This window comes from Natronorubrum bangense (assembly GCF_004799645.1).
Classification (GTDB): Archaea; Halobacteriota; Halobacteria; order Halobacteriales; family Natrialbaceae; genus Natronorubrum; species Natronorubrum bangense.
Genome location: NZ_CP031306.1, coordinates 168,784 through 223,904, shown reverse-complemented (window position 1 = coordinate 223,904; position 55,121 = coordinate 168,784). Strand labels below are relative to the sequence as shown.

Here is a 55,121-nt window from a genome sequence, read left to right as displayed (position 1 = left end):
CGAGATCTCCCGTAACTGCGATCAACACTGCATCGGCTGGCTTCCGCAAGGCCGTTCGAAGCTCGTCAGCGGTACAGTCGTTGGGCAACTCGAGGTATACGCCGTCGACAGTCGCCCATCGTGTCTCCATACACCTCCGTTGGGGGCGTCCACTCTATACAGTTGGGCTCGCAGCTTCAGGCCACATTCTACTCGAGGGCGGTGGCCACACACTGTTGCTTGCAGTTTGGCCACCCGTTGATATGCGCATCGGGTTGCTTTCTGCAGTGTTGACATCGCCAGCCGCATCGAACGTCGGTCCAAAACCGAATAGATCGGATCACCCCACTGCTGTCAGCTGGTGCCGATGGAATTACCCGCTGGCTCGCCCAACACTGCCTATGGACGATCACACGCGTGATCCCACCGTCTCGCCACCAGCTGGATCCGAGACGCCGACGGGCTGGCTCGTTGCCGACGACCGCTGGGAACACGGGACGCTTCGGCGGGCGGTGGTTCACGGCGTTCGTCTCTACAACTCCGGCGCGTTCCACGAATCGCATGACTGCTTCGAGTTAGAATGGTACAATTACGGGCGTGGAACCACCGAAAGCGCGTTCGCCCACGGAATGGTCCAAGTCGCAGCGGGCGCGTACAAGCACGTTGATTTCGAGAACGACGACGGAATGCGGAGCCTCTTCGAGACGGCACTCCAGTATCTTCACGGCGTTCCGCGGGATTACTACGGCGTTGATCTGCTCGAGGTCCGAACCACGCTGACGAACGCCATCGATGATCCAGACCTGATCGACGACTGGCAGATCCCACTCGATGGCGAGCGACCGACTGCTCGAGCAGTCGATTTCGAGTATGTTGAGACACTCGAGGAGTGACCGTTCGGCCTCGGTCGACGTGCTGGCGAGCGGGGCAGTGTCAGACGGGATCATGGTCTGTGCTATCATGGCTATTTTCCGAACCCTCTGTATTGGTGAGAGACCGAATCGCCTTTGGAGTCAGAGCCCATCTATCCGGTGATGAGAGTTGCACAGCTCGGGTCGGGAACGCCGGAACTCGCAGTCGTTGCAGGCATCCATGGCGATGAACCCTGTGGCGTCCGGGCCGTCGAGCGATTGCTCGACGAACGCCCGACCGTCGAACGGCCCGTCAAGCTCATTGTCGCCAACGAGGCGGCCCTCGAGCGACGCGTGCGGTTCGTCGACGAGGACCTGAATCGAACGTTCCCCGGCCATCCGAACGCGAAAACGCATGAAGCTCAGCTCGCCCATCGACTCGTCGAAGAACTCGAGGGCTGTCTCACGTTCTCGATGCATTCGACACAGAGTCATGCAGACCCCTTTGCGATCGTCAACGGCGTGAGCGAGACCGCAAAAGAGCTGGTGCCACAGCTGCCGGTGGCAGCGATGGTCGAAACCAGTCAGTTCGCAGAGGGGCGGCTCTTCTCGAAGATCAACACGATCGAAGTCGAGTGTGGGCTGCAAGGGTCGGAGACAGCCGCCCAGAACGCTGACCGGCTGACGCGAACGTTCCTGACGGCCGTTGGAGCGTTGCCCGGCGATACGGTGTGTCGCGAGCTGCCTGTCTACCAGTTGACCGATGTTATCAACAAACAGCAGGCAGACACCTACGAGGTCTTCGTCGATAACTTCACTCGAGTCGACGCTGGTGACCCGTTTGCAGCTGCCGACGGCGATACACAGGTCGCCAATGAGCCGTTCTATCCGGTTCTCATGTCCCCGAACGGCTACCGCGACGTCTTTGGCTATGCGGCTGACAAACTCGATATCTTGACGACGCCGCCAGCCGCGGACTGAGACTGGCAGCCGAGGGGTGTTCGGCTGTCATAGATGGGCACAATTTTCCCCGCGTGGGGAGCTTTGATACGCTGCCGTCCCCTTCCGCTGCGTATGACTGCAACGTTTCTTGTCGCTATGCTGGCAGAACTGTTCCCAAACGGGATCAGTCACTACGCCATCGGTGGCCTGTTCGTCGGTCTCGGGGTTGCCGTAATCTATCTCGGGACCGGCATCACCGCCGGCGCGAGCACGTTCCTCGAGTCGACACTCTCGTACGCCTCGACTCTCTCGCGATTCCAGCAGTATCGTCCCTCGCGTGACTGGCGTGTCGTGTTCACACTGGGAATCGTCGCCGGTGCAGCAGTCTACGCGCTCGCCTTTCAGGACGGGATCTGGACGACTGACGTCCAGTGGTGGCGGCTCCTGCTCGGTGGCATCCTCGTCGGAATCGGAACTCGTGTCGGGAAAGGCTGTACCTCGGGTCACGGCGTCTGTGGCGTCGGCTCAGTCTCGGGGACGTCGTTCGTCGGCGTCGCGACGTTCCTGCTCGTCGCGATCGGTGTGGCACAGCTGGTACAGGCTGCGGGGGTGAGCCCATGAGCGCCGACCACGAACAACATCCGTTGTTCATGCCACTAATCTTCGTCGGCGGCCTGCTCTTTGGCTTCGGCCTTGGCTTTAGCCACATGGCCCAGCCCGAGGTCGTCCTGAGCTTCCTGCAGTTCGAGGACTTCGGGCTGCTATTCGTGATGTTCGGGGCCGCGATCGTGACCGGAATCACCTTTTTCGGCATCAAGCAGCTACGCACGACGGCTCCACTGACGGGAGATACATACACCCGACGGCTGAAGAGCCTCGACAAGAACGTCGTCATCGGCGGCGGCATCTTCGGCGTTGGCTGGGGGCTCTCGGGGATCTGTCCCGGCGCTGCCTACGCCAGCCTCGGAATCGGCAACTACGCCATCCTCTGGGGATCCTCGGGATGTTCATCGGCGCGTACGTCCAGGGTTTCTGGCGCTCGACACGCGCCGAACAGCAATCTCCCGCTGCAACTGCGGACTGACCGCCGAACGGTCTCGAGCACGCCGAAGCACACTCCTGTTGTCGTCCCGTTCAATCAGCTATGGGCTCTCCGACACGGCGACACATCCTCGCGGCGGCCGGCAGTTCGATCGCCCTCGCTGGCTGTTTGACAGGCTCCGGCGCAGACGTCCAGGAGCTTACAACACCCGAGGCGACCCCCGACGACGACTGGACTGAACCCGAGTGGCGACCAGCTGACGGCACACCATCCGAAGATGACGTGACCGCGACGACAGTAGTCGCCGGCCTCGAGGTCCCCTGGGATCTCGTCTTCGCCGCGGACGATGCGTTCCTCACCGAGCGCACTGGCGGTGTCCGTCGATTCGATGCGACCGCACTGGCGACGGACGCCGACCTGTCTCCCGACGACGGCGAACTGCTCCTCGAGGCTGACGCCTTGCCGGATCGGGCGGCCCCTGGCGAGGGTGGCACGCTTGGTGTTGCGATCCATCCGGAGTACCCGGACCGGGCCGAACTGTTCGTCTACTACACGGTCGATGACGGCGCGGTCGGGAACCGGGTCGTCAGCTACGACCTCGAGTCAGAGACACTCGAGACAGTCCTCGATGGAATCCCAGGAGCGACGACACACAACGGTGGTCGGATCACGTTCGGCCCCGAGGAATATCTCTGGGTGCTGACCGGCGACGCCGAGGAGCCCGCGCTCACGCAGGATCCCGGCGCCCGTGCGGGTGCAGTGCTCCGTCTCACGCCGGATGGTGAGCCAGCCCCTGAGAACCCAGACTGGGGTGCAGACGGCGACCAACGAACCTACACGCTGGGCCATCGCAACCCACAGGGGATCGCCTTCACTCCACAGGGAACACCCATGGTGGCCGAACACGGTCCAGCGGCTCGAGACGAGGTGTCGATCCTCCGGCCGGGCGGCAACTACGGCTGGGATCTCGTCCGCGGCGGCCCGGACGACCCGGAGTACGGTAGCTACGACGAGTACGACGATGCCACGCCACCAGTCGTCAACACCGGCCCCGAGACGACGTGGGCACCCTCCGGAATGGCCTTCTATGATGGTGAGTCGATCACGCCGTGGGAAAATCGCATGTTCGTCTGCGGGCTCGCGTCAAACGCGCTGTATGCCGTGTCACTCCACCCCGAAAACGGGGGGCTCGAGGATGGGGCAGAGTCGGAAGACGGGACTGGCGTTCAAAACGACGCGACGTGGCTCGACGATCGATTCACCGCAACGATTCACACGCTGTTCGAGGGCGAATACGGCCGCCTCCGGCATATCGAACGCGGTCCCGACGGCTCGCTGTATCTGCTCACCTCGAACCGAGACGGTCGGGCAAGCGGCGCGTTTCCAGCGGCAGACGACGACCGAATCGTGAGACTCGATCCCGCGTAGTTCTGTGCCACGGATCGATTCGGGATCTCAATCTCTGAACGGTAGGATCTGGCAGTGGCGGTGAGACACTACAAAACGGTTCTAGAGGCGTCATCGCCCGAAAAGCGCCTCATCAGAAACTGAATGACGTAAGGCCTATCCCCCTTCGCCGACATATGATGGATATGGACTTCCCACCGAACCAGGGTCTCGATCAGGACGAAGTCAACGAACAGGTCGAGGAACTACTCGAGGAAAACGAGATCGTCCTCTTCATGAAGGGGACCGAGCTGATGCCCCAGTGTGGGTACTCTCGCAAGGCGATCGGGCTCATCAGCCAGTATCGTGACGACTATGAGTGTGTCGACGTCCTCGACTCACTCGGCGAGTACCGCAACGCACTCGAGTCCCACAGCGGCTGGGAGACGATTCCACAGACGTTCGTCAACGGCGAGTTTGTCGGTGGCTCGGACATCCTCGAGGAGCTAGACGAACGCGACGAGCTGGCCGAGACGCTCAACGCTGAGTAAGCCGCCCGCTCGAGGAGATATTCATCCGATTGAATTCCCCTCGTATTCAATAGCAGGTCATATAAGTCACGCGCTCGTACTAGGAACCCAGCGACTGTCGCCGCACACCTTCCCACTATGTCAACAGAGGAATCCAGACACGTATATCGGCTGCACTCAACCCTTGAACTGCCCCTCGAAGACCTTCGCACGCACATCGACGAGGCGACGTTTCCGGATGGCGTCACCGACGTAGAGATAACGCGGCGAAACAACACACTCATCCTCAAAGCCGTCGCCGAGGACGAGACGGTCAGCAAGTACACGCCGACGGCCCAACTCAAAGCCAGCATCACCGAAAACCGGGTCTACGAGGAAGACCCCGACGAGCGACGGAGTTCGTTCCGCTGGGACGAAGACGAAGAAGACGAGATCGAATCCGAACTCGTCGAGTTCGCGGCGTTTAAAGGCGACCGCGAAACCGTCCTCCAGAACTCGTTGCTCCAGTACCAGATGTTCCTCGTACTCTGTGGCATCGCCGAAGCCGCCGAAAAAGGAACGTTGACCGCAATCTCGGAACGCGACGGCGACCTCGAGGCAACCCGGATCGTCGAAGGCGAGCCGCGACCGGCTGATATCGAAGTCGTCGAAGGGCCTCGAGACCGCAACTCCGGCCAGGGTGGTGTTAACTGGCGGGACAACAAGTTCATTAGCGACTGACGGAACCACCGATTTTCACACCGAGTTGCCACAAAGAGAGTGGCAACTCACACGATCTCCCCGATTGGCGCCATAGATCGCCCGTCACCGACAGTGGGCTCGTGACGGCCGGTATTCTGCAGTTTTGCTCGCTTGAGGAGAACGGAACGAGAACGGAGCGTCGCTCGCCGAACGTGACAGTACTGTCGGCGGGTGCAACGACAGCTGGCTGCGTGTTGCATTGCTTGCAAGCCCAGTACACTTAGCTGTCGTTGCCGTACCCCCAGGGACTCGGGTTTCAGTCCCGACAATCACTCCGTTCAGACAGAGCACTGTGATGATCAGTCAGAGACATCCGCGGGTAGCTGTGATCAGTTACGTTCAACAGAGTACCCAATGACTCAATCAGATCGCAGGGGTAGCGACGAAGGCTTCTTTGAGGAACTCGACACTGTTGTCTTCGGTGTCGGGTTCGCAATCGCCGTCGCCGCGGTGGTTGCATTCGTCGTTACACCAGAAGCGGCGACAGCGTATATGGATCGCGTGAACAGCGTTATTTGGACTGGGTTCGGCTGGTGGTACCTGATCGTGATGTTCTTTCTCGTCGCGTTCGTTATTTTCTTGATTTTTGGGCCCTGGGGCAATATCAAACTCGGCGAGGAGGATGAGGAACCGGAGTTCGCCTTCCCCTCGTACTTTGCGATGTTGTATTCAGCGGGAATCGCCGCTGGAATCGTCTTCTGAGGACCGGCAGAAGCCGTTTCACACTACGACGATGTCTCACCCTTTGTCGGTGCACAGTCACAGTCCTCGGAGGCGGCCGTCAGTGCGATCCAGTACACGTTCTTTCACTGGGGTGTTTCTGCGTGGACAGCGTCCGTCGTCGTCGCCCTCCCGATTGCCTACTGTGCGTATCGCTACGATGCGCCGATGCGTATCTCGACGGTACTCGCACCGTGGATCGGTATCGACAATCTCGACAGTCCGATCGCCAAAACTGTCGACATTCTGGCGGTGTTCGCGACGATTGGCGGGGTTGCGACGACACTGGGGTTAGTCGGCAGTCAGTTTCTGGTTGGTCTCGGGTGGACGATGGGCATCTCGGTCGGTGACCTGGGGACGGTCCTCATTATTACCGGCATGACTGTCGCGTTCACAGCATCGGTCGCACTCGGAGTCGAGAAGGGCATACGCCGGATTTCCTACGTCAATCTGTCCCTGTTTGCGGCGTTGACACTCATCACCTTCCTGCTCGGGCCAACGAATTATATTACGGCGATCGGAACCGAAGCACTCGGAACCTACATCAGCCAGTTCATCCCGATGAGTTTCTACACTGGCACTGCTGAGACCGGAAGTGGCGGCGTCTCGGATTGGGTTGGCGACTGGACGGTCTTTTATTGGGCCTAGTGGTTCTCCTGGACGCCGTTTGTTGGGCTGTTCATCGCGCGAATTTCACGCGGCCGCACTGCCCGTCAGGTGGCCGTAACTGGTGTTCTGGCATCGACCGGCATTACGATTCCGTGGTTCGCAACGATGGGAGGGACAGCGATCTACCTGCAAAATGACGGGCAAGCTGATGTTCTCTCCGCGATCCAGACGCACAACGAAGCAGGTGCGGGGTATCCGCTCTTCGAGGCACTGCCATTCGGTTGGCTGTTGACGGCGCTGTTTCTCCTGCTCGTCCTCCTTTTTCTCATCACGTCTGCGGATTCGTCGACGCTCGCACTTGGGACGCTCACGACAGGCGGGACACAGCGCCCGTCGACGATCAACCGAGTTATCTGGGGCTTTCTCATCGGTGCACTTGCCTCGTTGTTGATCGTTACGGGCGGTGTCGACGCACTGCAGGCGGCAGCGATCATTACTGGCGGCCCCTTTTCGCTCATCACGTTGGTCGCTGTCGCTTCAATGGCGCTCGCCTTTGGCACGCAACGATCGCTGTTCTTGCGAGATGAAGACGACGTCGAAGTGCCGAGTTCCAGTGCGGTCGCCTCCGATGGCCCCGAATCCGGTCCAGAAACCGACGACGACTGACTCTCGTCGCGGTCGACACTGAACAGGAGACGACGTCCGATGCCGTTCAAAAGGGGGGTGGGGACGTCCCAGCGAGGCCGGGCAACCGATGGCACGAGTGTCGACACAGACCGCCAACGCGAGTGGGGGCAACTCGAGTGAGCGGGCGTGTCGGCCGGAAATCGCGGGGAGTACCGATCGAAGGGTGGATCACAACCTGTTTTTCCACCCGTCTGTTGGTACAGCCACGCTTTTAATAAATTGTTTGGTTCAACTATTAAAACGGCCGAACTGCTACTGCAGACGTTGTTCAACAGCTCCCGTCACCGACCCGTGCTGGGACTCGAGAGCGGATCCGTTCCGCAAGCCGACATCCAGACGCTTCTCCCACACGATTACGACGACTGTCGAACTATCGAACGACAATATCATATACCCTCGGCAATATTCAGTAGCTATGACAGCAGTCGGTATCGACGCCATCGAGATCTGGACCGGGAATCTCAAACTCGACTTGCCGGGAACGTTCGCGCCCGAGAAGGGCGAGGACCCCGAAAAGTACACGAAAGGGCTCGGTCTCAACGCGAGTTCGTTCCCCGACAGCTACGAAGACATCGTCACGATGGGCGCAAACGCTGCCCACCGACTGATGGAGCGCAAGGGTCTCGAGCCCGACGATATCGGCCGTATCGACGTCGCGACCGAGAGCGCCTTCGACAACTCGAAGCCGGTTTCGACGTACGTCGCTGGCTGCTTAGAGCAGGTGTACGACGGCGACTTCCACCACGCGAACAAAGGCGAACGGAAGTTCGCCTGTATCGCGGGCACACAGAGTCTCGACGACGCCTACAACTGGATCCGTGCGGGCCGAAATCGTGGCCGCGGCGCGCTCGTGATCGCAACCGACACGGCGCTGTACGCCCGCGGTGACGCCGGCGAGGCGACCCAGGGTGCCGGTGCCGTCGCGATGTACATCTCCGAAGATCCTGATCTCGTCGAACTCTCGACCGATCAGGGGTATGGGTCGGCTGACGAGACTGACTTCCTCAAACCAAACCAGCAGTTCCCTTCCGTCGACGGCAAACGCTCGGTACAGGTGTATCTCGCTCGCATGCGCGAAGCGCTCGAGGACTACGAGAGCGTCGCCGGCGACGTCCACCCCGACGACTTCGCGTTCGCGCCGTTCCACACCCCGTTCCCGGGAATGGTCCGAAAGGCGGCGATGCTCGCGTACCGACACGTCACGCGTGACACCGCGATCGAGGAGGAACTCGCCAAGGAAATCGGCCGCCAGCCCCGTGCCGAGGCGTTCGACGACAAAGAGTCGTTCCACGACGCCGTCCGCGAGTACATGGACGCGCTCAAAGAAACCGATCGGTATCAGGAGTGGTACGCCGAGACCATCGACCCAACGCTGACGCTCTCTCGCGAGGTCGGCAACTGGTACACCGGCTCCGTCCACATCGCCCGTGTGAGCGCGATGAAGTACGCCCTCCAGAACGGCCAGGATCTTGCTGGCGAGACGATGCTCGTCGGCTCCTACGGTAGCGGTGCCCAGGCCGAGATCCACGCCGAAACCGTCCAAGACACCTGGGAAAAAGAGATCGAGGCGTTGAACGTCGACGCCCAGCTCGAAGCGCGCTATGACCTCTCTTGGGAGGACTACGAGGAGATCCACGACGTCCACAACCACGACATGGACGTCGACGTCGAGGAGTTCACGACGCCCGAAGCGGAGTTCGTCTTCGACGGTTGGGGCCGAATGGGCGAACGGAAGTACCGGTACGTCGAATAACGACGGCGACACACACGCGATTCGAGATCCGGCTCTTTTCGACGCGGATGCGGCTATCGTGCCGAGGCGAAACCGATTACCTCCTCGAGTTGCTAGTTTGAACAACGACACGCGTTCGATACACGACTACGTATGGATCCACTCACACTCCTCGGCGTCGATGTGCTGTTGTTTCTCGTAATCGGTCTGTTGGCCGGTGCCCACTGTATCGGGATGTGTGGGCCACTCGTGACTGTCTATGCAGGACAGATGGACAGCGGTAACAGCAGCCAGCGGGGCCATCTCACGACCTACGAAGTGCGCCAGCATGCGCTGTTCAATATCGGTCGGACAGCGAGTTACACGCTGTTGGGTGCGGCGTTTGGCACCCTCGGAAGCCTGTTGCTCATCACGACGGCTGAACTCTCGCCGATCGTCGACTTCGCCCGAGGCGGTGTTGGGCTCGTCATCGGCGGCTTCGTTATCGCCACTGGCGTCTACTACTTGCTCGGACGAACGACTGGTGGTGTCAACGTTCCCGGCCTCGAGCGGGTCGTCGGCTGGCTGACGGCACGGGTTCACCGGCTGGCGAACGGTCCCGGAATCGTTGGGCTGGGCGCGTTACACGGCCTCTTGCCCTGTCCAATCCTCTACCCGGCGTTTCTGTACGCGTTTGCGACCGGCTCGCCGACGGGTGGTGCACTCGCGCTGGCTGCACTCGGAATCGGGACGATTCCGGCCGTCTTCGCTTACGGGACGTTCATCGACTCCGTCGATATCGTCCACCGACGGCGCGTTCACCGGCTGCTCGGCGTCGCGTTCGTCGTGCTTGGCTACATCCTGTTTGCCCATGGACTGATGAGCCTCGGGTTCCACGTCCCACATCCGGAGCTCCCGTTCTACGAAGGACTCGACACGCCGGGCGCACACGACCATCACTGACGCGGCACACACTCCCAGATCACGATGACGAACGACCACGACCAACCAAACGAGACTGGCTGCACGCTGTGTGACCTCCCTGTCGAGGGCAGCGGCGTGACAGACGACGGTAACGACTTCTGCTGTGTGGGCTGTCGAGATGTCTATCAGACACTCGGCGACCTCGAGGTCGACGTCGATGCCGACGATGTTCGTCGTGCTCGAGCGACTGCCGACGACCAGCGCCACACACGAGAGGTGCCTGCTGACCACGAGGCGACGTTTCTCGAGGTTGACGGGATGCATTGTGCGACCTGTGAGGCGTTTATCGAGTCAGTGTCGCGCGATACAGACGGTGTCAGCGACGCGAGTGCGAGTTACGTCACCGACACAGTGCGAATCGACCACGATCCGGAGACGGTCTCACAGGAAGCGCTACAGGACGCGATCAGCGGCCTCGGATACAGCGCCTACGACCGCGAAGACGCGTTCAGCCGCCGAAAAGCCGACAACTGGGCGATGGGGCGGGTCGTCGTCGGTGCGCTCATGGGCATGATGGTGATGTTGCAGTATATCGTGCTCATCTACCCGATCTACTTCGGCGGGCTGTTCTACGACGATCGGACGACGGAGTTCCTCGAGGCGACGCTTGCGAGCTCGCTTGCGACGCCGTTCTATCTCGTTATCGCCGCCCTCACGACGATCGTGTTGGCCGTTACAGGAAAGCCGATCTTGCAGGGAGCGTACGTCAGTGCCCGAACCAGATCGCCGAACATGGATCTGCTCGTTGCGATCGCGGCCGTCAGCGCGTATCTCTACAGTACGCTCTCGGTCGTCGTCAGCGGCCCCCACATCTACTACGACGTCACCGTGGCGATCATCGTCATCGTCTCCGTCGGGAACTACTACGAGACGACGATCAAACAGCAAGCGACCGAGCGCCTCTCGGATCTCACCTCGATTCAGGTCGACGAAGCCCGTCGGGTTCGCGACGACGGAAGCCACGACGACGTCGCTGTTGCCGATCTCGAGGCGGACGATCACGTGCTGGTTCGGGCCGGTGAGCGGATCCCTGTCGACGGCGACGTCGTCGACGGCGAGGCCGCGGTCGACGAGGCAGTTATCACGGGCGAGTCACTGCCGGTCGGGAAGACCCCCGGCGACGCCGTCGTCGGTGGCTCGATGGTCGCCGACGGTGCGGTCACCGTCCGCGTCGGGGAGAACGCGACCAGCAGTCTCGATCGCATCACCGAACTCGTCTGGGATCTTCAGAGTGGCACCCACGGCATCCAGAAACTCGCGGACAAGCTGGCGACGATTTTCGTCCCGCTTGTGCTCGTGCTTTCGATCGTTGTCACAACGCTGTATCTTGCCGTTGGCTACGGGGTGGCCGCTGCGTTGCTCATCGGTCTGACGGTGTTGATCGTCTCCTGTCCGTGTGCACTCGGGCTGGCGACGCCGCTTGCGGTCGCAGCTGGCGTTCGAGATGCCTTGGAGCGCTCGATCGTCGTCTTCGACGACAGCGTCTTCGAGCGCATCCGTACCGCGGACACCGTCGTCTTCGACAAGACGGGGACGCTGACGACCGGCGAGATGACCGTCGTCGAGACCGACTGTGAGGACGACCTCAAGGCGCAGGCGGCGCTGCTCGAGGCCCAGTCCGCCCATCCGGTCGGGCAGGCGATCGCCGCCGATCGACCGGTCACCGACGGGGGCTCGCTCGAGGAGACAGCGACGGAGTCGGAGTCGGCGTCAGCGTCGACCACAGAGAACGACCGCGTGACGGCGTTTGAGTCCCACCGAAACGGCGTCAGCGGCATCGTCGACGGCGAGGAGCTCATCGTCGGCCATCCGGACCTCTTCACCGATCGTGGCTGGACAGTGCCCGACGAGATTGCCACACAGATCGACGACGGTCGACAGACCGGGCAGGTTCCGGTCGCCGTCGGTCGGAACGGGACTGCGGAGGGCGTCATCGTCGTCGGTGACGAACTCCGCGGAGAGTGGGCGGAGACGCTGACAGCGATTTCGGAGACCGACACCGACGTCGTCATCCTCACTGGTGACGACGCGAAAGCTGCGAGTCGCTTCCGTGAGCACCCATCCGTCGATCAGGTGTTTGCGGGTGTGCCACCGGAGGGGAAAGCCGAGACTGTTGAGCGACTCAAAGAACGCGGCCAGACGGTCATGATCGGCGACGGGACCAACGACGCGCCAGCGCTCGCGGCCGCCGACCTCGGAATCGCGCTCGGCGGTGGCACCGCGATGGCCGCCGACGCAGCCGACGTCGCCCTCGTCGACGACAACCTGGGCTCGGTCGACACCGTTTTCGAACTCGCTCGAGCCACTGATCGACGCGTCAAAGGCAACATCGGCTGGGCGTTCTGCTACAACGCGATTGCGATCCCACTCGCCGTGACGGGACTGCTCAATCCGTTGTTCGCGGCCCTCGCGATGGGGGCGAGCAGCCTCCTGGTCGTCACGAACTCCTCGCGGCCGTTGCTCGACGACTGACGTGGATCGTCCATCTCGTGTGCTCGCCGAACAGCGTCCTTGGTCGGGTCGACGAACTGCAACCAGTCAGTGGACTAATGCGTTAGCACAGCCATAGTGTCGGATATGTCCGACCGGGCCGATGCGTCGGGGTGGCTTTCCGAGGGGCGGGCGTTGACCGTCCTTGCGCTGGTCAGCGTCGCACTCGCCGCCGTTATCATCTTGCCCTATCTCCAGTACGTCCTCCTCGGAGTCGTCCTCGCGTACATTCTGGAACCGGCACAGCGACGCCTCGAGCGCGTCGTCAGACCGATGACTGCTGCGCTCACGCTCGTCGTCGTCGCCATCCTTGCGATCCTCCTACCGGTTGCGTACGTACTCGCAATCGCGCTCCGGCAGGCCCTCGAACTCGTCGGCGCGGTACAGGATGGGAGATTAAACATCGACGACATCGAGGCGCAACTCGAGGAAACGGGTGTCGACGTCGATCTGGTAGAGATGTACGGCATCTATCAGGAGCCGATCGCAGCCGGGTTACAGGGGCTTGCGACCAGTGGAATCGAGTTCGTCAGTGGGCTCCCGGGCATTCTTATCGGGATTACGGTGACGCTGTTCGTGCTCTTTGCGCTGTTGCGAGACGGCAATCGGCTCGTCGCATGGAGCCATACGGTCGTCCCGATCGACGACGAGATTCAACAGGAACTGCTCGCGGAACTGGACCAGCTTATGTGGGCCTCCGTGATCGGTAACGTCGGTGTCGCAGCCATTCAGGCGGTGTTGCTTGGCGTCGGGCTGGCTGTTCTTGGCGTCCCCGCCGTTGTCTTGCTCACCGTTGGGACGTTCGTCTTCGCGTTGCTCCCACTGATCGGTGCGTTCGGAATCTGGCTCCCGGTTACGGTCTACTTGCTTGCCGTCGGCGAGTTCATCCCCGCGGCGGCGCTCGTCGTCTACGGCTCGTTGGTCAGTGCCTCCGACACCTATCTGCGGCCCGCGCTGATCGGCCGAACCAGTGCGTTCAACTCCGCAATCATCGTTGTCGGAATCTTCGGCGGCCTCATCGTCTTCGGCGCAGTCGGGCTATTCATTGGCCCCGTCGTCCTCGGCGGCGCGAAAGTCACCCTCGACGTGGTCGCTCGAGAACGAGCCCAGAAAGATCCTGTCTCAGCGGCGGACAGTTCGGCCGACGACGCTGCTGTCGACACTGACACAGAAACCGGCGTTCGAGAAGCACCAGATCGAGAGGCAGACACAGGGGCTGACGACGGGCGAGCGCCATCCCCCGACGCGACCGAGGAGGAGACAGCTGAAAAAGCGGTGTCCGAGCCGAACGGGGAGACAGATGCTGAGACCGAAACCGATTCCGACACCGACACTCCGTCGTAGCCACCGTGTGTCGGTCAGCAGCTCGATACGACCGCCGCCGAAGGGGTGCGTTCATTACCCTATGACCACTACGCACACGTATCATGCCTCGACTCGACTCGAGCAGGCGGCACAGATGTCTCTCGTCTGGTTCGGTCGGTCGGGGCCAGTACTACTATGCACGGATCTGACGCCACCGGGAGTCCATACGCTCCCCACACTACCGAGGAACGCTCACGGATGCTCGAGGCCATCGGCGTCGAGACGGTCGACGACCTCTTCGACATTCCGACAGCTGTCGAGTTCGACGATGCGTTCGGTATCGATTCCCGATCAGAACAGGAGACGAGACGACTGGTACGCTCGATCCTGGGGCGCAACGACACGTTGACGGAGCTGTTGGGTCGTGGCCACTACGGCTACTACATTCCGTCGCTGGTCAACCATCTCGCGGATCGCTCGGAGTTTTTGACCTCCTATACGCAGTATCAGCCCGAAGTCTCGCAGGGCTTCCTGCAGGTTCTCTTCGAGTACCAGTCGCTGCTAGTCGAGTTGACCGGTCTCGAGATTGCCAACTGCTCGATGTACGACGCGGCGACGGCACTCGGCGAAGCCGCAACCCTTGCCGAGCGCGTTCGGGAGACAAGCGGCCACCGCGTGCTCGTTCCCGACCGCCTGCTCGAGGGCCGGCGCTCGACGCTCGAGAACTACGTCGCCGGAACGGATCTCGTCGTCGAGGAGTACCCCCTCGATGACGGTGTTGTCGACCTCGAGGGTCTCGAGGGGATGGTCGACGAGGACGTCGTCATGCTCTACGCCGAGAACCCGACGGTCCGCGGGACGATCGAGGAGGGACTCGAGTCGATCGGCGACCTCGCGACGGCCCACGACGCGCTGTACGTTCTCGGTTCGGACCCGATTGCACTCTCGTTGCTCCAGCGGCCGGCGGATGTCGGTGCCGATGTCGTCGTTGGCGACGCGAGTGTGCTCGGGCTGCCGACCAGCTACGGGATGGGGCTCGGCCTGTTCGCGACGCGCGAGGACTTCCTCCGGCAGGTCCCCGGCCGACTGGTCGGGGCCAGCGAGGACGCGACCGACCGGCGTGCGTACACGCTCACCTTACAGACCCGCGAACAGCACATTCGCCGAGAGCGGGCAACGAGTAACATCTGTACGAATCAGGCGTGGGTTGCGCTCCGAACCGCGATTCACGCCGCGTCGCTCGGGCCACACGGTATGGTCGACCTCGCAAAACGTGGCGTGACCCGCGCCGAGGATCTTGCAGAGCGACTCGACGAGTTGACCGGTGTCACGGCCCCAGTCCACGACCGGCGTCACTTCCGCGAGTTCGTCGCCCACGTCGACCAGCCCGCAGCCCCGATCGCCGAAGACCTCGAGCACCGTGGCTTTGCGGTCCACGTCGTCGGTGAACACGAGATTCAGATGTGTGTCGCTGGCGTGTCGGATGCGAAACTCGAGCGGTTTGTTGCCGCGTTCAAAGAGGTGGTACAATGACCAACAACGCAGAAACGCCCGAAGACGGATCGGTTCGCTACGACCAGGCTCGCTACGTCGAGAACGGCCAGTACGAGCCGTTGCTCGCCGAGAAGGATCTCACCCGCGTCGAGATCGGCGACGATGACGACTCGCCGCTTCCTGACGACCTTACACGTGATCGCCTCGAGTTGCCCGACCTCTCCGAACCCGAGCTGGCGCGCCACTACACGCGCCTCTCCCAGATGATCTACGGGATCGACAGCGGCCCCTACCCGCTTGGCTCGTGTACGATGAAGTACAATCCCAAGTTCACCGAGGACGTGGCGGCGCTGCCGAGTGTGGCCGTCCACCCGGACCGCTCGGAGCGCTCGACGCAGGGGAGCCTCGAGCTCATGTACCGCCTGCAGGACTATCTGGGCCGAATCGGCGGGATGGATGCCGTCACGCTCCAGCCACCTGCTGGTGCGGCCGGCGAGTTCGTCGGTATCCGTGTCGCCGCGGCCTACCACGAGCACAACGGCGAGGGCCATCGCGACGAGGTCATCATCCCCGACAGCGCTCATGGGACGAACTTCGCGACCGCCGCACTCGGCGGCTACGACGTCGTCTCCTTGCCAAGCGACGACGAGGGACGGGTCGATCTCGAGGCGCTCGAGGCTGCCCTCTCGGAGAAGACGGCTGCGTTGATGCTGACGAATCCGAACACGCTCGGCCTGTTCGAACGCGACATCACCGAAATCGCCGAGATGGTCCACGACGTCGGCGGGTTGCTCTACTACGACGGCGCGAATCTGAATGCCCTGCTCGGCCGTGCCCGGCCGGGAGATATGGGCTTCGACGTGATGCACTACAACGTCCACAAGACGTTCGCGACGCCCCACGGCGGCGGCGGCCCCGGTGCCGGCCCAGTCGGTGTCGTCTCCGAACTCGCCCCGTTCCTGCCGTCACCCCGGGTGCGCGAAAGCGAGAGCGGCACAAGCGAGCCAACCTACGAACTGTTCGAGCCCGACCACACCATCGGTAAGGTGCACGGATTCCAGGGCAACTGGCTCGTCCTCGTCAAGACCTTCGCCTACATCGCGCGACTGGGCGACGACGGACTCACTGACGCCAGCGCGAAAGCCGTCCTGAACGCGAACTATCTCGCGAGTCAACTCGAGTACGACGTTCCCTACGAGCCGTTCCACCACGAGTTCGTCGCCAGCGCCGGTGACCAGGACGCCGCCGACGTCGCCAAACGCATGCTCGATTACGGCGTCCACCCACCGACGACCAAGTGGCCCGAAATCGTCCCTGAGGCGCTGATGACCGAGCCGACGGAAGTCGAAAGCAAGGCCACGCTGGATCGCCTCGCCGCCGCGTTCAACGCCGTCGCCGACGAAGACGACGAGGCGCTCGAGGCTGCCCCTGGCCGAACGACCGCGCGCCGGATCGACCAGACCAGTGCCGCCCGCAACCCGCGGCTGTCCTGGCACGCGCTCGAGGACGAGTAATCGCGCCGCTGGACTCGATCTGCTCCCCGGAGTCTTTGGTTTCAGCCTGTTGGATCGTTCGACGGTGATCCGGAGCCGTTTTTCAGGTCGTCACTTCGCTGGCGTCGTGAGCCCGTCTTCTAAATGCTCGAGCAAGGCGGGATGGAGCGAGCCGTTCGAACCGAGCAGCGCCCGTCGCTCGTCAGTCTCGAGGGTGAACTCGAAGGGGGCACCCGATTCATCTGTGATCGTCGCGCCGGCGGCACGGGCGATGATGAGGCCGGCCGCGATGTCCCAGGGATGTGTGTCGTGTTCCCAGATCGCATCAGCGCTGCCGCTGGCGAGATAACAGAGGTTGAGCGCGGCCGAGCCGAGCCGTCGGACGCCGCGTGACTCCTGGTAAAAATGCGAGAGGAAGATGCCGTCGGGGTCGTAGCCCGAAATGAGCATGCTTTCGTCGAGTCGCTCCCGGTCGGTGGTCCGGATCGGATCGCCGTCGCGCCAGGCACCCTCGCCCGCGATTGCGGTGAACAACTCGTCGGTCTCGGGGACGTAGACGACCCCCATCACCGGCTCGTCGTCTTCGATCAGTGCGACCGAAATCGAGTAGTTGGGGTTGCCGTGTGCGAAGTTCCCGGTGCCGTCGAGTGGATCGATGACCCACAGATAGTCCGCATCCTCGCCGGTCTGGCGGGTGCTCTCTTCGGAGAAGATCGCATGGTCTGGAAACTCGTTGCCAACGGCGGTCGTGATGATCCGGTCGGCCTGGTGGTCGGCCTCGGTGACGATGTCTGATTTGTTGCTTTTGACATCGACCGATTCGACCTGCCCGTGGAGTTCTCGTAGCGGCTCGCCGGCAGCTCTGGCGGCTTCCGTGGCGACCGTGAGCGCATGTTTGACGGTGTCCGTCTCGCTGTCCGCTGCAGTCGGTTTCGGGGATGACGTTGTCTCGAGTTTCTTCTCGGGTGGCACCGCTGCTTCCCGGAGATTCCAGCCCAGTTTCTTCGTGATCGCTGTAAAGAAGTGGTCGTCGTAACTCGTTCGAACGACGTGGGCGCGTTTTGCAGCACCTGTGATCGTCATCTCGTCGTCCTCGCTCAAGATCGTGTGGGCGCGGCCGCCGTCAACCAGCAGACTGGCCTGTCCTCTCGTGATAATTCGCAGTTCCGTCTCGGGAGAGACGACGATCGGTCTGACGCCGAGATTGTGCGTATGCAGCGGGACGATCTGGAGGGTGTGATTGTTCACCGGGTAGTGGACCGGGCCGTTCGCCGACAGCGAGATCCCCGTCGAGCCAGTCGGCGTCGAGACGGCAAGCCCCGTTCCCTCGAACTCACCGATATACTCGTTGTCCGCATAGACGTCGAGTCGCGCCACCTTCCGGTCGATGGGGTTCTCCGGGGGCACCTGCTGGATCATGACATCGTTGATTCCCGTCGCGTCCACGCCGGGCGCAGTGACGTGGACCTGCTGGCGGCTGTCGACTGCGGCTCGCCCGCACAACACCTCCTCGAGGGCGTCCTCGAGGTCTTCGGGCTCGACACGAGCCAGAAACGCAAGCGTTCCCGTGTTGACGCCCAGCTGTGGAATATTCCGCGGCGCGAACGTTTTGACACCCTCCAGAAAGGTCCCGTCACCGCCGAGGGTTACGCCAAGCGTGGCACGGTTTTCGTTGTACACCCTTCCAACATCGTCGCCGACGTCGACGCTCGAGAGGCCGATATCGTGCTTGGCGGTCCAGTCAGTGAGTGTCTCGAGCGCCCCCTCACTGTCGGGGCTGACGATCGCGATGATTTCGTCCGTCGTTGCCAGTCTGCGCCCTTGCATACGTAGTTTCCTAGCAGTCGTATCTGTTTATGCGTTCGCCGTGGTTCGACGCGTGAAGACGCTGGTGTTCAACCGTGAGCAGGGCAGTTCTCATCGCCACTGACCGTTACTGCACACCTGCTCGAGACCGGCTATACGATGGGCATGTCCATTCAGTCGTTTCTCTACCCCCACGAGACTCCGGACTAAAGCGGCTCGAGTCGAGCGTTAAACGCGGTACTGCAGCCCTGGAACCAGGGGAACACTTGTGTCGCTGAGCGATGAGATGTGCGTATGGCCGTCATCGATATCGCTCGTGGGACTGTCGTTACTGTCGAACCGGACGCGACGCTTTCGGATGTGGTCCAGACGATGCGAACCGAGCAGGTCGGGAGCGTGATCGTTGTCTCGGCGGACGAACCGCTCGGCCTCGTCTCCGATCGAGACCTCGCGTTCGAGGTCCTCGCTGAGAACGGGGCCACGAGAGAGACGCCAGTCGCCGAAATCGTCTCCGAGGATTTCCTGACGGTGCCCGCCGACGCGGGCGTCTACGATCTCGTCGACCTCATGTCCACCAAAGGCGTTCGTCGACTCCCCGTGGTCGACGACGGCGACCTCGTCGGCATCGTATCGCTTTCCGATGTCGTCGTCTTGCTCGGTATGGAGCTCCAACACGTCGCAAACACGATCCGTGCAGTCTCGCCAGCCTACGAACGGTCCACGATGGATCGGTAGTGTGCGTGTCGACTCGAGAGCTCGACTCTGTACCTCTCGCTCGAGTCGACGAGAAGAATGGGTGCAGTCGCAGTCCGTTACGCGCTCGAGTCGACGAGAAGAATGGGTGCAGTCGCAGTCCGTTACGCGCTCGAGTCGACGAGAAGAATGGGTGCAGTCGCAGTCCGTTACGCGCTCGAGTCGACGGCCGTCCCGTTGTCGCTGATCTGAACGAAGCCGTAGTCACACTCTGGACAGTGCCATTTGACCTTCTCGCCGAGGTGCAACGTCGTGCTCGCGGCGCGGTAGAACGTTGCCTCAGTCTCACAGTCCGGACAGTAGTGCTCGAGTTCCATAGCCATGGTCGGGTGTTGCGTACGGTGTGTGTTGAAGATACTGATTCCGGCATCCGTTGTCGGACCACTGATGAGGCAGCGATCACACAACCCGCCTGACAGAAGTTAAGTACTCTCCGTCCGTCGAACTGGGTATGTCGATCTACACAGGTCGTGGCGACGAGGGGAAGACTGATCTCCGAGATATGACCCGGGTCTCGAAATCGAGCGCCCGCATCGAAGCGTACGGTACCGTCGACGAACTCAACGCCCTCATCGGCACAATTCGACCGACCGACCACGACGACATCAACGAGCGACTGCGGACGATCCAGAATCAGCTCCACGTCGTCCTGGCGGATTTTGCCAACCCCGACCCCGACGAAGACGACCCCGTCGTCCGCGCCGAACACGTCGACACCATCGAGGCGTGGATCGACGAGTACGACGAGGAACTCGAGCCACTGACCTCGTTTATTCTGCCGACTGGCAGCGAACACGGCGCGAAAATCCACCACGCACGGACGGTCTGCCGACGCGCCGAACGGCGGGCAGTCTCGTTGGCCAACGAGGAACCGATCAACGAACAAGCCGTCCAGTACTTGAACCGTCTCTCTGACGGCCTGTTCACCCTCGCTCGTGTCGTGAACAAACGCGACGGCGAACGCGAAGAACAGCCACAGTACTGAGACGAACCGCTGTTATCCACGTCTTTTGTCTGCGGTCCTCGAGGCCGACCGATAACGGTTCAGCCACCGGTCTGCGTGTCGAAGCCGTCCCGAGCCGCTTTCTGTCGTCTGCGAAAGGGCTATATTCGCTGGTCGCCTCCAGACTGTCTGAGAGTCATGAACAAACACTTCCACGACAGCCTCTACTACGCCAAGCGAGCCGGCAAACACGCAACACTCGGCGTCCGTGAAACCCTTCGACCCCACCTGACCGCGCTTCGAGTTCGGCTGGGACGGGAGCCAGCCCCCGAGCCGGATCGTCTCGAGCGGGTGCAAACGGGTCTCGAGCGGCTCGAGCAGACCACCGAACGACGCGTACGCAGCGTTGGCAGCGTGCTCGAGCGCCGAGTTCGGTAATGGGGTCGGACGGGGCTGTCGACGACCGATGAAAGGAAGTCTTAAGTCGAACGCCCGGGAATCATTTCGTGCGGGTTGGTGATCTAGTCCGGTTATGATACCTCCTTCACACGGAGGAAGTCGGCAGTTCAAATCTGCCCCAACCCATTTCTGACGACACAACGACGAGGAGCGTAGCGACGAGTCCGTGTCGTCAGAAATGGAGATGGCAATTTGAACCAGACGAGTCGCGCACAGCGAACGGACGTGAGCGAGCACGTCTCGGCGTGGTTCAAATCTGTCCCAACCCACCGCTTTTGTACCGAACCGTTTCACAAGATCTGAGTGCTGTGGTAACCGACCTGGATTCGTCTACGGAGTTGGAGAGAGCAGCGATTCCGACTGCTTATTTGTAACTGGTGTTCCAACCGCTGGTGCACATGAACACAGACGAGGTGGCGGAGTACGTCGAGCAGTCACAGCAACTGCTCGAGGCATCCCCGCAAATGAACGAGCAGAATACAAAAGTGCGGCTCGTTCAGCCGCTGCTCGAACTGCTCGGCTGGGACCTGTACTCGACTGAAGTCGACCTCGAATACACGGTTCCGATGGGGTCCGGAAGTACGTACGTCGACTATGCCCTTCTCGTCGGAGATTCGCCGGTGGTTTTTGTCGAAGCGAAAGCGGCCAATTCAACGCTCAGTTCGAAGCATGTCGAGCAGCTACAGAGCTACATGCGACAAGAACTTGATGTGGACTGGGGAATTCTCACAAACGGAACGGAATTCGAGGTGCTCGCGAAAGACCACAGCAGTAATGGAGCAGAAGTGTCGGTTGTGCAGTTCAATCTTGACGATCTCGCTGGGAATCCGAGCGTGCTGGAACTGCTTTCCAAGGAGGCGATCCGCTCCGGAAAGGCGGGTGAGATCGCTGCACAGGTGGCACAGACGAACGAGGCAATTCGGTATCTCAACCGAAACGAGGACGAAGTAACAGAGAGGGTTAGTGACGCAGTTGAAAACGAACTCGGAACTGTGCCGTTGGATCTGAACGAGCAGGCTCGAGAGTTCGTCCAGCGGCTGGTTTCGGCGCTTCGGGACCAGCGCCAGTTCGTCAACGAAGCGTCTGCAACCGGTACTGGTGAATCGCCAGTCGATCCACCAGCGGAAACAGAACCGAATGAGGACGAGTCCCAACAGTCACAACGGAGCAAGCTCGTCGGAACGGTCCCACGAGCCGCCCTCGAGGGTGACGAAGATGCAACGGTCGCTGTCTACCCGACCCAAGAGTCCGGCCTCGAGTTCCTGCGAGAGAACGCAGCATGGGGATTCGTTAGAGTGGGACGAGAGTTCGACTACATTGCGATGTACGTTTCCGGAGCGAATCGTGAAATCCGGTTCTTTGCGGAAGTCGACGACATCGTGGAACCGCACGAGGCAGACATCGAACGTGGGTTGGATAACTACGATGTTGGAGCGGGCGAGAAAGTAATTCGATTCGAGCGAGAGTCATTCTACGAGTTGGAAGACCCGATACCGTTCGAATCCAAGTATCCACAATCCCGTCGCGATACGACGCTCGGAAAGCTGCGAGCTGCAGAGACGACGGACGACCTCTTTTAGTCCAGCCGATTTCTCTGCTCGAGACGACTGTCATCAAATTGTATCCGAGAGTATTCAGTCCCTTGGTGCCAAATACCAACCATGGCGACGGCATCGGAAGAACGGCCGGTACTGGTTGCAATCTCGAACCCCGAGCACGCCGAGCAGTTGGCTCGGACGGCCGGTGATCTCGCTCGAGCAACCGATGGCGTCGTGCAGATCGTCTCGGTGGTGGTCAAGTCCCACGAATCGCCGTTTTCGGTGTACACTGACGACGCGATCATCGAGCAGTACTCGGGCGACGCACAGGAGACGCTGGATCGAGCAACCAGCGTCGCGCCCGAGGACGTGACGGTCACCGGCGAGTTGGTGGTCGGCAACTCGGTGTCCGATGGCCTCCTGACAGCGATCGAACGAACTGACGCGCGGGCGCTCGTGGTCGGCTGGCAGGAGCGCCGTAGGCGGACCGACGCGGTGCTCGGGACGACCGTGGATCGGCTGCTCGAGCGAGCGTCCTGTGATCTCTACGTCGAACGGATCGGCAGCGAGGCAAACGGCGTCGACTCGGTCCTGCTGCCGGTCGCTGGCGGCCCACACGTTCGTCCGGCAGCCACCATCGCAAAGGCGATCGCCGCTCGCAACGACGCCACGGTGACCGTCGTCTCCGTTGCTGGCGCCGACGTCAGTACTGACGTCGCACAGGAGTCGACCGTCGACGTACAGTTGACCCTCGAGGAGACCCCAGGGCCGAGTGTCAACGTGCAGATACGGCTCCACGACAGCGACGACATTGTCGGGACGCTCGTCGACGAAGTGGCCGACCATGACGTCCTGGTGTTCGGTGCGACACGCCAGGGGGCATTGCACCGACGACTCGTTGGGTCGATCCCGAGGGCTGTCATCAAACGAACCGATCGGACGGTGATCCTTGCTCGAGCCGGTGATGCTGTCGGCGGACCAGTGCTTCGACAACTGCAGCGGCTCAGAAACCTCCCGTAACTGTGTCTGTCAAAGCACAAGCAAGTCCAGTACTGGTGGGCTGTACACCGAGACAGATTTCACGATCGAGATGAACGATTAAGGATTATCCCGACCACTGGGTGAGTATCTACGATCTACAGGAAGCCTGAATCCGGATACCACCACGCTGCCGTCGGGTTTCGCCGTCCATAGACTCTTGTTCGCGTGCGACACAGTTGTAACAGATGCAGTACTACGAAGACATCGAAATCGGCGCTGTTGACGAGTTCGGTGAGTATCACGTCACAAAAGACGAACTCGTCGAGTTCGCCGAGCAGTACGACCCACAGCCGTTTCACGTCAACGAAGAGGCTGCCACTGACTCCGCGTTCGGTGAACTCATCGCGTCCGGGTGGCATACCGCATCGATCTGCATGCGGTTGCTCGTCGATGGTGCGCTCAACGAACAGGCCGGCATGGGCGCCCGTGGCGTCGACGAACTCCGCTGGAAACAGCCCGTCACGCCGGGCGATACGCTGTCGGTTCGGACAGAAGTCGTCGACAAACGCGTCTCCGAGAGCGATCCCAAGCGGGGGTACGTCGACACCCGTCTCGAGGGCATCAATCAGGACGGAGACGTCGTCATTTCGTGGCTCGCACACGGCATGATCGAGCGACGCAATCCTGCCGAGTAGCTCACGGCGGTGTGGGCAGCCAAGTGACTCGAGTGGTCGACAGAGCGGCAGTCGACTCGAGAGCTATACAGTTGTCTCCACATCGAGCGCTGCGGCGAGAATCGCGGTCTGAACCGTCCGCAGGTCGGTTTCCTGAATAGTTGCGGCGGCCCGGAAGCGCTCGCGAACCTCGGTCACGGTCTGCGGGGTGGCAGCGAGATGGACGAGGGTGAACGCATCAGGCGCGACGGCTGCAGCGGACTCGAAGTCGGCTTGGTCGTAGAGGTCGGTAAACGACGCGCGGATGTCCGCGACGAGTGCAGCTGTCACCTCGCCACCGGGGTCACCGGCAGGCACTGAATCCATACTGTCATCGAAGTACGTTTCGGGGTCGACGACGCCCGCTTCGTCGTAGAGTGTGTCAGCGAGTGCGTCGGCGACTGGCCCCGAAACGTACACGCCGAACAGTTTGTATTGATCGCCGCCAGTCATACCCGACAGTTTGAGGCCGACATATAAAAAAAGGACGAGCGGCGTCTGGGGTCTTTGCGACGTCGTGTTCGCCAGACGTCGCTCACACTGCCTGACAACCGTCAGTAACCGCCCGATCGCGTCTCACGGCTCGTCACGTCCGCGACGAGCGTTCGCGTGCGATCGGTGCGTGAATAGTTTGGCAGTATCAGAAACGCCGCCGAAGTTCCTCGAGCAGCCTCGGTGGAAGATCCAGACTCGCCAGAACCTCGTTTCGCTGGGTTGGTGTTCCGTGGCCAGCGACGAACCCATTGAGTCGGGCTACGACTGTCGAATCAACGAACGCGTCGCCGTACTGTGCCGCGAGTTCGTCGCCGACGACCGGTGTCGAGCGAAGTTCGTACTTCTGGTGATAGTCTTCCGCGAGGAACAGTTGATCGAACGGTTCAATCGCGGTTTCGACCGACTGGCCGGTTCGCTCCTCGAGTGTGGCTCGCTGGTTCGTGGCCACCTCGTGCTGGTGGTCGTCGTGGGTGAGAACGACGCCGCGATACTGTCGTTTGGGTGCTCTCGACGCCCAGTCGTGGTTCGCCCAACACACCTCGAGCAACTCGTCGTAGGTGACGGTCTCGGGATCGTACACGACGTGTACGACTTCGGTGTGATCACCGAGAGCGTGATATCGTGGCGTCGGGGTCGTCCCGCCAGCGTAGCCGACGCGTGTTCGAACGACGCCCTCCATCGCACCGAACCGGGCGTCCGGTCCCCAGAAACAGCCCATTCCGAACGTCGCCGCCCCCATCTCACTCGGTGAGACAGCGGTGCCGTCCTGCTCGAGGGGTGGCGACTCCGTCACGGCTGGGTCTGGCTCGTCCATACCGAATCGACGGGGCCGGAGAGTTTTAGACTAGTGGCTCAAGGCAGGCGCTGATGGGAGCGAGGAGACACAGTGATCGGCAGAGAGTATCGGACGAACCGAACGACAGGTGGTCGATCAGCCGGACAGCCGCTTTCTATGTCCGTCTACCCGGCTCAAAACTCGTAGTGAGCGATCTCTCTCGATCGACAGGTCGGACACTCCTCGCGGTCGGAGTCGAACTTCTCGCCGCAGTTCCGACATTCGTACAGCTCCCCACTGGTACTGGCGAACCGTCGGAGTCGAGTCATGACACTCATCCCACCAACACGTTAGGCGGACAACAGTATTAGTAAAGGTGCAAGCATTGTGCGCGACCGAACAGCTTCAGCGGGTGTTCGGGATCCAGAACGATCATCGAACACGTCACGCTCGAGGAGCACAGTCCAGTGAAGCGATGTGTCGGCGGCGCTGGTGCCTATGGGAGCCGTCTCGAGGCCCGTGACGGCCGATCAGCTGTCGACCGAGGCCGTTGCCGTCCCCGTCAGTAACGTCCGACCGTATTGGTTCGTCGCCTCGAGAGCGACCTCGACGACTCCGTCGTCGGGGTGGCTGTCGACGAGTTTGCTGCTCGCAATAATCGTCTCGCCGGGAACGACCGGGGACTGAAATCGGACGCCAAACGCAGACACCGACTCGAGGCCGACCCAGTCGGTGACGACCCGTGAGGCGATCCCAGCCGTGAACATTCCTTGCCCGAAGACGCTTTCATTGCCGGCCGCGCGGGCGTAGGACTCGTCGTAGTGGATCGGGTTGAAATCGCCGCTCGCGCCCGCGTACTTCACGAACTGCTGGCGTGTGACGTCTTCGACGACGATCCTTGGCCCAGCATCGCCGACGGCGAGTTCGTCGAGAGCCGTGACCGCAGGACCGTCCTCGACAGCCGATTCGAACCCGGTCGTCGGTGACGCCGTTTCGCTGTCGACATCGTTCGAGTCAGCCGCTGTCTCGCCGCGTTCTGCGGTGTCCTGTACCGCATCCTTGGTTTCGATCACGGTCGCCTGCTCCGTGAGGACGAGCTCGGCGGCGTCGTCCCGGTATGCCGTCTCGAGGACGGCGAACGTCATCGTTCCGGCGCGACCGCCGTCGCGCTGGTAGACCTCTGTGAGCGTCGTCGTCCCCGTCAGAACGTCGCCGACCTGGAGCGGTCGTTCGTACTCGTAGGCCTGCTCGCCGTGGAGAACGTATTCGGGTTCGAATCCGAGGTCGAAGCCGTGGCCCTCGACGCCGTCAGCCCGATACCGCGGAAATGCGCTGACGCGGGCGTACGTCAGCGGGGCCGGAAGACGGTCGTAGCCACGCTCGCGGGCAACGGCTCCGTCCCGAAACACCGGATTTGGATCCGTGATCGCCCGTGCGAACTCCTCGACTTTCCCCCGTTCGATCCGGAACTCCTCGACGGTGACCCGCGAGTCGCCGACCATCGCCTCGAGGTCAGCCATCGATTTACTGGGCACGGATGTCACCTTGAGCGACTGAGCGAATCTGTGGGTCGTTCGGACGAGTCGTCGTCCGCGGCTGCGATGCGCTCTCGATCCGTGTTCGATCCATTTTCTGGTGGTTGGATAACACGTCTGATAAGCGTATCCCCCCACGCTCGAAACACGATCAGCAGCAGGCGCCGTTGTCAGCACTCGAAACGCCGACTGACTAGCGGTTCAGTCGGCAGAGCGTGTCGGCTCTCGGGCAGAACGTCTATGCCGAACGGCACAATAGTGCTATGAGAATACATGAACACCGCAGTCATCGTCGATGCCGTTCGGACTCCGTTTGGCAAACGGGATGGTTCGTTTCGGGACACACATCCGCAGGATCTGGCGGCAAAGCCGCTCGAGGCGCTCGCCGAGCGCAACGGGTTCGAGCCCGAAACGATCGAGGACGTCATCTACGGCTGTGTCACGCCGATTGACGAGCAGGGGCTCAACATCGGCCGGCTCGCGCCGATGGTCGCCGGCTGGGGTGACGTCGTCCCCGGCGTCCAACTCAATCGGATGTGTGGCTCCGGCCAGCAGGCAGTCAACTTCGCGGCGGCGAACGTCATGGCGGGCCAACACGACGTGTTGATCGCCGGCGGCGTCGAGCATATGACTCGCGTGCCGCTTGGGTCAGACGGCGCTGACGGCGTCTCCGGCGGTGGTGCCGTCACAGATACCTACTTCGAGCACTTCGACGAACTGACCCATCAGGGTGAAGGGGCCGAACGGATCGCCGAGGAGTACGGCTTCACGCGCGAGGAACTGGACGAACTCGCCGTCGACTCACAGCGGCGCTGGGGCGAAGCTTGGGAGGCGGGCCGGTACGACGATCAGGTCGTGCCTGTCGAGACCGAACTCGAGGTGGAAAGCGAGTCACGAAGCGACTCGGAGAATCGAACGGGGAGTGAAACAACTCGTGAGACCGTCACCGTCGACCGGGACGAACATCCGCGACCCGAAACGGATCTCGAAACCCTCTCGAAACTGCCCCTATCGTTCCGCGAAGACGGCGACGGTGTCCACCATCCAGGCAACTCCTCGGGGATCGTCGACGGCGCCTCGGCACTGTTGGTCACGAGCGAGGACGCAGCCAAAGCACACGGCTGGGAGCCGATGGCCCGCATCACCCAGACCGAGGTCGTCGGCGTCGACCCCGTAACGATGCTCACCGGACCGATTCCGGCGACCGAAGGAGTGCTCGAGAAAGCCGGCATGACGATCGGCGACATCGACTGCTTCGAGGTCAACGAGGCGTTCGCCTCGGTCGTCGCTGCCTGGCTCGAGGAAACCGGCGCGTCGTGGGACGACGTCAACGTCAACGGCGGCGCGATTGCCCACGGCCACCCACTCGGGGCGACCGGCGCAGCGTTGCTGACGAAGCTGGTACACGAACTCGAACGAACCGGACAGGACACCGCGCTCTCGACGATGTGTATCGGCTTCGGACAGGGTATCGCGACGATTATCGAACGCGTTTAGACCGCGACTCGAGCGGTCGACTCGCCGTCACTCGTCGAGGGCATCGATACGCAGCTCCTCGTCGAACTGGAGAGCGTGTTCGACCTCTTCGTCGGCGATGTCGTCGAACGCCCAGCGAGCGATCGAGCGGCGGTGGACCTCGTCGGCCCCGTCGACGATCCGGAACGCACGGACGTCCTCGTAGAAGTGGGCGATCGGAAGGTCTTTTCCGATGCCGTTGCCGCCACAACACTGGAGCGCGAGGTCGATCGCTTCGTTGGTGACGTTCGCGGTGAACACCTTCGACATCGCGACCTCGATGCGGGCGTCGCTGCGATCGAGTTCGCGCGCGGCGTGGCGGACCATCGTTCGGGCGGCATGTAACTGCGTTTCGGCGTCGGCGATGCGGTGTCGAAGCGCCTGTTTCTCGTCTAAGGTCGTGCCAAACGCCTCGCGCTCGCTGAGATACGCCTTCGCGATATTGAGCGAGCGCTCGGCCATCCCGGAGTAGCGCATACAGTGGGTGAGTCGCCCACCGCCAAGACGCATCTGGGCGACCTGAAAGCCCTGGCCTTCCTCGCCGACGGTGTTCTCGACAGGGACGCGAACGTTATTGAATTTCATTTCGGCGTGACCGCCCTCGAGTTCGGTGATGTCGTGACCCCCGAGATGGGGGATATTCCGGACGACTTCGACGCCGTCGGCGTCGGCGGGGACGAGGATGATCGATGTTCCCTCATAGGGGTGAGCGTCCAGATCCGTCCGGGCCATCACGAGATAGAAGTCCGCGTCGAGGCCATCGGTCGTCCACCATTTGTGCGCGTTGACGACCCACTCGTCGCCGTCTTTGATGGCGGTGCTCTGGAGCATCTTCGGGTCCGAGCCGCCACCCTGTTTGGGCTCGGTCATCGCAAAGGCCGATGAGATCTCACCTTGAACGAGTGGGCGCAGCCACTTCGCTTTCTGTTCGTCCGTCCCGACCATCTCTAAGGTGTGCATGTTCCCCTCCTGTGGGGCGTTCGCGCGAATCGCGTGGGCACCGATCAGCGAGCGCCCGACCTGTTCGAACGAGGGAAGCATATCACTGAAATCCAGGCCCTGCCCACCGTACTTCTCGGGCATCTGCGGGGCGAACAGGTCCCGCTCTTTAGCCTGCTCCCAGAGGCTCTCGAGTTCGGCCCGGGTAATCGGTTCGCCAGTCGCGAGTGCCTCACGCTCTCGAGGGAGGACGACATCGTCCATGAACTCCGCGACGCGCCCTGCGACCGCCTTTGCTTTCTCAGAGTCGTGGTACTCCATACCGAGGTATGCACATACAACATTGTAAATACACAACAAACCGGTTAGAAACAACGTTCAGACAACTGCCAGGAGCGACGCGTCAGAACTGAGCCATCGATCGCGGCCTGGACAGCGAGCGAAAGCGATGCGTACTGAGCAGTCGTCTCCGTATTCTACCCGTGCCTCGAGTCGCTCTCTATCGTTCGGGTGGCGCGGTCCGTTCGCGAGGACAGTGACGGGAAACGGCCGGTTCGTTAAATCGCTGGATGGAGCTATCGACGAGAAGTGACGACTGCGCTGGTTCCTGACTCGTCGGTGACAGGGTCAGCGACTCGAGACGAGTCAGGACCGTAAACCTGGACGGGGGCGGGAGCCCGCCCTGGCGTGAGAGACATGAGCTAACTCGAAGCGGGGGCGAGTCCACTTCCGAGCGATCCGGGCACGAACGCACGCAATCGGCTGGTCAGCGCGTCGTGGTCCGTTGGAGCGTGTACCCGGCGGGGTTGTTCTTCCCCGCACCCGGATCGATGGGCGTGTCACCCATTGTTATGCAGGCACTTGGCTCACAATGCTCCAGACGGCCCGTTGACAGGCACCGAATAACTCGCCTACAGCATCAGGTTGAGAACCGGTTGGACGCCCCTTCGAACCGATAAGCGGCAGCTACGCGGCCCGCTTTGAGACGAGTCGTCTGCCAAACGATGCTCGAGTGTGGTGGCTTGCTTGCGACACCCGTAGAAAAATACGGCTGTAGCCTGTGTCTCGGTCCATGCACGCGGATGGTCTCGAGCATCCAGTTCAGATCGGTATCGTTGGACTCGGATATATCGGCACGACCGTTGGCGAACAGTTTCACCACCATCCAGACGCAACTGTTCGGGCCCTCTGTGATCTCGATTCGGATCGACTCGAGACATGCGGGAGCGAGTTCGAGGTCCCGGCTGATGGGCGATACGTCGAGTATCCGACGATGCTGGCGGATGAATCCCTCGATGCCGTGCTCATCGGGACGCCCCACACCCTCCATTACGAACAGGTGCACAGCGCATTCGAACACGACTGTCACATCTACTGTGATAAGCCCCTCGCGACCGATCTCGAGCACGCACGCGAGCTCACAGCACGCGCCGAACAGAGCCAGCAGACGCTGATGGTCGGCTACCAGCGCCATCTCCAGACGGCGTTTCGAACCGCCAGAGAGCGCTTTACCGATCGGTCGCCACGCTGGCTGACGGCGTCGATAACACAGGATTGGATCGACGACTCGAGGGGGACCTGGCGTCTCAATCCGTCGCTCTCCGGTGGCGGCTTTCTCTACGATACGGGTAGTCACGTACTCGATGGCGTGCTCTGGACGACCGGGCTCGAGCCGGAATCCGTCACAGCGAGTATGGATTTTCACGACGACGCAGCGCAGATCGACCGACGAGCACATCTCGACGTCAGATTTGCGAACGGGGCGACCGGGACGTTCTCGTTTCACGGTGACGCGCCCTCGGTTCGCGAGCACATCCACTGCTGGGACGACGACGGTGCGGTCTACCTCGAGGGCCGCCAGTGGGGTCCGCGTGAGGTCCGCGAGATCGATGCCGACGCCAACGAGTACGACCCCTACATCGATTTCCGTACCGAACAGACGCGAGCCGACGCCTTTCTCGAGAGCGTCCGAACGGGCACCGATCCGCCGGCGACGGCCCGAGACGCGCTTCGAGTGACGGCGCTGACGGAAGCGGCCTACGAGGCAGCACGAACCGGGGACAGCGTACAGGTGTCTCCCATGGAGTGACACCGACCACGATCAATGCTCCACGGGTGTGAAACGAAGTCACAGTACTCACACAAGGAGTCTGCACTTCCGGGTTCGAACTGATATTCTCGAGCCGAGAAGCACTCGGATAACTAGGTGGAATGAGATCTCCGGGACGGTTTAACAGCGACTACTCTGTGTCTTTCTCTGCGAAAGGATCCGGCTTCAGTCGTGCGGTTATGAACTCTTTACTCGAGTTCCAGACGACGCCAGTGAACGGGGACTGTCAGCGTTGTAACTAGATTGTCGGCCCCCGATCGGATCACGAGTACAAAATGTATAGTCTGCTATTGCTTTCGGTTACAAGCCGGATAACTACAACCGGTCACGGCTACCGACCGAGTATGATCACCTGCAGTAACTGCGAGACGCCCCAATTCCTGCAGATTACCCAGAGCCGCGTCTACTTCGAGGATGGGGAGATGATAAACGAGATCTCCGAAACCTACGAGTGCACGCTCTGTGGAAGCACCGGCCAGTACGTCTACGACGAGGACCGGGACAAAGAGACCGTCACCGGTGACGTCGAACTCACGACAGAACGGCCGAAGTTCGCCTGAGTCGTCGCGACACTGCGTCGATCAGGGACTCGAGGAGACACTGGTTCCCAGTCGATCGTGGGCTGCAGCATCTCGAGATGAAGGCATCCGGGATTGGTGGCGTCAGTTGGAGGGGACATTCAATCGTCTCTGTCTTGTTGTGAACTCCCGACCGTGGGTCGATCGTCGTCGGCCACATCGGTGTTTCGATCGCGCCGGTGCTGACGACGGGTGATCGCTGACCGACGTCGTTCGACGTCCCACTCCTCGAAGAGGCCGTACTCGTTCATCGTCTCCATTCCTGCGATGGCTGCCGTGAGTTTAATTCCGACGAGTGGGATCTCTGCGACCGAGACGATCACGTCCGCCCGCAGGATGACGCCGTCTCTCAACAGGACGTCGAGAACGTCGACGAGTGCCTCCTCGTCTTTGCGCGGTCTCATGCGTGAGTGTGGGTTTCTGTCGGCTCGTCGTTGTCGCCCAGTTCCGGCGCGAACGTGTACGGTGGCCACGGTCCGGTGAACCTGACTTCGAGCCCGTCGTTTGCTGCGACGTCATCTAAGATCGAGCCGATCGCTCCTTCATCGTCTTCGTGAGCAAGCAGCGTGAGTCGACAGCACGTCTCACCGTCGCTTCCGTCGCCGCCAGCGCTCTTACTCACGTCGTCTGCCAGCGATGCCGTTGGCGAGCGCTCGAGCGTGTGGACCTCCCGTGCGTGCTCGTCGAGTCGTCGCTTGAGATCGGTCGTCACCGACTCGCGACGGGCCGCCCGCAGTTCGGTGAGTCGCTGGTCGAACTGCTTCTCGAGCAGGTACGCCGTCCCTTCTTCGGCGTCATCGATCTTCGACGCGAGTTCCCGGAGCCGGGCGTCGTGGTCGCACAATGCATCGTCACTGATCGGATCGGTTTCAACGACCTCGACACGGTACTCCCAGTGGCCTGCCAGCGCTGACAGTGCCTGCTCGAGGGTGGCTGCCTCCTCGCGGAGCCACTCGCGGACGCCGTCGTCGTCCCCGCGAAGGATCGTATCGAACTGGAACGGAATCGGCGTCCCGAAGGCCTCACCAGCCTCGTCGACGACCGTCTGGTGGCGGACGAGCCAGCGTCGAACCTGAGTGAGATCCGCCGAGTCGTAGATGCCGTCACAAGCGTGGACGACCGCGCCGATGCCGTCCTCGGTGACGACCGAGACAGGTTCGCCGTCGACGCCAGTCGTCTCAAGTGAGTCGCCTTCATTGGCGCGGACGATACAGTATAAATATCGTCCTTCGTCGATCTCGGGGAGCAGTTCGTCATCAACAGCTGTCTCAACGTCCGCCGTTCGGTCCGACTGGTCGGCGGTCACTGATCGTCACCTCCGAACACGGAGTAGCCAGGTGCGGGAGTGAGCTCCGGCTCGTCGTGGAGCTGTTCGATCGCGTCGTTGACCAGTCCGTTCAGATCGTCGCGGAGGTCCTCGACGCTGTCTTCGATCTCCTCGTCGCGTTTGAGCTGTTCGATCTCGGCTTCGATCGTCGCAAGCTGGCTCCCAAGGCGCTCGATCTCGTCGTCCGAGAGCGTTCCCGACTCCATGCGACGGACCGCTTCGCGCTCTAAGGCATCGATCAGGATTTCGATGACAGTGACGACGAGACTCACCAGACCTTGCCGTGCGTCCGCACCGTCGCCGACGTCGATCTGAGTCATTCGTTCTCACCCTCCGTGTGTGTCGTCGGTTCGTCGTCCTCACCCTCGTCACTGAGCAGATCGAACCCGCCGCTTGTCGGCTGGTCCGGATCCGGCCGCGCACCGATATGCTCGCTTCCGCGATCGGGCTGTTCGTCGCGCTCGTCGCTGTCATCATCGTCACTCGAGTCGCTCCCCGAACTCTCGTCCGAATCCGCGGTCCGCGTCTCGTCTGCGTACCGTTCGTCGGGGGTGACATTAACGCCACGCGTCGGATCGATCGGCGGTTTCGGCCGGTCCATCTCGGCGAGTTCGGGCTCGCCGACCGCTGCGGCGACCCGACGCATGTCGGTTCCTTCGGGGAACTCGAGGCCGTACTTCGCCGCCGTCTCGAAGGAGGCGATAGCAGCCCGGACCTGGACGCCCAACAGCTGCGTGTCGCCGATCGAGACGGCGATATCGGCGTTGATGACGATTCCCTTGTCCAGCAGCATCTCGACGACCTCCGCGAGGTCGGTTTTCTGTCGACTCGGCTGGAAATCATTGACCACGCCGCTCACCTCGGAATCGAGCCGCTGGGGTCGTGGGTTCGAGGGCGGTACTCGTCGTCTTGTGTCGTCTCCGGGACGGTATGAGTGGGTCAGTCATTGGTGGATCTCCGTTTTTCCCGTTCGATCTCGAACCGGCGGCCGTAAATCCGCGTTCGGCTGGGTGCCGTCGAGAGTTTGACGTCTCGTGGGACGGTCGCATAGCGTGCCCCACCGCCGAGGTCGCGGCGATCGGTCGGGATCGTCGACGCCGCGGTCGGGTTCCGCGAGTTCGTGCTGGTATCCTGCTGGCGCATCTGCTCGCGGTTTTTTTCGTAGAGTTGTTCGAACTTCTCGTGGGTCTCGAGCAGCGCCCAGCGGAAGGAGTCGATCCCCTTCATCGCCTGCTGCTGGATGGCGACCTGGTAGGCCTCCGGATCCTCCTCGACGTCGATGTCGCCGAGTGCCTCCTTTGCCGCGGTCATCGAATCCATGTCCGTCTCAATGAGGTCGTCCTCGTCATCGCCGAGGAGCTGCCCGCCATCATCGTCGGCGATGCCCGACACCGCCTTCTCGACCACTCCGGCGTCGTCGCCGTCCTCGAGGTCGTCGACCGCGCCGTCAAGTTCGCGTTTCTCCTCCCAGATGGCGGCCAGATCCGCGGCGTTCCAGGCGTTCAGCAGGTCGATCGCATCGACCAGTGCCGCGAAGTCGACGAGTTCGCTGACGCCCTTGTCCTCGTTTGCCAGCACGTCGGGGATCTCGCCCAGTTCGATCGCCTCGAGGAGTTTGTCTCCGTCGACCGCCTCCGGCAACTCGCGCAGATCTATCGCCTCGAGCAGGTCCCCGACTTCGGTTGCCACCCGCGCGAGGGTGTCGACGTCGCCGATCGCCGTCTCGATGATCTCGTCGTCGAGTGCGTCGAGCGCCTCCGCGTCGCCGAGCGTCGATTCGAGCCGCTGGAGGCTCTCCGTGGCGTCCTCGAGCAGTGCTTCGAAACCCTCATCTGTGTTGTCGGGGCTCATTCGTCACCCTCCTGCTCGTCGATTCCAGCCTCCGTCGGTTCCGGCCTGACCCGGACGGTGAGCACGCCGTTCGTGATCACCGCGTCGGCCGTCCAATCGCGCCAGGGGACCTCGAGACGGCCGAGTTCCCGATCCGAGACGGCGACGACGAGCGTCGCGTCGTCGCCAAAGCCGACGGTGACGTCGTCCGGATCAGCACCGGCCACGTCGGCGATCACGAGCAGTTCGTCCTCGAACTCTCGCGTCGTCAAGTGATGATCGCTCGAGGGTGTCGACGAGGGTGCATCCGAGCGGTCGCGTCGCGTTCGTGGTCGACTGTGCTCTGGCTCCTGCCCTCGGTCGGACTCCTCGCGGGAGAACGGTCGTCGTTCGAACCGTGGGCCGTCGTCGGACGATACCCCTGTTCGAATCGAAACGTCGTAATCGAATCTCGTTCGGTCGCTGTGTCGTCGTCCCGACGTCGAGTCGTCGAGCCACTGCAACGCCGTGAGCAGATTCGAGAGCCAGTGGCGCTCGTCGTCCGACTCATCCGGGGTTTCGTCTCGTTCGGGATCGTCTCGTGACATTACGATTTTACCTCCACACGACCGCTCGTGAGCCGTTCGTGCACGTCACGAGCGATCTCGAGTTCGGCCTCGAGTTCGTCTTTCCGGCGCTGGTACTCCGTCTCGGACCGTTCGCCCAGTTCGTACAGCAACTGATTTTCCTTGAGTTCGTCCTCGAGCGCGTCGATGTCGTACATCTCGCTGAGTGCCATCGTGTGGAGTGTGTCCACGATGCCGACGAACGGCCGAAAGAGGAGATCGTCGAGGATGAACATGGTTAGCGCTGGGCTCCGATTTTGACGTCGACGAAGCTGTACGGTGCAAACGGCCCCGTGTACCGAACGATGAGGTCGTCGTGCTCGTCCTCGAATCGGGCGACTGCCTCGTCGAATCGCTCTCGGTCGTCGCGCTCGACGAGATAGGAGCGGTTGAACACGAGCCGATCACTGAACAGGTCGTTTGGAACCGACTGGGCAGCGATGGGCTCGAGTTCGTCTTCGACGGCCTCCTCGATCGCATCCGTATCGACATCGGCGTTTTCTTCGCGGACGAGCTTGAGGCCGAGTTCGATCCGCCCCTCGATATCGTTGATCGCGCGCCGAAACGCCGGTCTGGCGCCACGAAGGACGTTTTTCAGCGCTCGGTCGCTCTCGAAGGCCATCCCGAACTGCATTGGGACGATCGTCCGACCGCCGTCACGATCCATGACCTCCCGGAGAACGTCGTCGTGACGTTGGGCATCTTCGTCGGTCTCTTCGGGAGCTGTGGTGTCGATGTTGGAGACGACGGCACTGAGACGTCGGTGTGAGACCGTGTAGACGTGATCTGCACCACCGACAGCATCGGTTTCGAACTCGACAGGGTCGTCGGCCATGACGCCGTAGACGTATCGGTTCGTCATCGAGCGCTCACCCGGCCAGTGTGTTGCGTTCGGTCGTGAGCTGACGCTGCTCGTGCCCGCAGACGCGGGCTCGGTTCGCCGTCGGCTTCGAGTGGACTCGTTCGGGCAGAGATCATGGGAACTGATTATCGACCACCCGAGGTGACACAGCCGACTCGCGACTCGAGGGCTCTCACCCGCGGGTGGTCGAGGAACTCGCCCGAAAGTACACCACCGCGACGGGTTACCGTGGTGCTTGCAGTCGCAGCCTTCGGTGCACCGGCCGATTATGACAGACCGGCTTGCAGTCGCAGCGCAAGCCGTGTTACGAATCCCGGATGTACTTCGCGGTGAGTATGGCACAACCACAACGAAGACCCGACTCCTCGAGTCTCGCGGAGGTACTGGATCGCATCCTCGACAAAGGCGTCGTCATCGACGTCTGGGCTCGCGTCTCGGTCGTCGGGATCGAGTTGCTGACCATCGAGGCCCGCGTCGTCGTCGCCTCCGTCGACACCTTCCTGCACTACGCGGAGGAGATTGCAAAAATTGAGCAAGCGACGGCAGAGGGCGACCTCGAAGAACTCGAGGAACTCGAGGTCGAACAACGTCCAGAATCGTCACCAAAGTCCGCCACCGAATAACTCGTCATGGCCGACGATGCTTCGCGCAAGCGAAAGGTCCGTGGCCGGAAGATCAGGAGCGACCGCTCACAGAAAGAAGGACGGCGTGCCAAGAAGGAACTCGCCCGAAAAGCGTCGAACGCGGGCAAGAAAAACGGCGACAGTCCCCTCACCGATCCAGCAGCTATCACCCCCGAACCGTTCGTCGAGACGGATGCCGTCACCGCGTTGCGCGAACGGATCAACGGCTGGCTCAAAGCGGAGCAGCCGGTTCATCTGATCGGGCCGACGGGCTGTGGAAAGACCGCACTTGCGCTGTCGGCGGCTGCCGAGCGTGGCCGCCCAGTCGTCTGGCTCAACGGCGACGAGGCCGTTGACACGGCCGCGCTCGTCGGTGACCACGCCGGCGGGGAGCGATACAAAGAAGACGACCGGTTCGTCAGTGGCGTGAGCAAACGGACGGAGATCGTTCGTGAACGCTGGGTCGACAACCCACTCTCGGTTGCTGTTCGAGAGGGTGCGACGCTCGTCTACAACGAGTTCTCGCGCAGCGATCCGGCGGCACACAACGTCTTGCTTTCAGTCTTCGAAGAGGGCGTCTTGGAGCGGCCGGGAAAACGCGGTGAGGATCGATCCATCAACGTCCACCCCGAGTTCCGAGCAATCTTGACCTCGAACGACGCCGAGTACGCGGGTGTCCACAAGCAACAGGATGCGCTGCTCGACCGGTTCGTCGGCGTCTACGTCAACTACTACGACGCCGAAACTGAGCGTGAGATCGTTCGATCCCACGTCGATCTTCCGGACGATACGATCGAGACAGTCGTCGACACGACACGCACACTCCGGGATGCCCTCGAGATCGTCGTCGGGACGCGGGCAGCGGTCACGGCCGCGAAGGGGCTCTCCGTTTTCGAGAACCCCGAAACCGATGCCAGCGAGAACGGTGCGTTCGACGACGACCTGCTGACAGCGGTCTTCGTGGACGTGCTTGCGCCGAAGATTGCTGGTCAAGGCCCCGAAGACATCGCACAGCTTCGAACACAGATCGCCGACTCGATCTGACGTGACCGAGCGGGCCACCACCCACACCCACAAGACACCACACGACAGCCAGACACGAAACGACGACAACCAATGGCCGACGCCGATACACACCAATCAACGGAGCAGTGCACGGCGCTTACCGAAGACGGAGAGCGCTGTTCGCGGCCAGCCCAGGACGACGGATTTTGCTACCAACATGATGAGAGTGATCCAACCGTGAGCGATAGCCAGACAGTCGACGACGAACAGACACAGGACGAACAGCAAGCACAAGAGACCGACGAAACCGACGAGAGCCAGCCACAGAGTCGGGATCTGACGGTCGACATGACCGCCGAGGAGAAGACTGATCCCGAAACAGTCGATGCCGACGTCGAGACCGACCACGACGAGATTGCTGGCGTCCTTGCCGTTCGTCGAACGGTCCAGTCGACGGCGGGCGAACTTATCGGTCGAGAGTTCGACGCCGTCAGCGAAATCGTCCCCACCGACGACGGCTGGCGTGCAGTCGTCGAGGTCGTCGAACGACGAGCGGTCCCCGACACCCAGGACATCATTGGCCGGTACGAAATCGAACTCGACGACGGTGCGACTGTCCATGGCTACCGCCGTCTGGACCGCTACCGGCGTGGCGACACGGGGGCGTTCGAGTAGCACACCGGCTCTCCGAACTCTCGCTTTTAACATGGGTCGGGAGCTATGCGTAGCTATGACTCACTCTCCCTCGAGAGCTCGCGACGCGGCGTTCCGATTCGAGTACGAGCCAGCGACGATCAGGTTCGGTTCCGGCTGTGTTGACGCCCTCGAGGCCGAACTCGAGCGCCAGAGCCTCGAGCGTGCACTGATCGTCTGTGGCTCGACGGTCGGTTCCACGCCCGATGTGATCGACCCGATCACGGCGGGGCTCGGGGATCGACTCGCGGGGGTGTTCGCCGAGACGACGTCAAAAAAGCGGCTCGGAACGGCCGTCGACGGACTCGAGCGACTCGAGGACGAAGACGTCGACGTGCTCGTCAGCCTCGGCGGTGGAAGCAGCCTCGACGTCGCGAAAGTCATCAGCGTCCTCGCTGCGAGCGACCGCGAACCGGCGGCGATCGGCGACGAGTTCGCCGAGACAGGCACGATCACCGTCCCGAACGAGGGACTGGTTCCGATCGTCGCAGTTCCGACGACGCTCGCCGGTGCCGACCTCTCACAGGTCGCAGGCGTCACCGCCGCACCCGAGTCGGGGTTGGTCGAAACAGAAGTGGGCGGCGGCATCTCAGGACCGGGGCTGATGCCCGCCGCGGCCGTCTACGATCCCGATATCGTGGCGACGACGCCGGAATCGATCCTCACAGGCTCGGCGATGAACGGCTTCGACAAGGGCCTCGAGGCGATCTACGCGGCCAACGCGACGCCGGTGACCGACGCGACGGCGATGCGTGGTCTCGGCAAACTCGAGACCGGCCTTCGCGCGTTCGGCCGTGGTGTGCGTGACACCGAGACGTTCGCAACGATCCTCGAGGGGATCGTCCTGGTCCAGTACGGCATCTCCCGGCCCGACGAGACGATGCTCTCGATCGTTCACGCCTTCGGCCACGGGCTCACGCGCACGGACGACGTCCAGCAGGGGACAGCACACGCCGTCGTCGTTCCACACGTGCTCGCGTACCTGTTCGATCAAGTCGATGCCAGAGTGGACGTACTAGCCGATGCGCTGGGTGTTGCCGACGCGGACGATCCAGCACGGGCGGTCGTCGACAGGGTGGCCGACGTGCGCGACGCACTCGAGCTACCGACGCGGCTGCGCGACGTCGACGGCCCCGAACCGGACGAGTTCACTGCCGTCGCGGAGGCGATCCTCGCCGACTCGTTCATGGCGAACGCGCCGCCGGGGCTGGAGGCTTCTGTTGAAGACATCGAACGTATTCTCGAGCAGGCGTGGTAGGACCGAAACCGCGACTTACCCGTCGACGTACGACGGCCGCTCGGCGTAGGCGATTGGGTCCCGAACGCCGATGTTCTGGAACGCCTGCAGGCGGAACGCACACGCATCACAGGTCCCGCAGGCGGGTTCGTTCTCGCGGTAACAGCTCCAGGTGTGTTCGTAAGGTACCTCGAGGTCGACCCCTCGCTCGGCGATGTCGGTTTTCGACCACTCGACGAACGGGGCCTCGATCGAGATCTCAGTCTCGGGTTTCGTGCCGACGTCGACGACCTGCTCGAAGGCCTCGAAGAACGCGGGCCGGCAGTCCGGATAGCCCGAGAAATCCTCGCTGTGGGCGCCGATGAAGACCGCCTCGCAGTCGTTTGCTTCGGCATACGAGACGGCCATTGCGAGCAGGTTCGCGTTCCGGAAGGGGACGTAGGAGGTGGGGATCTCGTCGCTCTCTAAGTCGGCGTCTGCGACGTCGAGGTCGTCGTCGGTCAGACTCGAGGCCCCGATCGCCGCGAGATGACCGGTTTCGATCTGCAGGAACTCCGCTGCGTCGAGTTCGTCGGCGAGTTGGCGAGCACACTCGAGTTCGCGATCCTCGGTTCGCTGGCCGTAGGACGTATGCAGGGCGTAGATATCATAGCCCCGGTCGCGAGCCTCGTAGGCAGCGGTGGCGCTGTCCATGCCGCCCGAGAGGAGGACGACGGCGCGTTTGGGAGTCGGTTCGTCGGTCGTGGACGGAGTGTCGTCAGTCATTGGCATCAGTCTCAAATATCAGGTTTCGGGCGCGTCGTTCCAGAGATCGACGTGGAGGCGGGGCGTGTATCGGAAGCCGTGGTCCATCGCCAGCTGTGCAACCCGGGCTCGAGTGTCCTCGAGTCGGTCTCGTGTTGCCCCTTCTGGCATCAACAGGACGTCGGTGTCCCGAATCGGAACGGCAGCGACCTCGCGAAGATCCTCGAGCAAGGCGAGGATTTCGGGCATATCGCTCTCGTCGGTGACGACGAACTTGAGCTGAAACGCATCGTCCTCGATCAGACGGGCCAGTGCCTCGAGGTCGATCCGGTCGCGCTCGTGGCGGGCTTCCCACTCCCCCTCGCCTTTGGGGTCGCGCTCAGGTGTGGGCGTGCTGCTCTCGAGTTTCGGGCTGATCGAAGCGAGGTCGATCGGCGCGTCGCGGTAGATCGTCCCGTTGGTCTCGACGGTGGTGTGATAGCCGCGTTCGTCGAGCGCCTCGAGGAGGTCGACACTCGCCTCATGAAGCAGGGGCTCGCCGCCGGTGAGGACGACGTGGTCCGCGTTGTCGTAGGATTCGACCGTCGCGAGAATCTCGTCGATATCCTGCCAGGCGTGGGTGGGTTCCCAGGAAGTGTGATAGGAATCACAGAACCAACAGCGGAGGTTACAGCCGCTCGTCCGGACGAACACCGAGGGGACACCGGCGAGCGTCCCCTCTCCTTGCAGCGAGTAGAACAGTTCGTTGATCGGGAGGCTGTCCGCTGGCGCGTCCTCGGCAGCGACCCCCTCCCGATCGATCGAGTCGGAAACCGGCATCTCAGAACCGACCGCCACCACAGAGTTCGCTCGTCTCGTTGACCTGTACGGCGACGTGGGAAACAGTGTCAGGCAGCGCTGCCTCGAGTTTCCGTTCTAGTAACACGCTCATCACTTCGGCCGTCGGTGGCTCCTCGAGGACGATGACTGCGTCGTCGTCACCCGCGGTTTCGAAGGCATCGATCAGGGGGTCGCCAGCCTCGAGTAAGAACATATGATCCCACTCATCGATTACTGCAGTAATATCTCCTTTATCAGCAACCCAGCCTTCCTCGGTCAGTTTGCCAGTAACTCGGACAGAGACCTCGTAGTTGTGACCGTGTGGCCGCGAGCACTTGCCGTCGTGATGGAGGAGACGGTGGCCAGTACTGATTCTGATTGGGCGATCGCGGCCAACGTAGAGAACGCGTTCGGTTCCGGTGACCACATCACCACTGCCGTCGGCGGCGATCGTCGTCTGACGATCATCGCATCCTGCTCGTTCAGTCATATCACAGTATTCTCTTGGGATTACTTAAACGTGACCGACTGGCGCGAGTCGCAACCGCCGCGGCCGACACAGACGAGCGAACGGCTGTCACAGCCGACGAAAAGCCCACTTCAGTCCTCGAGTTGGTCCTGAATCCTGTTTTTCGCTTCGGTTCGGCGTTTACGCGAAAACTGCGGGTGGTCGTCCGAGAAGTCGACCTCGATTTCGTCGAGTGTTCGCCGGTAGATGTTCGTTCGTCGTCCCTCTTCGGAGAGCTGTCGCCCTTCACAGGTCAACAGTCCAGCATCGACGAGGTCCTGAATTCGGCGATAACAGGTGGCGATCGGAATCTCGATATCGTTGCTCAACGCTTGGGCCGATTTCGGGGTGCCCGCCGCACAAAGAATTTCTGCACTGTACTTACTCCCAAGTGCCGAGAGAATCGTCGTTGACTTCGACTCGGTCTGTTCCGTCCGACTCTGAGACATCGTTCATCCTATACTGAATTATCAGAATTGAATCTTGTGGTTAGTCGAATTACATGGGAGTAACAATGGATAAATATCTCCGCCGTATACGGGGTGAACTGAGTTTTCATCAACTGTTTGCAACGTTATTAGAGTGGTTTCCTGTCAGCTGCTATGAGTGATTGGAGCCGTGGATTCGACGGCGAATGCCGATGTCGAGGTATGGCTGACAGTGTCATGCACCCAGTCTCGATACTCGTTTCAATCCGCGCGACAAACGACAGCTATGAACGTCGCAATCGTCACCGTCGGGGACGAACTACTCGCTGGACGGACGACAAATACCAACGCGACATGGCTCTCCGAACAGCTGACCGAACGGGGTGTCTCCGTCGAGCGCGTAACCACGGTGCCAGACCGGATCAGCGACATCGCTCGCGTCGTCAACGAGTATCGTGCCGAGTACGATGCTGTGATCGTCACCGGCGGGCTCGGTCCGACACACGACGACGTCACGATGGAGGGTGTCGCCGCCGCACTGGGGTGTTCACTCGAGACACACGATGGGGCGCTTGCCTGGCTCGAGGAAGACGGGTACTCGCGGGCCGACCTGACGGCTGGCACAGCCGACTTGCCGGTCGGTGCACGCCCACTCCACAACGAAACCGGCGTCGCACCCGGTGCAGTCATCGAGAGTGTGTACGTTCTCCCCGGCGTTCCCGCAGAGATGCGGACGATGTTCGACTCGGTTGCCGACGAGTTTTCAGGCACACAGACCTACCGAGAAGTCGTCGTTGCCGACGAGCCAGAAAGCGCGCTTCTCGACCGTATCACGGCGGTTCGAGAGCGGTTCGAGGTCTCTGTCGGGAGCTATCCAGGCGACTCTGTTCGACTCTCACTCGAGGGGACGGACGAAGAAACTGTTTTGACGGCTGCGGCGTGGCTTCGCGACCACGTCGAGCGAACCGAGTAGCGGCCGCAGCCGATCGGCCGACTATCGGTAGAGGTAGGCGAGCCAGACGACTGTCACGAGAAGGCCAAGGATCAGGGCACCCCAGCCGGTCAGTGCCATCGGTAGTTCCGGTTCTGCTTCGAGAACGGCGAAAGCGAGTGCGTTCATATGCTGCGATCAGTTCTCATCCCTCTTAATCTTTCAGAAAACTCGCGCGTCGGCTGTGTCGCGTGTGCCACTCTCGTGGAAAACACCACACGGCTTTTGGATCGGCTCTCCATACGTCGGCTATGGAGTCTCTCGGTGTCGTCGTGAATCCGATCGCGGGGATGGGCGGTCGAGTCGGACTGAAGGGAACCGATGGCAAACTCGAGGAGGCACGCAGCTTGGGGGCCGAGCCGCGAGCGCCAGGTCGGGCCCGCGAAGCACTCACTGCATTGCACCGACGAGCGCCCGAGCTGACGGTGTATACGGCAGCGGGTGTGCTGGGTGAGGACGCCGTTCGGGATGCTGGCTACGAACCAGTCGTCGTCTACGACCCGGCAACGAGTGACGGCACAGCAGTCACGGCCCATCCAGACGATCCCGCAGACGCCGAAACGACCGCCGCCGATACGCGCGCGGCCGTTCGCGAGTTTCTCGAGCACGACGTCGATCTGATCTGTTTCGTCGGCGGCGACGGCACCGCCGTCGACGTCGCGGAAGTCATCGAAAGCGACGGCACACCGATGCTCGGCGTCCCGGCCGGCGTCAAAATCTACTCGTCGGTCTTTGCCGTGACACCGGCCGATGCCAGCCGGATCATCGCTGCGTTCGACCGCGTCACGTCCCGTGAAGTCAACGACATCGACGAGGATGCGTATCGCGAGGGGGAGGTCCGAACAACGCTCAAAGCCGTCGTCCCGGTCCCCGTCGCGCCCGACGTCCAGTCGGGCAAACAGGTTTCGAGTGGCAGCGTCGACGCGCTGGCAGCAGGCGTCGCCCGTGAGCTCGATCCGGATCGAACCTATGTCTTTGGTCCCGGGGGACCGTCGGCGCGATTGAGGCCGAACTGGGGATCGACGCCTCACCGCTCGGTGTCGACGTCTGGCGTGATGGGGAGGTACTCGCCACGGACGCATCCGAACGCGAGATCCTCGAGGTGCTCGAAACGCCAGTGACGATCGTCGTCTCACCGATCGGCGGCCAGGGCTTCATCTTCGGGCGGGGGAACCACCAGATCTCACCCGACGTGATCACGCAAGCCGACGAGATCGAGGTCGTCGCCTCGGGGGAGAAACTCGACGGGATCGACGCCTTGCGCGTTGACACCGACGACGCGACGGTCGACGAGGAGCTACGGGGCTGGCGACAGGTCCGAACAGGGCGGTTTACGACCCGCCTCGTCAAGGTTGTATAAGGTGTAGGGTATCTTTATCGCTGGAATCAAGGATATAACGACTTCTCGTTCATGTAATGACTATATAGTCAGGATTAAGGCCGACTCTCGCCTAGGGTGGCACATGGAAACGCGGAAAGTGCAACGATTGGGTCCATCGACGCTTGCGATGACCCTCCCCGCAGAATGGGCGTCCGAACACGGTGTCGAGAAGGGAGACGAAGTCTCCCTGCGGACCAGCGGCAAGGGCACGCTGACTGTCATGCCCGAGTCGGCCAACACCGAAGAGACGGAAGCGATCATCCACGCCGACAATCTCGATGCCGATGCCGTCGAGCGAGCGATCGTCGCCCAGTACGTGCTGGGCCGGCGTGTCATCCGCATCGATACCGAAGACGGCGCCCTCGAGTCCGACCACATCAACGCGGTCTATCAGGCTGAAACGCAGCTGATGGGGCTGGGCGTCATCGAAGAGACTCCCGAGAGCATCTCGATTCGTTGTTCGGTCGATCCGGAGGACTTCACCCTCGACAATCTCTTAGAGCGCCTCGAGCGAACGGGACAGACGATGCGTGGGGAGGGGATCAAGGCGCTGGCACACGGTAACCCTGATCTGGCCCAGCGCGCCCTGAACCGCGAACGTCAGGCGAACAAGATCTTCGTGCTTCTGCTGCGCCTGATTTTCACGGCCTACCAGAACCCGAACCTCGCCCGCGCGGTCGGCCTGAACAGTGGCTTCCCGCTGATCGGCTACCGATCGATCGCGAAAAACCTCGAGCTGACGGCGGACAACGCCGAAGACATCGCCGAAATCGTCATCGAGACCGAGGGCCACAGTCTGAACGTCGACAGCTCAGTGATGCGTGACATCCGCGAGCTGAACGAACAGGTCGACGAGATCACCTCGCTTGCAGTTGAGGCAGCCGTCGAGCGCGACTACGACAAGTCGAATCGGGTTCGAGCGCTCTTCCACGAGGTTTCCGACCGCGAGAAAGAGATCCTCGACGAGCTACCGGAGATGTCCAACGAGGATCTCCTCCGAGTCCGTGAAGTGCTCGTCAGTCTCCAGCAGACGGCCCAGTATGCGATGCGAAACGCCGAAATCGCGGCGAACCTCGCGTTGAACGAGGAGTCAGAACACACGACGATCAACTGATCGACTCCTCGTCGCTTTGCGCCTGCAGTGTCGCTGTTCGATCGGCTGATCACCCACCGAGTCGAAACAGTAATCCGATCTGGCGACACACATCTGTCCGATGCGGTCTCTCCTTCGGCGGGTTCTTGCACAGTTCGCCGTCGATCGGCGAGTCCTCGCACTGGCGTTTGCTCGGATGGCTGACGGCATCGGGAACTCGTTTCTGATCATCGTTATCCCGCTGTACGTGGCCAGCGCCACCGTCGACGGGCGGACGTTCGGCCTCGAGGAGGCGATGATTATTGGCATCATCCTCTCGCTGTTTGGCTTTCTCAACAGTAGTTTTCAGCCGTTTACTGGCCGTCTTTCCGACCGCGTTGGCAAGCGAAAACCGTTCATCCTGATCGGGCTTGGTGGCCTCGCGATGACGAACGTCGCATACATCTTCGCGGAGACGTATCTTTCTCTCGTCGTTATTCGTGGTCTGCAGGGGGTCAGCGTGGCGTTTATTATCCCGGCATCGATCGCGTTGGTTAACGAACTCGCAACGGCACAGGACCGCGGCGGAAACATGGGTGTCTACAACACGTTTCGGCTGGTCGGCTTCGGTGCCGGCCCGATCGTCGCTGGCGCGGTTGTCAATCTCGGCCCGTACACGCTGCCCGCTGGCCCAACGATCAGCGGCTTCGACGCCGCGTTTTCGATTGCTGCGATTACGGCGGTGGCCAGCTATCTGCTGGTCACCGTCCTGATCTCAGATCCCGATGCGACGAGAGCGAACGCCAGTGCCGACCTCTCGATCTCGATCCGAGACCAGTCGGGGTCGCACCTGCTCGATCCGATCTTCACGCTCGGCATCGCCTCGCTGTTTATGGCGACGTCGATCGCACTGTTCGCGACGATTCAGCCACAGGTCAACGCCCGTCTCGATCAGGGCTCGACCTGGTTTGGGCTCCAGTTTGCGGCCTTTATTCTGGCACAGGTTCTCTTACAGACGCCGATCGGCCGAGCCTGTGATCGGTACGGCCGCCGCCCGTTCATCGTCGGCGGAATGCTCTTGTTGCTCCCGACAACGCTCGTCCAGGGGTTCGTCACGACCTCGGAGCTGATGTTCGTCGCTCGCTTGCTTCAGGGCATTGCAGGTGCGATGGTGTTTGCGCCGGGGCTTGCCCTCGCTGGCGATCTCGCGGGTGAGGGCGAGTCCGGTTCGAAGCTCGCTGTGCTCACGATGGCGTTTGGCTTCGGGATCGCCATCGGCCCACTTTCGTCGGGCGCGCTGGTCGGCTACGGCTTTGCGATGCCGTTCGTTTTCGGCACGGCACTCGCCGCCATCGGCACACTCCTCGTCTATACGCAGATCGAGGAGACACTCGAGACGACACAGCCGCTCCCAGTTCTCAGCAACGACTGACCCACACTGCTCTCGAGTGGCTGACAGGTCAGACCAGCGTGGCACACCGGAACTGACTGCCAGCAGTCCACCTCAGGGCCGCAGTTGTGAGAATCCGGCAGCGTTGGCCGAGAAACGATGGGACGCAACGCAAAAGTAGCGGATCCGCATACGATTCGACGATGACGCTCTCGGAGGAGGCCACGGAACGCTTGGCAGACGTCGTGGAGCTACAACCGACGAAAAACGCGGAGTTACAGGACCGGTGGGGGATGGACAGCGGCAGCGAAGTCCATCAGTATCTCGAGAACGAACTCGGTGATTACTACTTCCGTGATGACAACAGCCTGATTCGGGCGACGAGCGAGGCGGCAGACCTCGTCGACGTCGAACCCGGTATCGAGAGTGATCCAGACGACGAAGGGCCGCCATCCAGGATCCGCGTCCCGGAGCTGCAGTCACAGATCGTCGCGGTGCTGGCCGGGCCCGACGAGGAGTCCGAGAGCGTCGTGTCGGTCCTGCACAAACTCCGCGAGGAGTTCGACGTCGACCCCGAGGCCGAGGACGTCCGCTCGGGACTGCAGAGTCTCCGCCGCAAGGACGTCGTCGAGGTCGAGTACCGAACCGTTCCGACGTTCCGGCTGGCCGTCGAACGTGAGGATCTCGAGGTCGGCGTCTCCGACTGAAAAACGGCGCAAGCGCAGTTACAGCCCCGGTCGCCGTCGTCGACGTCGATCCTCGAGCAGTTGTCGACAGCGTGTTCCTGGGCCACCCTCGATCGGCCAGCCTCGCGTTCGCCACCCCGGCGGCTCCGGCTCGAACTCGGGACAGCTCCCAGAACACTCCGCAGCCGTCTGACACCGTCCTTTCGCCGAACAGTGTGGGCGGAGTTGTGTGCCGTCTCGAGCACGCAACTGGAAGCCCCGACAGTCAGGACGCATGGTATCGACGAACGAGCGCCAGCCACGTTCGTAGGCCCGCTCGGCGATCGCGAGTCGTGTTTCGGCTTTCGTCTCGGGATCGACGTATTCGAAACGGGCTGCCGAGCCATCTCGAGCGCCGCCGTCGGGTCGCTCGAGGATGCGCGTGCCGGGTTCGGCGACGGGAAGTGTCCGAGGATACCACTCGACTGTCGCGGTCAGGGCCGCAGGCTCGAGCGCGAGGATGCCGGCTTCGATCGGGACCCCCTCGAACAGCGCGGGTTCGACAGCGTTGCCCGTCGCCCGCGTCGCGACCCAGACCTCGTCGGCCAGCGAGACGGCGACGTCGTACTCGAGTTGCGAGCCGAGCACGCGGGCCGCGCTGGCGTCTAAGTCGGGTTTGTTCTCGATCGCGATGATTCGGTCGACCCAGTCGGGATAGGGCCATTTCCGACGGATCTGGATACGATTACCCGACTTGCGGGTCTCGAGGATGTCTCGATCGTCGGCTCGATGAATCGCCTCGCGGACGTAGCGCCACGGGTAGCCGGGGTCGGGGAGACAGTCGCGATAGTACGTCCACTCCGTGGGCGCGTTGCGAACGAGATGCAAAAGGTCGCTGTCGAGGCGCTCTGGGCCGAACGCTGCCCGCTCGCGAAGCGCCGCTGGGTCACACTCGAGAACGATGGTGTCCCAGCGGCGGCGTTTCGTTCCGAGCTGACGGGCAACGATCACGTGATTGCCACTGGTTGCCTCGGTCGGCGGCCAGGCGCGTTCGGCCCAGCGACAGCTTCGGAGTTCGAACTCGAACTCGGTCGTATGCCGGTCCACACTGGCTATTCGAGCCACGTGCGCAAAAGCGCTGCCTGATCGGCGTGGGAAGGTGACTCACGGCGATGGATCTCGAGCGGGTGGCCACTGTGATGTCGGTGGGCGACTCGAGATTGCCGTGACCTTACTCTTCGTCCTCCTCCTCGCGGTCGTCAAGGAACTCGTGGGCCTGTTCTAAGATTTCGCGTGGCCCGTCCTGTGTGACGGTGTTGACTGCCTGCTCGTAGTCGCGCCACTGGAGGTCCCGATGTTCGTTTGATAGCTCCGCACTGGCCTCGAACGATTTCGCAATAAAGAGGTGAACGGTCTTGTGGATCGTCGTGCCGTTTGCCTCGAAGACGTAGTTGTAGTCCTCACGAAAGCCGTCGAGAAGCCGGAACTGCTCGATACCTGCCTCTTCCTTTACTTCGCGGATCGCCGTCTGCTGTAGCTCTTCATCTCCTTCGACACCGCCCTTGGGAAACTCCCAATCGCCTGGGCGGCTCTTGAGTAGAAGATACTCGCGCCGGCCCCGCGTATCGCGGAAGAGGATCGCGCCTGCGCTCGTAGCTTCGACTGCCATTATCTGGAATAATAGGTGCGACGTTAAGAGAATATCGGACTGTTCGTCCAACGGATATCCCGATCAGTGGAACGATGTCTACGAGTTTTCGGCCGACGTGTCTGAATTTGTCCACCGCTCTGTGAATGAACTGGGCGTATCTCAGCAAGTTTTTACGCACCGGCCGTTGACAAATGGACAGCACAACTATGACCTTCGTTACCCGCCTCACGCTCCAGAGCGGCGATCGAGCCGCTCTGGATGGGATCGTCGAAGACATCAAATCTACCGCCGAGCGCAAGGGAGCTGCTCTGAAAGGGCCCCACTCCCATCCGCCCGAGAAATTTTCCGTGCCCCAGCGGTGTCGGCTCCACGCCGACGACGATCGGCAGTTCTCTTCGTGGCAGTATACGGTGTTCACCCGCGAGCTCGAGATTCACGGCCACGACAACCTCGCGCGCAATATTGCCGAGCAGAACTTCCCGGATTCGGTCCACATCGAGGCGGAAGTCGAGCACGTTCGTGGCGTCGGCCGTGGCAACTAACGCCTGAGACGCGACCCCTCTTACGTTGGCTTGTTGCTTTTATCCGCTCGAGCCAAACAGTCGGGCAATGTATACGGGCAAGACCGAGAAGCCCTGCTGTCTCTGTGAAACCGGTGATATCGACCACCGAATCGATCTGCCGCCGCGAGTGATTCAACAGCTAAAACACGGCGAAGCCATCGCCTGGCAGGACGTCGTCGGTGAGGTATCACTGTACTTTTGTGACCGAGACTGGGAGACGGTCTGTGATCTCGTCCTCGAGACCGGAATGACGCCGTTGCCTCGGTGTAACGCCGCCCGTGCCTCCTTCGATCTCCGAGAGGACTTCGAGGCGTTCACCAACCGAACGAAAGACGTGCCCGACCACCAGCCCATCGAAGAGCGATTCTGGACCGACAGCCAGCAGATTCTCGCGGGCGACACCGAGTATCCCCCATCTGACCGGGAGCTCGTCCAAGCCCGGGTCGTCACGTGGGCGCTCGAAGACCTCGAGGCCCCCATCGCGCGGGGGGAGCCCGGGACCGCACAGCAAGAGTAAGCGGAGCGCGCGGCTGCCGGACACTGATTTTCAGTGGTAACTATAGGATCTGTCGTCTAACGAGTGGGTATGGCACTCACCGAATCGGACCGCATCTCGCTGCGCCGGGACCTCCACCGCCGGCCCGAACCCGCCTGGTGTGAGTTTTATACCACTGCACGACTCGCCGAGGAACTCAAGTCACAACTCGACCTCGACGCGCTCCACGTCGGCCCCGACGCCATCGCGGGCGACCACCGGATGGCCGTCCCCGACGAGGCCGAACTGGCCTACTGGTACGACCGCGCCCGCGAGGCCGGCGTCGACGAGGCGGTTCTCGAGTCGCTCGAAGGCGGCTACACGGGCCTCGTCGCCGTCCTCGAGCGCGGCGAGGGACCCACTGTGGGTCTCCGGGTCGACATCGACGGGCTGCCGGTCGAGGAATCCGACGACGCGGCCCACGAACCCGCTGCGGAGGGGTTCCGATCCGAGTACGAGGGGGCGATGCACGCCTGCGGCCACGACGCCCACGCGACGATCGGCGTCGGCGTCCTCGAGCGAATCGCCGAGAGCGGTGAGTTTTCTGGCACGCTGAAGGTCTTTTTCCAGCCCGCTGAAGAGGTCGTCGGCGGCGGGAAGTCGATGGCCAAAAGCGACCACATTCAGGACGTCGACCACCTGCTGGCGCTCCATATCGGCCTCGATCATCCCACTGGCGAAATCGTCGCTGGTATCGACGGCTTTCTCGCCGTTCGCCACCTCGAGGCCGAGTTCACCGGCGAGTCGTCTCACGCTGGCGGCCATCCCGAGCAGGGGCGAAACGCCGTGCAGGCGATGGCGACAGCCGTCCAGAACCTCTACGGCATCCCCCGACACAACGACGGCAAAACGCGAGTCAACGCGGGCGTCGTCGAGGGCGGGACGGCCGCCAACGTCATCCCGGAGGAGGCACGGATCCTCGCCGAAGTTCGCGGCGAGACGACTGAGCTGATGGAGTACATGCACAGCAAGGCACGCCACGTGGTCCGCAGCGCGGCCGAGATGCACGAGTGTACGGTCGACTTCGCTATCGGCGCGGAAGCTCCGAGCGCGACGAGCGATCAGGAACTCGTCGACATCGTCGCCGACGTCGCGGGACGGACCGAGGGCGTCGAGCGCGTGCTCGAGCGCGACGAACTCGGCGGCAGCGAGGACGCGACGTTCCTGATGCAAGCGGTCCAGGAAAACGGCGGTACCGCCTGTTATGTTGGCATCGGCACGGACCACCCCGGCGGTCACCACACCCCGACGTTCGATGTCGACGAGGCGAGTGTCGCCCATGGTGTCGACGTGATCGCCGGCACGATCGAGCGGATCGGCCAAAGAGGGTTCTAAGCGGCAGCGCATCGGGACGTGGGGTTCGGAAAAAAGCGAATCAGTTGTCGTCGGCTGGCAACCGGCGGTCCGAGGTGGCCTGTCGATCAGTACCCGTCGTCGTCATCATCGTGACCATCGTCATCGTCGTGACCGTCGTCATCGTCGTAGCCATCGTCGTCGTCGTGACCGTCGTCATCGTCGTGATGTTCAGCATCGACCACGACCTCGAGGTCGAACGGTTCGTCTGCCGGCGCAGCCTCGGGCTCTAAGTAACCGACAGCAAAGGCCGAGTAGACGGTGCCGGCCATCGGTTCGACGTCGAAGGTTGCGACGACGTCGCCGTCGTTGTCCTCGGTCGCGGGTCGGACCTCGAGGGTGTACATGTCAGGGGGGACCTCGACGGCTGCAGCGTCGCCGAAGGCAGCGTCCTCGAACAGTACCGTCTCGCCGTCGCCGGCCGTGACATCGACGGCGGGCGCATCTGGCGAGGCGTGGACGAGTCTGATGCGGGCGTCCTCACCGGGGTCGCTCAGGTCATCCTCGAGTACTGCGGGTGCAAACGGCTGATTCTCATCCTCTGCGAGTTCGCCGAGGGCGGCGATCGTGTAGTCGCCGTCACCGACCTCAACGTCGTCATCGAAGACGACGGTGTCGGGGTCGCCTGCGGCCGTGATCATGACCCCGTACGTCTCGGGGGCGAGCTCGAGATAGTCGCTGACGGCCCGATAGGGGACGTCCTCGAGGACGGCGTCGCCGTCGACATAGACGTCGACGTTTGGCGCATCAGGCGAGAGGTGAGCAACGCGGACGCCTGCGTCATGGTCGTCCATCGCTCCGTTCTCGGCGTCGTCATCGTGGTCGTCAGCCATCCCATCATCGTCCGTTCCATCGTCGCCACCCAGACAGCCCGCGAGGCCGATGACCCCAGTGGCTCCGATCAGTGACAGTGCGCGTCGGCGTGTGTGTTGTTGTACCATCGAGACAGTGTAGCCTACCAACAAGAATAACCAGAGTCCCTAACAGAGTAGGTTTTTGGCCAGTTAGTATTTATATCATGTCGCCATTAACGTCTGTGTGTCGAGCTGTTGTATCGCTGGTGACACGACAGTTCGCTCGAAATTCCCGGTCAAAAAGGGGTGAGATGTGGGGACAAAAACGGTACCCAGCAAACCGACTGTGAGGTCAGTACTTGGGATCAGCGCCAGTCGTCTCGTACACCTGTTCCATCAGGTCGTCGCGGCGTTCCTGCCAGTGCTCGAGGGCGGCGGGATGGTGAGGATAGGCCTCGTAGAGTTCGAGCAGGTCGTCGGCCCGGCGCTTGGTCTGGAAGAAGTTCCAGATCGTGCCCCAGTGGCCACGGCTGTTGTACAGGCTTTCTGCGGCAAGTTTCGGGCCGATGCTCGTACTCCCCGAGTACAGCGCCTCCGCGAGTTTCTCGCCGGGCATCGCGGCGAGCAGCCCCATCAGGTCGTCGACGTCGATGGCCGTCGAGAGGATGTTGTAGACGTCCAAGGCGGCATACCGTGCGCCGAAGTGGTCCATGACGCGCTCGTTGTACTCCCAGAGGGTTTTCTCGCCGACGTCGCCGGTCTCGAGACCCTTGATCGCGGCTTCGGCGGCGTACTTGCCGGCGTAGGCAGCGCCGGCGATGCCACCGCCAGTCGTCGGGTTGACGTGGCCGGCAGCGTCGCCAACGGCCATGTAGCCCGGATGGACCGCGGAGTCGTACGGTCGCCGGGTCGGGAGGGCCGCGCCGAGTTTGTCCTCGACTTCCGCGCCAGCGAACTCCGGCCGGTTCTCGAGGTCACGTTTGAGGTCGTCGACGAGTTTCATCGGCTCTTCGGTCATCTGGAAGCCCAGTCCGGCGTTGATTTCGGTGTCGGTGCGGGGAAAATACCAGAGATAGCCCGCCGCGCGTTCGGTTGGCTTGAAGACGAGGGCGTCGTCCCACTCGACGGGTTCGTCGACGTGGACGATTTCGCGGTAGGCCGAACAGAAGTGGCTGTAGTTGACGTTCGTATCGAACGTCGACTCCGAGAAGTCGACGTGATCTTGGAGGACCGAGAGCGAGCCGGCGGCGTCGATGACGACCGCTGCCTCGTATGTTCGGGGCTCACCCTTCCGGATCGCTTCGACACCCGTCACGCGGCCGTCATCAGTCTGCGTGACGTTGTTGACGACCGTATCGTAGTGAAAGTCGACACCGACGGCTTCGGCTCCCTCGATGATGCGGCGGCCGTACTCCCAGCGATCGATAACGGCCAGTTCGCCGGGAATCGGAATCTCGAGGACGGTATCCTCCTGTGGGATTTCGAACCGGCCGTGGTCGACGCCCGTGTTCGTAAACGCGGGCTCGAGTTTCGATTTGGGGATCGCCTCGGGGAAGGAATCAGCGCCTTTCAGTGCGTCGCCACAGGCGATGTGGCCTGCTTCGTCCTCGGTTTTGCGCTCGAGGATGACGACGTCGTAGTCTGCTCGTGCGATAGTCGCGGCGGCATAACAGCCCGCCGTTCCGGCACCGACGACGACCACGTCCGGCGACTGGGTCTGTGTCGTGGCGGCGGCCGACTGCTCCTGCGTACTCATATCAACAGTGTGCACACCGCGGTAAGAAAACGTTTTATGGTCGGTTCGTCGGATTGTCGGTCGCTATTTCACGATCCGGGGTGGGTCGACGCGTCGTCGACCGGACGGCGACGCCGTCGGTCGGCTCCGAAACGCTCGTCTCGCTACGGTGAAATAAAGAGTTTTAGTGAGGTCGGCCGTACCGA

At 62.0% G+C, this 55,121-nt stretch carries 57 protein-coding genes, 1 tRNA gene and 3 pseudogenes (1 of these 61 running past the window's edge); 36 read left to right on the top strand and 25 right to left on the bottom strand.

The features are described from left to right. Positions 1-130 carry the beginning of a hypothetical protein gene (locus tag DV706_RS16480; protein WP_006067804.1) on the bottom strand. Its footprint begins 188 nt before the window's first position, so only the first 130 of its 318 coding nucleotides appear in the window; the start codon lies at positions 128-130; the stop codon falls past the left edge of the window. A 250-nt stretch (positions 131-380) separates the two neighbouring features. On the opposite strand from DV706_RS16480, the gene DV706_RS16475 reads away from it, so the two are divergent. The 14 genes and pseudogenes from DV706_RS16475 to gcvPB all read left to right on the top strand — a co-directional run bounded on the left by DV706_RS16475 (position 381) and on the right by gcvPB (position 16,985). Then, on the top strand, positions 381-872 hold the full coding sequence (locus tag DV706_RS16475; RefSeq protein ID WP_006067805.1) for a DUF309 domain-containing protein: 492 nt from the start codon (positions 381-383) through the stop codon (positions 870-872). A 141-nt stretch (positions 873-1,013) separates the two neighbouring features. Continuing rightward, the gene (locus DV706_RS16470) at positions 1,014-1,811 is read left to right on the top strand and encodes a M14 family metallopeptidase (RefSeq protein ID WP_049889996.1); all 798 of its coding nucleotides are present in this window, start codon (positions 1,014-1,016) and stop codon (positions 1,809-1,811) included. Positions 1,812-1,904: 93 nt separating this feature from the next. Then, on the top strand, positions 1,905-2,393 hold the full coding sequence (locus DV706_RS16465; protein WP_006067807.1) for a YeeE/YedE family protein: 489 nt from the start codon (positions 1,905-1,907) through the stop codon (positions 2,391-2,393). Continuing rightward, positions 2,390-2,856 (top strand): annotated as a pseudogene (locus DV706_RS16460) (DUF6691 family protein). The gene DV706_RS16465 and the pseudogene DV706_RS16460 overlap by 4 nt, the downstream one beginning before the upstream one ends. A 60-nt stretch (positions 2,857-2,916) precedes the next feature. Further along, the gene (locus DV706_RS16455; protein WP_006067809.1) at positions 2,917-4,242 is read left to right on the top strand and encodes a PQQ-dependent sugar dehydrogenase; all 1,326 of its coding nucleotides are present in this window, start codon (positions 2,917-2,919) and stop codon (positions 4,240-4,242) included. 164 nt (positions 4,243-4,406) lie between these two features. Continuing rightward, positions 4,407-4,751 carry a glutaredoxin family protein gene (locus DV706_RS16450; protein WP_006067810.1) on the top strand — a complete coding sequence of 115 codons (345 nt, stop codon included), beginning with the start codon at positions 4,407-4,409 and terminating at the stop codon, positions 4,749-4,751. A gap of 117 nt (positions 4,752-4,868) precedes the next feature. Further along, positions 4,869-5,450: a DUF7110 family protein gene (locus DV706_RS16445; RefSeq protein ID WP_006067811.1), complete on the top strand. Its 582-nt coding sequence runs from the start codon at positions 4,869-4,871 to the stop codon at positions 5,448-5,450. A gap of 375 nt (positions 5,451-5,825) precedes the next feature. After that, positions 5,826-7,466: pseudogene (locus DV706_RS16440) on the top strand (BCCT family transporter). Between the two features lie 436 nt (positions 7,467-7,902). Beyond that, positions 7,903-9,240 carry a hydroxymethylglutaryl-CoA synthase gene (gene hmgB / locus DV706_RS16435; protein ID WP_006067812.1) on the top strand — a complete coding sequence of 446 codons (1,338 nt, stop codon included), beginning with the start codon at positions 7,903-7,905 and terminating at the stop codon, positions 9,238-9,240. A 132-nt stretch (positions 9,241-9,372) separates the two neighbouring features. Next, a complete protein-coding gene (locus tag DV706_RS16430) occupies positions 9,373-10,161 on the top strand; it encodes a sulfite exporter TauE/SafE family protein (protein ID WP_006067813.1) in 789 nt (262 codons plus the stop codon). A 24-nt stretch (positions 10,162-10,185) separates the two neighbouring features. Next, positions 10,186-12,654: a heavy metal translocating P-type ATPase gene (locus DV706_RS16425; protein ID WP_006067814.1), complete on the top strand. Its 2,469-nt coding sequence runs from the start codon at positions 10,186-10,188 to the stop codon at positions 12,652-12,654. 105 nt (positions 12,655-12,759) lie between these two features. After that, positions 12,760-14,016, top strand: coding sequence for an AI-2E family transporter (locus DV706_RS16420; RefSeq protein ID WP_006067815.1), 1,257 nt, complete (start codon positions 12,760-12,762; stop codon positions 14,014-14,016). Positions 14,017-14,172: 156 nt separating this feature from the next. Continuing rightward, complete coding sequence (gcvPA, locus tag DV706_RS16415; protein ID WP_049889997.1) at positions 14,173-15,510, top strand: aminomethyl-transferring glycine dehydrogenase subunit GcvPA; 1,338 nt, start codon at positions 14,173-14,175, stop codon at positions 15,508-15,510. Then, positions 15,507-16,985: an aminomethyl-transferring glycine dehydrogenase subunit GcvPB gene (gene gcvPB / locus DV706_RS16410; RefSeq protein WP_006067817.1), complete on the top strand. Its 1,479-nt coding sequence runs from the start codon at positions 15,507-15,509 to the stop codon at positions 16,983-16,985. The genes gcvPA and gcvPB overlap by 4 nt, the downstream gene beginning before the upstream one ends. Positions 16,986-17,075: 90 nt before the next feature. On the opposite strand, the gene DV706_RS16405 is transcribed toward gcvPB, so the two are convergent. Continuing rightward, entirely contained in the window at positions 17,076-18,791 is a 1,716-nt protein-coding gene (locus tag DV706_RS16405) for an NAD(+)/NADH kinase (protein WP_006067818.1), read from the bottom strand. 273 nt (positions 18,792-19,064) lie between these two features. Between DV706_RS16405 and DV706_RS16400 the strand changes: the two genes are divergently transcribed. Next, entirely contained in the window at positions 19,065-19,505 is a 441-nt protein-coding gene (locus DV706_RS16400; RefSeq protein WP_006067819.1) for a CBS domain-containing protein, read from the top strand. 167 nt (positions 19,506-19,672) lie between these two features. Here DV706_RS16400 and DV706_RS21835 read toward each other — a convergent pair whose 3' ends face one another. Continuing rightward, the gene (locus DV706_RS21835; RefSeq protein ID WP_169331124.1) at positions 19,673-19,846 is read right to left on the bottom strand and encodes a DUF7838 family putative zinc beta-ribbon protein; all 174 of its coding nucleotides are present in this window, start codon (positions 19,844-19,846) and stop codon (positions 19,673-19,675) included. A 128-nt stretch (positions 19,847-19,974) separates the two neighbouring features. Here DV706_RS21835 and DV706_RS16395 point away from each other — a divergent pair, with 128 nt between their 5' ends. From DV706_RS16395 to DV706_RS16370, 6 genes are all read left to right on the top strand, one after another. Further along, entirely contained in the window at positions 19,975-20,508 is a 534-nt protein-coding gene (locus tag DV706_RS16395; RefSeq protein ID WP_006067821.1) for a cob(I)yrinic acid a,c-diamide adenosyltransferase, read from the top strand. Between the two features lie 156 nt (positions 20,509-20,664). Further along, entirely contained in the window at positions 20,665-20,904 is a 240-nt protein-coding gene (locus DV706_RS16390) for a DUF7553 family protein (RefSeq protein ID WP_006067822.1), read from the top strand. Positions 20,905-20,976: 72 nt separating this feature from the next. After that, positions 20,977-21,051, top strand: a tRNA-Val gene (locus tag DV706_RS16385). A gap of 272 nt (positions 21,052-21,323) precedes the next feature. Then, on the top strand, positions 21,324-22,505 hold the full coding sequence (locus tag DV706_RS16380; protein WP_006067823.1) for a type I restriction enzyme HsdR N-terminal domain-containing protein: 1,182 nt from the start codon (positions 21,324-21,326) through the stop codon (positions 22,503-22,505). Positions 22,506-22,586: 81 nt separating this feature from the next. Beyond that, complete coding sequence (locus DV706_RS16375) at positions 22,587-23,483, top strand: universal stress protein (RefSeq protein WP_006067824.1); 897 nt, start codon at positions 22,587-22,589, stop codon at positions 23,481-23,483. Positions 23,484-23,689: 206 nt separating this feature from the next. Then, entirely contained in the window at positions 23,690-24,139 is a 450-nt protein-coding gene (locus DV706_RS16370; RefSeq protein WP_006067825.1) for a MaoC family dehydratase, read from the top strand. Between the two features lie 63 nt (positions 24,140-24,202). Here the strand turns inward: DV706_RS16370 and DV706_RS16365 are convergent, their stop codons facing one another. From DV706_RS16365 to DV706_RS16355, 4 genes are all read right to left on the bottom strand, one after another. Next, positions 24,203-24,610 (bottom strand): hypothetical protein, encoded by a 408-nt coding sequence (locus tag DV706_RS16365; RefSeq protein ID WP_006067826.1) that lies wholly within the window; start codon positions 24,608-24,610, stop codon positions 24,203-24,205. A gap of 187 nt (positions 24,611-24,797) precedes the next feature. Beyond that, positions 24,798-25,466, bottom strand: a complete 669-nt coding sequence (gene msrA / locus DV706_RS16360; protein ID WP_006067827.1) for a peptide-methionine (S)-S-oxide reductase MsrA — start codon at positions 25,464-25,466, stop codon at positions 24,798-24,800. A gap of 155 nt (positions 25,467-25,621) precedes the next feature. Then, positions 25,622-25,756 carry a hypothetical protein gene (locus DV706_RS22350; protein WP_006067828.1) on the bottom strand — a complete coding sequence of 45 codons (135 nt, stop codon included), beginning with the start codon at positions 25,754-25,756 and terminating at the stop codon, positions 25,622-25,624. A 201-nt stretch (positions 25,757-25,957) separates the two neighbouring features. After that, positions 25,958-26,947 (bottom strand): FAS1-like dehydratase domain-containing protein, encoded by a 990-nt coding sequence (locus tag DV706_RS16355; RefSeq protein WP_006067829.1) that lies wholly within the window; start codon positions 26,945-26,947, stop codon positions 25,958-25,960. 288 nt (positions 26,948-27,235) lie between these two features. On the opposite strand from DV706_RS16355, the gene DV706_RS16350 reads away from it, so the two are divergent. Next, the gene (locus tag DV706_RS16350) at positions 27,236-28,459 is read left to right on the top strand and encodes a thiolase family protein (protein WP_006067830.1); all 1,224 of its coding nucleotides are present in this window, start codon (positions 27,236-27,238) and stop codon (positions 28,457-28,459) included. A 27-nt stretch (positions 28,460-28,486) separates the two neighbouring features. Here DV706_RS16350 and DV706_RS16345 read toward each other — a convergent pair whose 3' ends face one another. Next, positions 28,487-29,737 (bottom strand): acyl-CoA dehydrogenase family protein, encoded by a 1,251-nt coding sequence (locus DV706_RS16345; RefSeq protein WP_006067831.1) that lies wholly within the window; start codon positions 29,735-29,737, stop codon positions 28,487-28,489. 751 nt (positions 29,738-30,488) lie between these two features. Between DV706_RS16345 and DV706_RS16340 the strand changes: the two genes are divergently transcribed. Both DV706_RS16340 and DV706_RS16335 read left to right on the top strand, forming a co-directional pair. Further along, entirely contained in the window at positions 30,489-31,505 is a 1,017-nt protein-coding gene (locus tag DV706_RS16340; RefSeq protein ID WP_006067832.1) for a Gfo/Idh/MocA family protein, read from the top strand. Between the two features lie 365 nt (positions 31,506-31,870). After that, positions 31,871-32,086 (top strand): hypothetical protein, encoded by a 216-nt coding sequence (locus DV706_RS16335; protein ID WP_006067833.1) that lies wholly within the window; start codon positions 31,871-31,873, stop codon positions 32,084-32,086. Positions 32,087-32,205: 119 nt separating this feature from the next. On the opposite strand, the gene gvpM is transcribed toward DV706_RS16335, so the two are convergent. The 8 genes from gvpM to DV706_RS16295 all read right to left on the bottom strand — a co-directional run bounded on the left by gvpM (position 32,206) and on the right by DV706_RS16295 (position 36,728). Then, positions 32,206-32,508 carry a gas vesicle protein GvpM gene (gvpM, locus tag DV706_RS16330; protein WP_006067834.1) on the bottom strand — a complete coding sequence of 101 codons (303 nt, stop codon included), beginning with the start codon at positions 32,506-32,508 and terminating at the stop codon, positions 32,206-32,208. Continuing rightward, positions 32,505-33,410: a gas vesicle protein GvpL gene (gene gvpL / locus DV706_RS16325; RefSeq protein ID WP_006067835.1), complete on the bottom strand. Its 906-nt coding sequence runs from the start codon at positions 33,408-33,410 to the stop codon at positions 32,505-32,507. Before gvpL ends, gvpM begins: the two co-directional genes overlap by 4 nt. Next, positions 33,407-33,751, bottom strand: coding sequence for a gas vesicle protein K (locus DV706_RS16320; RefSeq protein WP_006067836.1), 345 nt, complete (start codon positions 33,749-33,751; stop codon positions 33,407-33,409). The genes gvpL and DV706_RS16320 overlap by 4 nt, the downstream gene beginning before the upstream one ends. Continuing rightward, positions 33,748-34,281, bottom strand: coding sequence for a gas vesicle protein GvpJ (gvpJ, locus tag DV706_RS16315; protein WP_006067837.1), 534 nt, complete (start codon positions 34,279-34,281; stop codon positions 33,748-33,750). Before gvpJ ends, DV706_RS16320 begins: the two co-directional genes overlap by 4 nt. Positions 34,282-34,370: 89 nt before the next feature. Then, the gene (locus tag DV706_RS16310) at positions 34,371-35,282 is read right to left on the bottom strand and encodes a hypothetical protein (protein ID WP_006067838.1); all 912 of its coding nucleotides are present in this window, start codon (positions 35,280-35,282) and stop codon (positions 34,371-34,373) included. Next, positions 35,279-35,848, bottom strand: coding sequence for a gas vesicle protein GvpH (locus tag DV706_RS16305; RefSeq protein WP_006067839.1), 570 nt, complete (start codon positions 35,846-35,848; stop codon positions 35,279-35,281). Before DV706_RS16305 ends, DV706_RS16310 begins: the two co-directional genes overlap by 4 nt. Beyond that, positions 35,848-36,102, bottom strand: a complete 255-nt coding sequence (gvpF, locus tag DV706_RS16300; RefSeq protein WP_006067840.1) for a gas vesicle protein GvpF — start codon at positions 36,100-36,102, stop codon at positions 35,848-35,850. Before gvpF ends, DV706_RS16305 begins: the two co-directional genes overlap by 1 nt. 2 nt (positions 36,103-36,104) lie before the next feature. Then, the gene (locus DV706_RS16295) at positions 36,105-36,728 is read right to left on the bottom strand and encodes a GvpL/GvpF family gas vesicle protein (RefSeq protein ID WP_006067841.1); all 624 of its coding nucleotides are present in this window, start codon (positions 36,726-36,728) and stop codon (positions 36,105-36,107) included. Between the two features lie 335 nt (positions 36,729-37,063). Here DV706_RS16295 and gvpA point away from each other — a divergent pair, with 335 nt between their 5' ends. The 4 genes from gvpA (at position 37,064) to DV706_RS16275 (ending at position 40,307) form a co-directional block, all read left to right on the top strand. After that, positions 37,064-37,351 (top strand): gas vesicle protein GvpA, encoded by a 288-nt coding sequence (gene gvpA / locus DV706_RS16290; protein WP_049889998.1) that lies wholly within the window; start codon positions 37,064-37,066, stop codon positions 37,349-37,351. 6 nt (positions 37,352-37,357) lie between these two features. Next, complete coding sequence (gvpN, locus tag DV706_RS16285) at positions 37,358-38,395, top strand: gas vesicle protein GvpN (protein WP_006067843.1); 1,038 nt, start codon at positions 37,358-37,360, stop codon at positions 38,393-38,395. A 72-nt stretch (positions 38,396-38,467) separates the two neighbouring features. Further along, the gene (gene gvpO / locus DV706_RS22345; protein WP_006067844.1) at positions 38,468-39,031 is read left to right on the top strand and encodes a gas vesicle protein GvpO, halophile-type; all 564 of its coding nucleotides are present in this window, start codon (positions 38,468-38,470) and stop codon (positions 39,029-39,031) included. Between the two features lie 55 nt (positions 39,032-39,086). After that, a complete protein-coding gene (locus DV706_RS16275; protein ID WP_006067845.1) occupies positions 39,087-40,307 on the top strand; it encodes an iron-containing alcohol dehydrogenase family protein in 1,221 nt (406 codons plus the stop codon). Positions 40,308-40,322: 15 nt separating this feature from the next. Here DV706_RS16275 and queC read toward each other — a convergent pair whose 3' ends face one another. The 4 genes from queC to DV706_RS16255 form a co-directional block, all read right to left on the bottom strand. Next, positions 40,323-41,051 carry a 7-cyano-7-deazaguanine synthase QueC gene (gene queC, locus DV706_RS16270; RefSeq protein WP_006067846.1) on the bottom strand — a complete coding sequence of 243 codons (729 nt, stop codon included), beginning with the start codon at positions 41,049-41,051 and terminating at the stop codon, positions 40,323-40,325. Positions 41,052-41,069: 18 nt separating this feature from the next. Next, positions 41,070-41,849: a 7-carboxy-7-deazaguanine synthase QueE gene (locus DV706_RS16265; protein ID WP_006067847.1), complete on the bottom strand. Its 780-nt coding sequence runs from the start codon at positions 41,847-41,849 to the stop codon at positions 41,070-41,072. A 1-nt stretch (position 41,850) separates the two neighbouring features. Next, the gene (locus DV706_RS16260) at positions 41,851-42,339 is read right to left on the bottom strand and encodes a 6-pyruvoyl trahydropterin synthase family protein (protein WP_006067848.1); all 489 of its coding nucleotides are present in this window, start codon (positions 42,337-42,339) and stop codon (positions 41,851-41,853) included. Between the two features lie 110 nt (positions 42,340-42,449). After that, entirely contained in the window at positions 42,450-42,806 is a 357-nt protein-coding gene (locus DV706_RS16255; RefSeq protein WP_006067849.1) for a winged helix-turn-helix domain-containing protein, read from the bottom strand. A 265-nt stretch (positions 42,807-43,071) separates the two neighbouring features. Here DV706_RS16255 and DV706_RS16250 point away from each other — a divergent pair, with 265 nt between their 5' ends. Further along, positions 43,072-43,758 carry a competence/damage-inducible protein A gene (locus DV706_RS16250; RefSeq protein WP_136350756.1) on the top strand — a complete coding sequence of 229 codons (687 nt, stop codon included), beginning with the start codon at positions 43,072-43,074 and terminating at the stop codon, positions 43,756-43,758. Between the two features lie 21 nt (positions 43,759-43,779). Here DV706_RS16250 and DV706_RS22340 read toward each other — a convergent pair whose 3' ends face one another. After that, positions 43,780-43,905, bottom strand: coding sequence for a hypothetical protein (locus tag DV706_RS22340; protein ID WP_006067851.1), 126 nt, complete (start codon positions 43,903-43,905; stop codon positions 43,780-43,782). A 122-nt stretch (positions 43,906-44,027) separates the two neighbouring features. Here DV706_RS22340 and DV706_RS16245 point away from each other — a divergent pair. The 4 genes and pseudogenes from DV706_RS16245 to DV706_RS16230 all read left to right on the top strand — a co-directional run bounded on the left by DV706_RS16245 (position 44,028) and on the right by DV706_RS16230 (position 48,326). Next, positions 44,028-45,136 (top strand): annotated as a pseudogene (locus tag DV706_RS16245) (ATP-NAD kinase family protein). A 103-nt stretch (positions 45,137-45,239) separates the two neighbouring features. Beyond that, positions 45,240-46,271 carry a phosphate uptake regulator PhoU gene (locus tag DV706_RS16240; RefSeq protein ID WP_006067853.1) on the top strand — a complete coding sequence of 344 codons (1,032 nt, stop codon included), beginning with the start codon at positions 45,240-45,242 and terminating at the stop codon, positions 46,269-46,271. A 100-nt stretch (positions 46,272-46,371) separates the two neighbouring features. Beyond that, positions 46,372-47,661 carry an MFS transporter gene (locus DV706_RS16235; protein WP_006067854.1) on the top strand — a complete coding sequence of 430 codons (1,290 nt, stop codon included), beginning with the start codon at positions 46,372-46,374 and terminating at the stop codon, positions 47,659-47,661. Between the two features lie 161 nt (positions 47,662-47,822). Continuing rightward, the gene (locus DV706_RS16230) at positions 47,823-48,326 is read left to right on the top strand and encodes a DUF5797 family protein (RefSeq protein ID WP_006067855.1); all 504 of its coding nucleotides are present in this window, start codon (positions 47,823-47,825) and stop codon (positions 48,324-48,326) included. Between the two features lie 18 nt (positions 48,327-48,344). Here the strand turns inward: DV706_RS16230 and DV706_RS16225 are convergent, their stop codons facing one another. Next, positions 48,345-49,391 carry a DUF5787 family protein gene (locus DV706_RS16225; RefSeq protein WP_006067856.1) on the bottom strand — a complete coding sequence of 349 codons (1,047 nt, stop codon included), beginning with the start codon at positions 49,389-49,391 and terminating at the stop codon, positions 48,345-48,347. 124 nt (positions 49,392-49,515) lie between these two features. Then, positions 49,516-49,953 carry a bis(5'-nucleosyl)-tetraphosphatase gene (locus DV706_RS16220; protein ID WP_006067857.1) on the bottom strand — a complete coding sequence of 146 codons (438 nt, stop codon included), beginning with the start codon at positions 49,951-49,953 and terminating at the stop codon, positions 49,516-49,518. A 188-nt stretch (positions 49,954-50,141) separates the two neighbouring features. Here DV706_RS16220 and DV706_RS16215 point away from each other — a divergent pair, with 188 nt between their 5' ends. From DV706_RS16215 to DV706_RS16205, 3 genes are all read left to right on the top strand, one after another. Continuing rightward, positions 50,142-50,477 (top strand): uS10/mL48 family ribosomal protein, encoded by a 336-nt coding sequence (locus DV706_RS16215; protein WP_006067858.1) that lies wholly within the window; start codon positions 50,142-50,144, stop codon positions 50,475-50,477. A 67-nt stretch (positions 50,478-50,544) separates the two neighbouring features. Then, positions 50,545-51,015, top strand: a complete 471-nt coding sequence (locus DV706_RS16210; protein WP_006067859.1) for a hypothetical protein — start codon at positions 50,545-50,547, stop codon at positions 51,013-51,015. A 69-nt stretch (positions 51,016-51,084) separates the two neighbouring features. Beyond that, positions 51,085-52,368 (top strand): amidohydrolase, encoded by a 1,284-nt coding sequence (locus DV706_RS16205; RefSeq protein WP_136350757.1) that lies wholly within the window; start codon positions 51,085-51,087, stop codon positions 52,366-52,368. 86 nt (positions 52,369-52,454) lie between these two features. On the opposite strand, the gene DV706_RS16200 is transcribed toward DV706_RS16205, so the two are convergent. After that, positions 52,455-53,327: a DUF4397 domain-containing protein gene (locus tag DV706_RS16200; RefSeq protein WP_006067861.1), complete on the bottom strand. Its 873-nt coding sequence runs from the start codon at positions 53,325-53,327 to the stop codon at positions 52,455-52,457. A 205-nt stretch (positions 53,328-53,532) separates the two neighbouring features. Then, positions 53,533-54,936 (bottom strand): geranylgeranyl reductase family protein, encoded by a 1,404-nt coding sequence (locus tag DV706_RS16195; RefSeq protein ID WP_006067862.1) that lies wholly within the window; start codon positions 54,934-54,936, stop codon positions 53,533-53,535. Between the last annotated feature and the right edge of the window lie 185 nt (positions 54,937-55,121).

What these genes read in the sequence shown, in the direction of transcription:
- DV706_RS16405 (WP_006067818.1), bottom strand. Translation starts at nt 18,791, where the DNA reads ATGCAAGGGCGCAGACTGGCAACGACGGACGAAATCATCGCGATCGTC.
- DV706_RS16395 (WP_006067821.1), top strand. Translation starts at nt 19,975, where the DNA reads ATGTCGATCTACACAGGTCGTGGCGACGAGGGGAAGACTGATCTCCGA.
- gvpM (WP_006067834.1), bottom strand. Translation starts at nt 32,508, where the DNA reads ATGAGACCGCGCAAAGACGAGGAGGCACTCGTCGACGTTCTCGACGTC.
- DV706_RS16375 (WP_006067824.1), top strand. Translation starts at nt 22,587, where the DNA reads ATGGCGACGGCATCGGAAGAACGGCCGGTACTGGTTGCAATCTCGAAC.
- DV706_RS16425 (WP_006067814.1), top strand. Translation starts at nt 10,186, where the DNA reads ATGACGAACGACCACGACCAACCAAACGAGACTGGCTGCACGCTGTGT.
- DV706_RS16205 (WP_136350757.1), top strand. Translation starts at nt 51,085, where the DNA reads ATGGCACTCACCGAATCGGACCGCATCTCGCTGCGCCGGGACCTCCAC.
- DV706_RS16370 (WP_006067825.1), top strand. Translation starts at nt 23,690, where the DNA reads ATGCAGTACTACGAAGACATCGAAATCGGCGCTGTTGACGAGTTCGGT.
- DV706_RS16320 (WP_006067836.1), bottom strand. Translation starts at nt 33,751, where the DNA reads ATGACTCAGATCGACGTCGGCGACGGTGCGGACGCACGGCAAGGTCTG.
- DV706_RS16335 (WP_006067833.1), top strand. Translation starts at nt 31,871, where the DNA reads ATGATCACCTGCAGTAACTGCGAGACGCCCCAATTCCTGCAGATTACC.
- DV706_RS16305 (WP_006067839.1), bottom strand. Translation starts at nt 35,848, where the DNA reads ATGTCACGAGACGATCCCGAACGAGACGAAACCCCGGATGAGTCGGAC.
- DV706_RS16255 (WP_006067849.1), bottom strand. Translation starts at nt 42,806, where the DNA reads ATGTCTCAGAGTCGGACGGAACAGACCGAGTCGAAGTCAACGACGATT.
- DV706_RS16455 (WP_006067809.1), top strand. Translation starts at nt 2,917, where the DNA reads ATGGGCTCTCCGACACGGCGACACATCCTCGCGGCGGCCGGCAGTTCG.
- DV706_RS16210 (WP_006067859.1), top strand. Translation starts at nt 50,545, where the DNA reads ATGTATACGGGCAAGACCGAGAAGCCCTGCTGTCTCTGTGAAACCGGT.
- DV706_RS16235 (WP_006067854.1), top strand. Translation starts at nt 46,372, where the DNA reads ATGCGGTCTCTCCTTCGGCGGGTTCTTGCACAGTTCGCCGTCGATCGG.
- DV706_RS22340 (WP_006067851.1), bottom strand. Translation starts at nt 43,905, where the DNA reads ATGAACGCACTCGCTTTCGCCGTTCTCGAAGCAGAACCGGAACTACCG.
- DV706_RS16275 (WP_006067845.1), top strand. Translation starts at nt 39,087, where the DNA reads ATGACTCACTCTCCCTCGAGAGCTCGCGACGCGGCGTTCCGATTCGAG.
- gvpF (WP_006067840.1), bottom strand. Translation starts at nt 36,102, where the DNA reads ATGTTCATCCTCGACGATCTCCTCTTTCGGCCGTTCGTCGGCATCGTG.
- gvpO (WP_006067844.1), top strand. Translation starts at nt 38,468, where the DNA reads ATGGCCGACGCCGATACACACCAATCAACGGAGCAGTGCACGGCGCTT.
- DV706_RS16260 (WP_006067848.1), bottom strand. Translation starts at nt 42,339, where the DNA reads ATGACTGAACGAGCAGGATGCGATGATCGTCAGACGACGATCGCCGCC.
- DV706_RS22350 (WP_006067828.1), bottom strand. Translation starts at nt 25,756, where the DNA reads ATGACTCGACTCCGACGGTTCGCCAGTACCAGTGGGGAGCTGTACGAA.
- DV706_RS16445 (WP_006067811.1), top strand. Translation starts at nt 4,869, where the DNA reads ATGTCAACAGAGGAATCCAGACACGTATATCGGCTGCACTCAACCCTT.
- DV706_RS16450 (WP_006067810.1), top strand. Translation starts at nt 4,407, where the DNA reads ATGGACTTCCCACCGAACCAGGGTCTCGATCAGGACGAAGTCAACGAA.
- DV706_RS16195 (WP_006067862.1), bottom strand. Translation starts at nt 54,936, where the DNA reads ATGAGTACGCAGGAGCAGTCGGCCGCCGCCACGACACAGACCCAGTCG.
- gcvPA (WP_049889997.1), top strand. Translation starts at nt 14,173, where the DNA reads ATGCACGGATCTGACGCCACCGGGAGTCCATACGCTCCCCACACTACC.
- DV706_RS16220 (WP_006067857.1), bottom strand. Translation starts at nt 49,953, where the DNA reads ATGGCAGTCGAAGCTACGAGCGCAGGCGCGATCCTCTTCCGCGATACG.
- DV706_RS16240 (WP_006067853.1), top strand. Translation starts at nt 45,240, where the DNA reads ATGGAAACGCGGAAAGTGCAACGATTGGGTCCATCGACGCTTGCGATG.
- DV706_RS16295 (WP_006067841.1), bottom strand. Translation starts at nt 36,728, where the DNA reads ATGACGAACCGATACGTCTACGGCGTCATGGCCGACGACCCTGTCGAG.
- DV706_RS16390 (WP_006067822.1), top strand. Translation starts at nt 20,665, where the DNA reads ATGAACAAACACTTCCACGACAGCCTCTACTACGCCAAGCGAGCCGGC.
- gcvPB (WP_006067817.1), top strand. Translation starts at nt 15,507, where the DNA reads ATGACCAACAACGCAGAAACGCCCGAAGACGGATCGGTTCGCTACGAC.
- DV706_RS16200 (WP_006067861.1), bottom strand. Translation starts at nt 53,327, where the DNA reads ATGGTACAACAACACACACGCCGACGCGCACTGTCACTGATCGGAGCC.
- DV706_RS16475 (WP_006067805.1), top strand. Translation starts at nt 381, where the DNA reads ATGGACGATCACACGCGTGATCCCACCGTCTCGCCACCAGCTGGATCC.
- DV706_RS16355 (WP_006067829.1), bottom strand. Translation starts at nt 26,947, where the DNA reads ATGGCTGACCTCGAGGCGATGGTCGGCGACTCGCGGGTCACCGTCGAG.
- DV706_RS16465 (WP_006067807.1), top strand. Translation starts at nt 1,905, where the DNA reads ATGACTGCAACGTTTCTTGTCGCTATGCTGGCAGAACTGTTCCCAAAC.
- DV706_RS16380 (WP_006067823.1), top strand. Translation starts at nt 21,324, where the DNA reads ATGAACACAGACGAGGTGGCGGAGTACGTCGAGCAGTCACAGCAACTG.
- DV706_RS16365 (WP_006067826.1), bottom strand. Translation starts at nt 24,610, where the DNA reads ATGACTGGCGGCGATCAATACAAACTGTTCGGCGTGTACGTTTCGGGG.
- DV706_RS16310 (WP_006067838.1), bottom strand. Translation starts at nt 35,282, where the DNA reads ATGAGCCCCGACAACACAGATGAGGGTTTCGAAGCACTGCTCGAGGAC.
- gvpN (WP_006067843.1), top strand. Translation starts at nt 37,358, where the DNA reads ATGGCCGACGATGCTTCGCGCAAGCGAAAGGTCCGTGGCCGGAAGATC.
- DV706_RS16345 (WP_006067831.1), bottom strand. Translation starts at nt 29,737, where the DNA reads ATGGAGTACCACGACTCTGAGAAAGCAAAGGCGGTCGCAGGGCGCGTC.
- DV706_RS16230 (WP_006067855.1), top strand. Translation starts at nt 47,823, where the DNA reads ATGACGCTCTCGGAGGAGGCCACGGAACGCTTGGCAGACGTCGTGGAG.
- msrA (WP_006067827.1), bottom strand. Translation starts at nt 25,466, where the DNA reads ATGGACGAGCCAGACCCAGCCGTGACGGAGTCGCCACCCCTCGAGCAG.
- DV706_RS16400 (WP_006067819.1), top strand. Translation starts at nt 19,065, where the DNA reads ATGGCCGTCATCGATATCGCTCGTGGGACTGTCGTTACTGTCGAACCG.
- DV706_RS16420 (WP_006067815.1), top strand. Translation starts at nt 12,760, where the DNA reads ATGTCCGACCGGGCCGATGCGTCGGGGTGGCTTTCCGAGGGGCGGGCG.
- DV706_RS16215 (WP_006067858.1), top strand. Translation starts at nt 50,142, where the DNA reads ATGACCTTCGTTACCCGCCTCACGCTCCAGAGCGGCGATCGAGCCGCT.
- DV706_RS16350 (WP_006067830.1), top strand. Translation starts at nt 27,236, where the DNA reads ATGAACACCGCAGTCATCGTCGATGCCGTTCGGACTCCGTTTGGCAAA.
- gvpA (WP_049889998.1), top strand. Translation starts at nt 37,064, where the DNA reads ATGGCACAACCACAACGAAGACCCGACTCCTCGAGTCTCGCGGAGGTA.
- DV706_RS21835 (WP_169331124.1), bottom strand. Translation starts at nt 19,846, where the DNA reads ATGGCTATGGAACTCGAGCACTACTGTCCGGACTGTGAGACTGAGGCA.
- DV706_RS16340 (WP_006067832.1), top strand. Translation starts at nt 30,489, where the DNA reads ATGCACGCGGATGGTCTCGAGCATCCAGTTCAGATCGGTATCGTTGGA.
- DV706_RS16265 (WP_006067847.1), bottom strand. Translation starts at nt 41,849, where the DNA reads ATGCCGGTTTCCGACTCGATCGATCGGGAGGGGGTCGCTGCCGAGGAC.
- DV706_RS16250 (WP_136350756.1), top strand. Translation starts at nt 43,072, where the DNA reads ATGAACGTCGCAATCGTCACCGTCGGGGACGAACTACTCGCTGGACGG.
- DV706_RS16430 (WP_006067813.1), top strand. Translation starts at nt 9,373, where the DNA reads ATGGATCCACTCACACTCCTCGGCGTCGATGTGCTGTTGTTTCTCGTA.
- DV706_RS16470 (WP_049889996.1), top strand. Translation starts at nt 1,014, where the DNA reads ATGAGAGTTGCACAGCTCGGGTCGGGAACGCCGGAACTCGCAGTCGTT.
- queC (WP_006067846.1), bottom strand. Translation starts at nt 41,051, where the DNA reads ATGACTGACGACACTCCGTCCACGACCGACGAACCGACTCCCAAACGC.
- hmgB (WP_006067812.1), top strand. Translation starts at nt 7,903, where the DNA reads ATGACAGCAGTCGGTATCGACGCCATCGAGATCTGGACCGGGAATCTC.